Below are 56,563 nucleotides of genomic sequence, written 5' to 3'. Positions count from 1 at the left end.
GGCCCAGGTGGGCTGCGGGGAACCGCCCCACGCTCCCGGCCCATCCGGCGGCGGCACCTGCGCGGAGGCTCGCCCGGCGGCGGGCTGGCCGCCCGGCGGCGCCCAGGCGGGGGGTTGGTCGTCCGGGGCGGCCCAGGCGGGGGCCGGCTGGGCGGAACGACCGGCCGGCGGGGGTGGAGCCCAGCCGAGGTCGGCAGCGCCGGGGTACCCGTGGTCCTGCTGCGCCGGTCGGTCGCCGTACGGCGCCGGTCCGCCGGCGCCCGGCGACACCTCGCCCGGCTCCTGGCCAGGGCGGTGCGGGGCCTCGGACGTCATGGGTGCGCCTCCTCCATCACATGTCGGCCGCCGATGCCGATCGGGACCGTCGGCATGGTTGCCGGCGTCGCCGGCCGGTACCGGCCGTGCGGGCTCCCCGCACCGTATCCGGTGGCCGCCGGGAGGCGCCCGGGGGAGCACCGGCCGTCACTCGCCGTCACCAGACGCTGTCGATCGGTTTCTCTGGATCGGTCCGGGGTGGGCGGGCGGCGACCGAGCCCCACCGTACCGGGCGGCGCTGCGAGGTGGAATCCCGGTGTCGATCGACGTGAAACGCCGAAGACCCGCCCGGTCGCGCCGGGCGGGTCTTCGAACTGGAGGAGGTGAGGAAGGTATGTGGAGCGTCAGCTCAGGTGACGCTGGGCGATGGCGAGAAGCTCCTCGCGGACCGCGGGCGAGTTGGCGGAACGCAGCGCGTGCTCGATGGCGCGGGCACGGCGGTTGGCGTCGCGGCGGTTGCGGATTCGCTCGATCATGCTCATCTGGGTCTCTCCTCCTGGCTATTCGGTTGTCAGCCCCTTGATGTCTCTATTGAAGCGCATAACGCGGCCAACTTCCATCGATTATTAGGTGAGCTGAGCCACGTGCCTAAGGATCGTAGGCCAGCGCCCTTGTCTAGCCGAAGGTTTGTCTCCCTACGGCAACGGCCGGTGTGCCGGGCGTTCACCCGTGGCACACCGGCCGTTGCCTGGTGCGGTGGAGCGTCAGGTCCAGGCGAGCAGCGCCGCCTCCGGATCGGCCAGGAAGTCCCCGATGTCACGGAGGAACTTCGAGCCGAGCTCACCGTCGATGATCCGGTGGTCGAAGGAGAGGCCCAGGGTGGTGACCAGGCGCGGCTTGACCTTGCCCTTGTGCACCCACGGCATCTCGCGTACCGCGCCGAAGGCCAGGATCGCCGACTCGCCCGGAGGCAGGATCGGCGTACCGGTGTCGACGCCGAAGACCCCGACGTTGGTGATGGTCAGCGTGCCACCGGACATGTCGGCCGGGGAGGTGCGGCCGGCCTTCGCCGTCTGCACCAGCTGGGTCATCGCGTCCGCCAGCTCACGCAGCGAGAGCCGGCCGGCGTCCTTGATGTTCGGCACGATCAGCCCGCGCTCGGTGGCCGCCGCGATGCCCAGGTTGACGTAGTCCTTGACCACGATCTCGTCGCCGGCCCAGGTCGAGTTGACCATCGGGTGGCGCTTGACCGCCAGCAGCACCGCCTTGGCGACCAGCAGCAGCGGGGAGACGCGCACCTCACGCCACTCGCGCCGCTCGCGGAGCCGGTCCAGGGCCTTCATCGCGCGGGTCACGTCGACGGTCAGGAACTCCGTCACGTGCGGGGCGGTGAGCGCCGAGCGCGACATGTTCTCGGCAGTGAGCTTGCGTACCCCCTTGACCGGGATGCGCTGCTCGCGGTCCGCGCCGAAGCTCACGGCCGCAGTGGCCGGGGCCGCGACCGCGAAAGGCTCGGCCGCCGGGGCCGCCGCGGCCCGCTGTACGTCCTCCCGGGTGATCGAGCCCAGCGGGCCCGAGCCGGTGAGCGCCGTCAGGTCGACGCCGAGGTCCTTGGCGAGCTTGCGGACCGGCGGCTTGGCCAGCACGAGGCCGCCGGAGCGGCCGGTGCCGTTCACCGCCGGCGCCGGCGCCGCCGGGGCGACCGGCGCGGGCGCGGCCTGGACCGGCGCGGCCTGGACCGGCGCGGCCTGGACCGGGGCGGCCGGGGCGGCTGCCGCCGGTGCCGGGCTGCCGCCCTTGCGCGGGCGACGCTTCGCCGCCGTGGTCCGCGGGCCGTAACCGACCAGCACGGCGGTACGCCCACCCGGGGCGGGGCCGCCGATCAGGCCCGGCTCGACCATGCCCTCCTCGGGCGCGACCTCGACGGCGGCCAGCGACGCCGCCGACGGGGCGGGACGGGAGGCTTCCGTCGGCTGTTCGATCGGCCCGGCGCCGGGGTCGGTGTCGATCGCGATGATCGGCGTGCCGACCTCGACCGTGGTGCCCTCCGGATGGAAGATCGCCTGCACCTGGCCGGCCCACTTCGCCGGGATCTCGACCGCCGCCTTGGCGGTCTCCACCTCGACGATCGGCTGGTTCAGCTCGATGACGTCGCCCACCTTGACCAGCCAGGCGAGGATCTCGCCCTCGGTCAGGCCCTCACCCAGGTCGGGGAGGTTGAACTCCTTGATCCGCGACATGCCACTCACCAACCGAAGGTGCGGTCGACGGCGTCGAGCACCCGGTCGAGGTCGGGCAGGTACTCCTCCTCGACCCGGGCGGCCGGGTAGGGGGTGTCGAAGCCGGTGACCCGCAGCACCGGGGACTCCAGGGAGTAGAAGCACTCCTCGGTGATCCGGGCCGCGATCTCGGAGCCCAGGCCCAGGTTGCCCGGGGCCTCGTGGACGACCACGCAGCGGCCGGTGCGCTTCACCGACTCGTACGCGGCGGAGAGGTCCAGCGGGGAGAGCGACCGCAGGTCGATGACCTCGAGCTCCCGGCCGTCCTCGGCGGCGGCGGTGGCCGCGTCCAGGGCGGTCCGCACCATCGGGCCGTACGCCAGCACGGTGACGTCGGTGCCCGACCGGGCGACCCGGGAGGCGTGCAGCGGGTACGCCTCGGACAGCGGCGCGTCCAGCTCGACCGGCCCCTTCTCCCAGTAGCGCCGCTTGGGCTCCAGGAAGACGATCGGGTCGTCCGAGGCGATGGCCTGCTGGATCATCGAGTACGCGTCCTGCGGGTTCGCGCAGGTCACGACCTTCAGGCCGGCGGTGTGCGCGAAGTACGCCTCGGGCGACTCCGAGTGGTGCTCGACCGCACCGATGCCACCGCCGTACGGGATCCGGATGACCATCGGGATCCGCACCTTGCCCTGCGACCGGTAGTGCATCTTCGCCACCTGCGACACGATCTGGTCGTACGCGGGGTAGACGAAGCCGTCGAACTGGATCTCGCAGACCGGCCGGAAGCCCCGGATGGCCAGGCCGACCGCGGTGCCGATGATGCCGGACTCGGCGAGCGGGGTGTCGATCACCCGCTGGTCGCCGAAGTCCTTCTGGAGGCCGTCGGTGATCCGGAAGACGCCGCCGAGCTTGCCGACGTCCTCGCCCATGATCACGACCTTCGGGTCGTTCTCCAGGGCCTTGCGCAGACCGGTGTTGAGGGCCTTGCCGAGGGTGAGGGTCTCCGTGGCCATCAGTGCGCGCTCCCCTCGAACGACTCCATGTACTTCGTGAACTGCGCCCGCTGCTCGTCCAGCTCGGCCGACCCGTTGGGGTAGACGTGGTCGAACATCGTCACCGGCTCCGGGTTGGGCATTGCGAGCACCCGCTCGCGCAGGTGCACCGACTCGGCCTTGGCCTGCTCGTCGATCTCGGCGAAGAACGACTCGTCGGCGATCTGCTGCCGGGTCAGGAACGCCTTCATCCGGGCGATCGGGTCCTTGGCCTGCCAGGCCTCGACCTCGCTGGCGATCCGGTAGCGGGTCGGGTCGTCGGAGGTGGTGTGCGCCCCCATCCGGTAGGTGTAAGCCTCGATCAGGCTCGGGCCCTGGCCGTGCCGCGCGTTGTCCAGCGCGTGCCGGGTCACCGCGTACGACGCGAGCACGTCGTTGCCGTCCACCCGGACGCCGGGGAAGCCGAAGCCACCGGCCCGCTTGTACAGCGGGACGCGGGTCTGCCGCTCCAGCGGCTCCGAGATGGCGTACTGGTTGTTCTGGCAGAAGAAGACCAGCGGGGCGTTGAAGACGCTGGCCCAGACGAACGCCTCGTTGACGTCGCCCTGGCTGGTGGCGCCGTCGCCGAAGTACGCGATCACCGCCTCGCCGTCGTCGCCGCCGGTCTTGCCGTCCATGGCGACACCCATCGCGTACCCGGTCGCGTGCAGGGTCTGCGCCCCGATCACGATCGTGTACATGTTGAACTTGAACTCGTTCGGGTCCCAGCCGCCCTGGTCGACGCCCCGGAACAGGCCGAGCGGCATGATCGGGTCGATGCCCCGGCAGTAGAGGACGCCGTGCTCACGGTAGGTCGGGAAGGCCATGTCCTGCGTGCGCAGCGCCCGGCCGGAGCCGACCTGCGCGGCCTCCTGGCCCAGCAAACTGGCCCAGAGGCCCAGCTCGCCCTGACGCTGGAGGGCCGTGGCCTCGGCGTCGAGCTTGCGCACCAGCACGAGGTCGCGGTAGAGGCCGCGGTACTCCTCGTCGGTGAAGTCGACGCGGTACTCGGTCCCGTCTGGGCCGAGTGCGCTCTCGATCCGCTCGCCCTCGGGCGTGAGCAGCTGTACGAGTTCCGGCTCGCCCGCTACGGCGGCACGCTTGGAACGGGGTGCGGCCCGCCGGCCGCGGCTGGTGACCCCGGGGTCGCCCTTTGCCATCCGTCTCTCCCTGTCTGGTCTGCGTCGGCGCCGGGGGGTGACCCGTGCCGCGCACATCGTGCGCCGCCCGGCTTGAGCCGGGCTGGTTCCTGGCGGCCGCGCCTAGCCCCGGTGAGGGTTGCCGCGCGGCGTGAGCCGGATTCATGCGGGGAACCCGGCCCGGGAGCGCCGGCGCCGTTCCGCACCAGCCGCGGGGTGCGCGGAGGTGGCGGCTGCGTTGCCGTCGTGCCTGAATGATTGCAGAGGAGGTGAGGGGTCCCACAGTATGGCCTCCCCCGCCGGCGACGTTCCGTCTGGTTCGCGACGCATTGGCGTTTTGTCGCCTCGGCCGCCGACGGGCGACGGACAAACTGTGTGTCGACACGCTGTGCTGACTGGTGAACTGAGCGTTACTGGTTCAAGCTGACTGGTGCCCGGTGGGGGATTAACGGCGTTTGTCCGTTTGGCTCGGGATGTCCGGGCGGGCCGTGTCGACGTACGAGGAGTGGGTGCCGGTGTCCGAGCCAGCAGAAGATCCCCGTACGCCGTTCCTCGACCACCACCGGGCGGTGCCCCGAACCGGCTACCGCCGGCTGATCGGGGCGCACCGCGCGTCCGGCCTGGGCGGCCCGAGCCGGGGTTACCTCTTCACCGTCGCGCTGCTCGCCGGTACCGCGTCCATGCCGATCCTGGCCGCGATCAGCGCCGGGTCGGCCACCGTGGGCAACAGTGCGCTGCCCGACGGCAGCAGCACCCCCTTCATCCCGACCCCCTCGGTCGGCCCGGTGGTGATCCAACTGCCCGTCGGAACCCAACCTCCGGTCCTCCCGAGCCGGGCACCCGCCACCGGTGTGCCGCGGCCCGTGTCGGCGCTGGTCCCGGCCGCCCCGGCGCTGCCCGACGACCGCGACCTCGGCGCGCGCCGGCGGTCCCGGCCGGCCGTGCCGACACCCACCCCCGGCCCCACCCGCACCACGCCGACCGGCTCGCCGTGCCCGTCACGGGTCCCCTCGCCGTCGCCGTCGGCCTTCGAGCCGGCCGTACCGGACCCCACACCGAGCCCCACGGCCGAGCCGACCAGCACCCTCACCGGGCCGGCGATCGATCCCCCGACCACCGCCGCTCCGGAGCCCACCGCGACCGGCCCCGACGGCTCACCGCCGCCGCCCAGCGCGCCACCGGAGGAGTCACCCACGCCTGCCCCCAGCCCCACCGCCGCACCGGACCCGAGCCCGACAACCGCTCGGACGGGCGTGCCCCGCAGGTGAGGTGGGCTCAGGCCGGATCGTCGGTGAGGCGGTGCCGGTTGGCCTCGATCCAGGCATCCAGCGCCACCGGGTCGTCCGGGTCGACGCCGTCGGCCATGAGCTGGGCGACCGCCGCCGTGGCGGGACTGCGCCGTTCGCCCGTGCTGTAGAGCCGGGCGAACTCGGGGACCATCTCCTCGATCGCCTCGTCCGTCCGGCGGGCCGCCGGCACCGGCAGCCCTCGCTGGCGGGCCGCGTACGCGGCCCAGCCGCGCAGCACCCGGGGCAGCATCGCCGCGTCGTCCATGTCCAGTACCGCCCGGCGGTGCACCCAGTCGAGCAGGAACAGCTCGGCGACCGTCGGGCTCCACCGCATCGGGTCGGCGTCCGGGAAGCTCGCCGCGTGGTCGAGGAGCAGGCCCAGGCAGAAGTGCAGCGAGGCCAGCTCCGCGTCGGCCACCGTGTCCAGGCCGAACCGGGCCGCCTCCGGCGAGCCGAGGAAGGCCCGGACCAGCCGGGTCCGCTCCTCGTCGGTGGGCGGCGGGACGTCCGGCGCCCCGGCGGCCGAGCCGGGCAGCACGGCCAGTCGCGCGCCGACCAGGGCGCGGTCGGTGGCCAGTGAGCCCTGCGCGGGCAGCTCACCGAGGTCGTCGGTGACTGCCAGGTGCCGGCTCACCTCCGCGCGCATCCGGGACGGGTCCTCGGTACGGAACCAGGTCAGCTCGTCCTCGGTGCAGATCTCCCGGGCCTGCTCGACGACCCGCCCGGCGGGGCCGCCGACGAAGACGTCCTTGGTGATGCCGATGTTGTGGTCGACCAGGACCACCAGGGCGTGCTCCGGCCCGCCCTCGGTGTCGTCATAGGCGAAGGTCGCCAGGTAGGAGGTCTGGTCGCCGTAGACGTCCCCGTAGGCCCAGGCGCCGGTGAGGTGCACCCGGCCGAGCTGGCCGGCCCAGGCCGGGGCGGCCGCACCGGGGCGGACCCGGGCGGTGCCCTCGGCGTCCGGCACCAGCGCGGCGAACACGGCGCGGATGGTGGTCGCGGCGGCGCTGCGCCGGCGCGACGTGGCAGCGAGGAATCCGGCCACGAACTCGCGGACGGCGTTGTCCCGGTCGGTTTCCGCGACGGCGTAGACACTGCCCAGCAGCGCGGCGCCGAGCATCTCCGCGTCGAGGGCGGAGTCGAGCCTCGTCACGTCGCGAGCGGCGTGCAGTACCGCGTCGTAGGGGGTCTGTGGCGTGGCCATGCACCGACCCTACGCCGCCCGGCCGGCCCGGGGCAGCGGTGAGCACGCCGGGCTCAGCGCCGGGCGGCGTCCCGCAGCGCCTCCCGGGCCTCGGCGTAGTGGGCCAGCACCGCCCAGACCGGGTTCAGGACGTACTTCTCGCCGATGCTGCCCACCGAGGTCATCAGCCGCCGTTCAGCCCGCTGCCGGGCGCGTCGCGCCGCCCACCGGATCACCGGTCTGGTCAGTGCGGCGACCAGCAGGCCGGCGAGCAGGCCGCCGAGGAGCAGCACGGTCGGCCAGGGCACCTCGCCGAGCCTCGGGTTCTCCAGGGCCGGCAGACCGAGCGCGCGCACCGCGTAGCCGAACACCAGCCAGCCCAGCCCGGCCACCGCGGCGACGGTGACCAGCCACTGGAGCGCGCCCACCACCCGCCACCAGGCCGGTCGCCGCTCCAGGCCCAGGTCGGTGGCGGCCACCGCGTGGTCCAGCGCGTCGGGCAGGTCGGACAGCCGGGACCGGGCCGCGGCGGTCACCGCGGCCGGCCACGGCGCCGGCAGGTCGGCGGCGCACCGGTCGGCCACCGCGCGGATGGCCAGGTTGAGCGCCGAGCGCTGGGTGGCGGTGGGATCGGGTACGGAGGTCGCCGCGACCAGGCTCTCCGCCGACGTGTCGGCGCCCCCGCCGAGCAGATGCAGCCGGCGCAGCGGGTCCGGCCGAAGCTTCCGCCACCCGCGGACCAGCGGCCAGCCGGTCGTCCCGCCGGCCCGGTGCCGGTACGCGGCCTCCACCGCCTCGGACACGATCGGCACCCCGGCCGCCCCGGCCAGCGCCGCGGTGAGTTCACGCGCCGACGCGTCGCTCGGGTCGGTCGGCGGCGGCGCCGGCCCGACCAGCGGGTCCAGGCCGGCAACCACGGCGTCCACGTCGCCGGCCAGCCGCCGCAGGGCGGCCTGCCGCTCGGCGACCGTACGCTCCAGCTCGGCGCGGAGCCCGTCCAGCCCGTCCGGGTCCACCGCGACGGTGGGCAGCAGCGGCACCCCGGCCAGGCCGTCGGCGTCGAGCAGTCGGCGCAGGTCGCCGAGGACCCGGGGCAGCTCGGCCGGGGGCAGCCGGTCGGCCTGGTTGAGCACGACCACGGTCACGTCCCGGTGCCGGTGGAACTCGCGCAGGTAGCTGGTGTGGATCACCCGGTCGGCGTACTTCTGCGGGTCGACCACCCAGACCACCAGGTCGACCAGGCCCAGCAGCCGGTCCACCTCCAGCCGGTGGGACCGCTGCACCGAGTCGAAGTCGGGCAGGTCCAGCAGGACCAGGCCGTGCAGGGCGGCCTCGTCGTCACCGTCGAGCGCGCTCTCCCGGACGAACCGGTGCCGGGGCAGCACCCCGAGCCAGTCGAGCAGCCGGGTCGCCCCGTCCAGCGGCCCCCACACGCAGGCGTGCGCGACCCCGGTGGTCGGCCGGCGCACGCCGACCGGCGAGAGGTCCAGCCGGGCGAGGGCGTTGAACAGGCTGGACTTGCCGCTGCCGGTCGCCCCCGCCAGGGCGACCACGGTGTGGTGCCCGGAGAGGGCAAGCCGGGTGCCGGCCCGCTCGACCACGGTGTGCGCGGGGACCAGCTCCGCGTCGGGCACCTGGCCGTCCACGGCGTCGAGGAAGCGCTGGACCGCCTGGACGCGCGCGACCAGGGCGTCCGGGTCGATCCGCTGCTCGCCCCGGAACGCCTCCCGCATCCGACCGACGATGTTGCTCACCTCGGCCCACCTTTGTCTCCGGCCCGCGTCACGCAGCGGCGGCGTCCCGCGCGGGCGGCTGCCCGGCGTCCCTCCGGCGCGCTCACCGGCGGCCACCCTGATCGGCGGCGGGCAGCGCCGGGCCGCCGGTGCGGGACAGGCCGCTGCGGTGCCGCGCCTTCTCCACCTCGCCGGCCGCCCGGCGCAGCGCCGCGCCGGTGTCGGCGGCCGGGCGGGCCGTCTCCGTGCGGACGAGGAAGCGCTCGGCCTCCTCCGTCAGCAGCGTGCCCATCCGGTCCAGCAGATCCGCCCGGGCCTTGTTCGCCAGGTTCCGCACCGCCTGATCGCCGAAGATCGCCTGGAGTACCGCCTGCCCGGCGACCGCGGTGCCGGCGCCGGTGGCCACCTCCAGCCCGGTCGGGATGAAGGCGGTGGAGGCGAAGACCCCGATCATGACCGCCAGCCCGGTGGCGTTGACCGCGTACGCGGCGGTGCGGGCCACGAAGCGGCGGTCGCCGCCCTCGACCCGGACCAGCTCCAGCACCCCCCGCTGCCAGTCGCGGACCAGCCGTTCGGCGCGCTCGGGCAGGTCGGCGGAGGGGTGGGCGAGTTCCGGTTCGAGCAGCGCCGCGCCGGCCGGGTGCGCCTTCCACCCGGTGTACGCGTTCTCCGCCGCCTCGGCGGCCACCCCGCGCAACAGCGTCACGAGCTGGGACTCGATCGCCGAACGCAGCTCGGCGGCCGGGGCCGGCCGCCCGGTGAACGTGGCGACCATCCGGTCGCGCAGCCGACCGATCCGTGCCTCCAGGGTGCGGAAGAACTCGCCGGTCCCGACGAACTCCTGCCAGCGGGCCAGCACCTCGCCGCGGAGCAGCCGGCCGTCCTTGAGCCCCTGCGCGACGGTCCGTTCCGCCGCCCGGTACGCCGCCCGGACCCGCTCGTCCAGTGCGTCGGCGGCGACCATCTGCTCGTCGGCGGCCTCGGCCAGGCCCTCCACCGCGGGGTGCAGGGCGGCCAGCGCGCCGTCAAGGGTCTGCCGGACCACGGCGGACCGGGCCTCGGCGTCCGCGGCCAGCCGGGCGAACCAGGCGCTCAGCGGGGCGGTGACCCGCTCCGGCAGGAGCCCCTGCCCGTCGACCCAGGTCTCCGGCAGCACGAAGAGCGGTGCGGCGCCCAGGTCCTGGGCGGCGAGCATCTCACCCAGGTGGGGGGCGATCTCGTCGGCCGCTTCCGGGGGCACCCGGTCGAGGACCATGGCGATCACCGTGCCGCGAGCGCGGGCGCCGCGCAGCAGCTCCCACGGGACGGCGTCGGCGTACCGGGCGGCGGTGGTGACGAAGAGCCAGAGGTCGGCGGCGGCCAGCAGTTGCCCGGCGAGCGCGCGGTTGGCGTCGACCACCGAGTCGATGTCGGGCGCGTCGAGGAAGGCCAGCCCGGCCGGCAGTGCGGGTGCGGTGACCAGGTGCAGCGTGCCCGGGTCCTCGCTCGGGTCGCTGGTCCGGGTCAGGCCGGGCAGCAGGTCGCCCTGACGGAACCAGGCGGCGTCGGCCGGGTTGCAGACCAGCACCGGCGAGCGGGTGGTGGGGCGCAGCACCCCGGCGGCGCTCACCCGCGCCTGGACCAGGCTGTTGACCAGCGTCGACTTGCCCGCGCCGGTCGAGCCGCCGACCACCACCAGCAGGGGGGCGTCGAGGCGGGCGAGCCGGGGGAGCAGGTAGTCGTCGAGCTGGTGGGAGAGACCGGCGCTGATCCGCCGGGCCGGCTCCGCCGAGGGCAGGGTCAGCGGGAACCGGGCCGCCCCGATCGCGGCCCGCAGGCCGGCGAGCGCGGCGGGCAGACTCTCCGCGTCGCCGATGGGCAGGTCATCCCGGGCGTCGGGTCCAGTGCGGGCTGCGACGGCGGGCGCGCCGGAATGGGTGGCGGAATCGCCATGCGTCGTCACCGCTAAAGCGTGCCCGACCGATGCAAGGGAAGACAACCGGACGGCGATAACGCTCAGGTTGCGTCGGGTTGGCTCAACCTCGACTTGCGGTTTGCCGGCGGCGTGGCACTATTGAGTCAAGTTCACTCAACTTGTGGTGCGGTCGCTGCGGGCGGCCCGCCGGGCAGGTCGGGGGCGAGGCCCCTGACCTGCCAACCGTTACGAAGCGAGGAAGCGAACATGGCACGTGCGGTCGGCATCGACCTCGGCACGACGAACTCCTGCGTCAGCGTTCTCGAGGGCGGTGAGCCCACCGTCATTGCCAACGCTGAGGGCTCGCGGACGACCCCTTCGATCGTCGCGTTCGCCCGCAACGGCGAGGTGCTCGTCGGCGAGGTGGCCAAGCGCCAGGCGGTGACGAACCCGGACCGGACCATCCGCTCGGTCAAGCGGGAGGTCGGCACCAACTGGACCGTCGACATCGACGGCAAGAAGTACACCCCGCAGGAGATCTCCGCCCGCACGCTGATGAAGCTCAAGCGGGACGCCGAGGCGTACCTGGGCGAGCAGATCACCGACGCGGTGATCACCGTTCCGGCGTACTTCAACGACAGCCAGCGCCAGGCCACCAAGGAAGCCGGCGAGATCGCCGGCTTCAACGTGCTGCGGATCGTGAACGAGCCGACCGCGGCCGCCCTGGCGTACGGCCTCGACAAGGGCTCCAAGGAGCAGACCGTCCTGGTCTTCGACCTGGGTGGCGGCACCTTCGACGTGTCGCTGCTGGAGCTGGCCGAGGGCGTCATCGAGGTCAAGTCCACCAGCGGTGACAACCACCTCGGTGGTGACGACTGGGACCAGCGGATCATCGACCACCTGGTGAAGACCTTCCGCGGCGAGCACGGCATCGACCTGGCGCAGGACAAGATGGCCATGCAGCGGCTCAAGGAGGCGGCCGAGAAGGCCAAGATCGAGCTGTCCGCCGCCGCCACCACCAACATCAACCTGCCGTACATCACCGCCGGTTCGGCGGGCCCGCTGCACCTCGACGTCACCCTGACCCGCGCCGAGTTCCAGCGGATGACGCAGGACCTGCTGGACCGCTGCAAGGGCCCGTTCGAGCAGGCCGTGAAGGACGCCGGGATCAAGGTCTCGGACGTCGAGCACGTCATCCTGGTCGGTGGCTCGACCCGGATGCCGGCCGTGACCGACCTGGTCAAGCAGCTCATCGGCAGAGAGCCCAACAAGGGCGTGAACCCGGACGAGGTCGTTGCCGTCGGCGCCGCCCTCCAGGCCGGCGTGCTCAAGGGTGAGGTCAAGGATGTCCTGCTGCTCGACGTGACCCCGCTGAGCCTGGGCATCGAGACCAAGGGCGGCATCTTCACCAAGCTCATCGAGCGCAACACCACCATTCCGACCAAGCGCTCCGAGGTCTTCACCACCGCCGACGACAACCAGCCGTCGGTGCTTATCCAGGTGTTCCAGGGCGAGCGGGAGATCGCGGCCTACAACAAGAAGCTCGGCACCTTCGAGCTGACCGGCCTTCCGCCGGCGCCGCGCGGCGTGCCGCAGATCGAGGTCACGTTCGACATCGACGCGAACGGCATCGTCAACGTGCACGCCAAGGACCTGGGCACCGGCAAGGAACAGAAGATGACGATCACCGGCGGCTCGTCGCTGCCGAAGGACGACATCGAGCGGATGCGCCGGGACGCCGACGAGCACGCCGAGGAGGACAAGCGCCGGCGTGACGAGGCGGAGACCCGCAACGTGGCCGAGGCGCTCCAGTGGCAGACCGAGAAGTTCCTCGCCGAGAGCGGCGACAAGCTGCCCAGCGAGAACCGCGACCAGATCAACGAGGCGCTCGGCGAGCTGCGCGGCGCGCTCGGCGGCCAGGACATCGACAAGATCAAGGCAGCCCACGAGCGGCTGGCCCAGGTGTCCCAGCAGGCCGGTTCGCTGCTCTACTCGCAGCAGCAGGGCGAGCAGGGTGCGCCGGGCGAGGCTGGGCCGGGCGCAGGTGCGACCGGTGGTGCGAAGGCCGGCGGTGCCGACGACGTGGTCGACGCGGAGATCGTGGACGAGGACAAGAAGTGACTTCCTGCCCCGGACACGCACGCACGGCAGGGATCGAGGTAACCGCATGACGCAGAAGCCGCGAGCCGCCGGCCCGAGCGCCGGCGACGAGCCGCGGATCGTCATCCGTGACAAGCGCAAGATCCGCAAGACCACCGAGCCCCCGGCGGACGCCACGGCTGCGGACGCAACGGCGGCGGACGCCGCGGCTGCGGACGCCGCGGCCGACGCACCCGCCGAAGGGCTGGTCGAGGAGGCCGAGGTCGTGGTCGACGAGATCGAGACCGAAGCCCCGGTCGCCGGCCCGCCCGTGGTCGACGCGCCGGCCGAGCCGACCGAGGAGGGCGAGGAGGTCGAGGAGGTCGTCAAGCCGGGCGGGCCGCTCGGCGCCGAGCTGGAGGCGATCCAGGCCGAGCTGGACGAGCGGACCCGTGACCTCCAGCGGGTGACGGCCGAGTACGCCAACTACCGCAAGCGGGTCGACCGGGACCGCAACCTGGTCCAGGAGCAGGCGACGGGTTCGGTGCTGACCGCGCTGCTGCCGATCCTCGACGACCTGGACCGGGCCCGCGAGCACGGCGACCTGGTGGGGCCGTTCGGCGCGGTCGCCGAGCAGCTCACCGCCGCGCTGGGCAAGTTCGGCCTGACCGTCTTCGGCGAGCAGGGCGACCCGTTCGACCCGACCCTGCACGAGGCGGTGGCCCACCAGACCTCCGCCGACGTGACCGAACCGACCTGTGTGCAGGTCATGCGCCGGGGTTACCAGCTCGGCGAACGGCTGCTGCGGCCGGCCATGGTCGCGGTCGCCGAGCCGGAGTAGTGCCGACCCGTGACGTCCCGTCCGCCCGCACCGGGCGGGCGGGACGACCGGGGTACCCGTGGAAGGGGGTGGACGGGTGAGTTCCAAGGACTGGATCGAGAAGGACTACTACGCCGCGCTGGGCGTGGAGAAGTCCGCCTCCTCCGACGAGATCAAGAAGTCGTACCGGAAGCTGGCCCGGGAGTCGCACCCGGACCACAATCCCGGTGACCCCAAGGCCGAGGAGCGGTTCAAGGCCGTCTCAGAGGCGTACGCGGTGCTCGGCGACGATAAGAAGCGCCGCGAGTACGACGAGATGCGTTCGCTCTTCGGCTCTGGCGCGTTCCGCCGCAACGCCCGCGGCGGGGCCCAGCCGGGTGGCATGCCGTTCGACGTCTCCGACCTGTTCGGCGGGGCGGCCGGCGGCGAGGCCCGCTTCGGCGGCGGCCTGGGCGACCTGTTCAGCTCGATCTTCACGGGCGGCGGTGGCGCCGGCGGTGCGGCCCGCCCACGTGGTTCGGCGCGGGGCCGTGACGTCGAGGCGGAGGTGGCGCTCGACTTCTCCGACGCCGTACGCGGGGTGACCATCCCACTGACGCTGCGCGCCCCCGGGGTCTGCGACACCTGCCACGGCAACGGGGCGAAGCCCGGCACTCAACCGGTGACCTGCCAGGTCTGCCACGGCGCGGGGGTAACCACCCGCAACCAGGGATCGTTCAGCTTCTCCGAGCCGTGCCGCAACTGCCAGGGCGTCGGCACCATCGTCGAGGAGAAGTGCCCGGAGTGCCACGGCACCGGCGGGGTCACCAAGACCCGCACGCTGAACGTCCGCTTCCCCGCCGGAGTGGCCGACGGCCAACGCATCCGGCTGGCCGGCCGGGGCGAGCCCGGCGAGCGCGGTGGGCCGGCGGGCGACCTGTTCGTCCAGGTGAAGGTCCGTCCGGACGAGCTGTTCGGGCGGACCGGGGACGACCTGACCCTGACCGTGCCGATCACGTTCGCGGAGGCGGTGCTCGGCACCGACCTGCGGGTGCCGACCCTGGACGGCACGGTGACGCTCCGGGTGCCACCGGGTACGCCGAGCGGCCGGGTGCTGCGGGCCCGGGGCAAGGGCGTCGTACGCAAGGACGGCCGCGCCGGTGACCTGCTGGTCACTCTCGACGTGGTGGTACCGGCGAAGGTGTCGGACGAGGCGCGGGCGGCGCTGGAAACGTTCGCCGAGCAGACCCCGCCCGCCGGGCGGGAACATCTCGACGCGCGGGTGCGTCGTTTCAGTTGACCGGGTGAAGGGCAGCGGAGGTGAGCGGGATGTCGGAGGAGTTCGTCGGCTCGGGTGACCCTGCCTACGAGGCCAAGGTCCTGATGATCTCGGTGGCGGCGCGGATGGCGGGGATGCACCCGCAGACCCTGCGCCAGTACGACCGGCTGGGCTTGGTGCAGGCCGGCCGGGCGTCCGGCGGCGGCCGCCGGTACAGCGTCCGGGACGTGGTGTTGCTCCGGGAGGTGCAGCGACTCAGCCAGGACGACGGGATCAACCTGGCCGGGGTCAAGCGGATCATCGGCCTGGAACGGTTGCTGGAGGAGGCCCAGCGGCGGGTGGCCCGGCTGGAGGCGGAGCTGGACGCCGCCTACCGCCGGATCGCGGAGCTGGAGTCGCTGGGCGGTTTCCCGCGCGGTGACCTCGTGCCCACCAACCGCACCTCGACGGCGCTGGTCGTCTGGCGACCCCGGCGCACCGGCGACCGCTGATCCCGCGCTCTGCCGCCCACTTACGCGGGCCGGCGTGTGCCCCTCTCGGGCCGCGCCGGCCTTCGCGCTTCTCCGCCCGGTTACGCCGCTGCGGCCCCATGGGTGGAACGCCGTGCACGCCAGGTCCGCCCAGCGACCTCCGTGGCGGTCCACCGATCGTTCCTGGTTGGCGGCTCAGGCGGGTTCAGGGAAAGCCGATCGCCGGACCGGGCGGGTCCGATAACCTGTGAATCAGGCCCAACCAACTCAATCCGGACGCCGAACTGGCAGGGGGAGCCATGGCGGAATCGGCGAAGAAGGTGGCGCAACAGGCGGAGGACCGGCTGGAGCAGGTAGCCGAGAGCGTCCGTGGGCAGTTCGCCCGGATCCTCGACGGTCGTTTCACCGACAAGATCAAAGACGGCCGCTTCCTCGACCAGGTGGACCACGGCATCGACCGGGCCAGGGCCGACGAACGGCTCAGAAAGCAGGGCGGATCGCCGAGTTGACGATGCGTCGACGTGCGGGCCGGGACCCACGGGGGGTCCCGGCCCGTTCGCCCGTCGGGGACGTGCGGGCCGGGACGCGGTGATGCCGTGTGGGGGTCCCGGCCCGTTCGCTGTCCGGGACGTGCGGGCCTAGAGCCGGCGGTTCTCCCGCACCAGGCCCCCCTCGCACCAGTCGCGGTAGACGAAGAGGTCCGGCCGGGCGAGCAGCACTCGACCGTTGTGCGCCCAGTTGCGCATCAGCTCGTCGCCGGCCCGCTCGGCCCGCTCGACCAACTTCCGGAAACGGCGCTTCGGGTGGGCTCGGAAGTTCGTCTGGATGCCGTCGGCGGCGTAGATGTAGAGGCAGTGCAGGGCGAATCGGCGGGCCGGACAGGCAGGATCCATGGCCAGCTCGAAGAGCGTCCCCACCAGGTGGTCACCCGAGACCAGCAGGTCCCAGTCCGGGGGCATGGAGGTCAGCGGCACGGAGTCCGGCCGGTACGCCCACGCCCGAAGCTCGGCCGGCGACGGGTCGACCGGGTTGGCGAAGCCGTGGAAGGTCTTTTCCTGCACGCTCACCGGCCAACCTTCCGCTTCCGCTCGCGGGCATCGGCCACCCGCAGAACCTGGCTGCTGGGGCGACACGGTAACGCGGTCCACCTCGCCTGCGGAAGACCTCCCCGGAACCCAATTTCAGCGACCGTTGGCCGGGCCGGGTCCACCTAACGGTCGACCCGGCCCGGGCGGAATCAATCCGCCACCGGCACCGGTGCGGGTGGCCGGGCACCGGCACGCCGACGCAGCCAACGCTTGAACCAGGGCATGTCCGGCAGCCGGGCCAGCAGCGGCCCGGTCACCACGGTGATCAGCACGTACGCCGTGGCGAGCCCCGCCAGCCGGGGTTCCACCGGTTGCGCGGCGGCGACGGCGAGCCCGGCGATGACGATGGAGAACTCGCCGCGCGGGGTGAGCGCGAAACCGGCCCGCCACCGACCGGGCTCGGCAATCCCGGCCCGCCTGGCGGCCAGGTAACCGGTGAGCAGCTTCGTGCCCATGGTCACCACGGCCAACGCCAGCGCCGGCAACAGCACCGGGGGCATGTCCCTCGGGTCGGTGACCAGCCCGAAGAACACGAAGAAGACCGCGGCGAAGAGGTCCCGAAGCGGCGACAGCAGTTCGGTGGCGTGGTGTGCCACCGGCCCGGAGAGGGCGATGCCGACGAGGAACGCCCCGACCGCCGCGGAGACCTGGAGCTTGGCCGCGACGCCGGCGACCAGCAGGGTCAGGCCGAGCACCCCGAGCAGCAGCGCCTCGGGGTCCTTCGCGGAGAGTGCCGCGGAGATCAGGTGGCCGTACCGGATGGCGACGAACAGCACGGCGACCACGGTGAGCACCGCGACGGCGAGCGCCATGCCGCCCTTGATCAGGCCGATCCCGGCGAGCAGTGCGGTGAGCAGCGGCAGGTAGAGGGCCATCGCCAGGTCCTCGATCACCAGGACGGAGAGGATCACCGGGGTCTCCCGGTTACCGACCCGGCCGAGGTCGCCGAGGACCTTGGCGATCACCCCGGACGAGGAGACCCAGGTGACGCCGGCGAGCACCACGGCGGCCAGCCAGCCCCAGCCGAGTATCAGCGCGAAGGCGAAGCCGGGTAGCGCGTTGAGCACCGCGTCGATCAGGCCGGCCGGGGCCGCCGAACGGAGGTTGCCCACCAGTTCGCTGGCGCTGTATTCCAGGCCGAGCATGACCAGCAGCAGGATCACGCCGATCTCCGCGCCGATGGCGAAGAACTCCTCGCTGGCGTTGAGCGGCAGTATGCCGCCGGTACCGAAGGCGATGCCGGCGAGCAGGTAGAGGGGGATGGGCGAGACGCCGAAGCGCCGGCTGAGCCGGCCGAGCAGGCCGAGCAGGAGCAACAGCGCGCCGACCTCGACGAGCAGAGTTGTGGTTTCGTGCATCCGCCTCAGCCGTCCGGATCCGCTTCGGCGAGGATCGCGGTCACCCCGTCGAGACCCTGCCGGGTGCCGACCACGACCACCACGTCACCGGCGGCGAAGCGGAAGGTGGGGTCCGGAGAGACGATCACTTCGCCGTGGCGTAGCACGGCGACGATCGATGCGCCGGTGCGGGTGCGTGCCTTGGTGTCGCCCAGTTGCCGGTTGACGTACTTGGTGCCGGCGGGGATGGCGATCTGCTCGGTGAGCAGCCCGGCGGCCTGCTCGCGCAGCCCGGAGAGCTGGCTGAGCATCAGGGACGCGCCGAGGATGTCGGCCAGCGCCTCCGCCTCGTCGTCGGTCAGGGGTATGTCCGACTGGCAGGAGTCCGGATCGTCCGGATCGTAGAGAACCAGGTCGCGCCGGCCATTGCGGTGGGAGACAACGCCGAGCCGGCGGCCGGATTCCGTCACCAGATCGTGACGTACACCGATCCCCGGTAGGGCAGTCTGTTCAACACGTACTCGCACGCGGGCGAGGCTACCTTGCGTTGGAGGTGTGGTGAACCGGCGATCGGGCCGCATGGTGGCACTGTTCCTGGCGTTGCCGGTGCTGGTGGCCTGTTCGATCGGGGACGTCCGGCGTCCGCCACCAAACCGGGCGTCCGCGTCGCCCGAGCCGGTCGCCACCACGCCAGCCCGGCCGCCGGTCGCCGACGTTCACGAGGAACGCGTCGTCCGGGTCGCCGTACCGAACCGGTACGACCCGCCGTACATCGAGTTCGTCGACGCCGAGCAGGCGTACGCCCTCTTCGCCACCTGCGACGGCCGGCCACCCGGCCGGGACTGCCCAGCGCTGCTCTTCGCCACCCGGGACGGCGGAAAATCCTGGCGGGCGTTGCCGCATCCCCGGCCGGTCGCCGATAACCAGCAGCTCTACGCCCCGCAGGGCCTGCTGGTGCTCAACAGCGAGCCGTTCGGCTGGTACGCCTCGACCGACGGCGGTGTCACCTTCACCCACCACCCGGGAGCCGCGCCACCGCCGGTGATGTTGGGTGCCGGTGGCCGGTTCCAAGTGACCGAGGACGCCGGCAAGGTGGCTCGTTGGGACGGTCGCCGGCTGCGCCCGTTGGCCATCCAGCCCGGGCTGCCGATGGTGAACACGGTGCGCGAGGCGGGGGACCTGCTCGTGGCGGCCGGCGCGGCCGACGGGCGGCCGTACGCCGCGGTCTCGACAGACCAGGGGCGGAGCTGGCAGCGGAGCCCGGTGCCGGCGCCCGACGGCGAGGTGGGCGTGCTGCGGGTGATGTCCACACTCGGCGGCGAGGTCTGGCTGATCGGGGAGCCGCCGGACCGGACGGCCTTCCCGGCGATCTGGATCTATCGGGGTAACTGGGAGCTGGTGCCGGCCGTCGGCCACCCGGACCGGGTGTATTCGGTGGCGCCGGTTGGCGCCGGGCAGGTGGCGGTGACCGGACCGGACGGCGTGGGTGTGGTGGTCAGCCGCCAGTACGAGCGGGTCAGCTGGCCGGTCGGCCCCGAGCACCACTTTGACCTGCTCGACGACGGCACGCTCGTGGCCAAGGCCCCGGACGAGGTCATCCTCGCCGTCGGCCCGGTCGGCGCCCGCCAGTGGATCAGGGTGGCCCTGGTCGGCGACTGACGGCCGGCCCTGCCGTGGTCCGGCGTAGTGTCGTCTGCCACGCTCCGGCGACCGGCTTCCCGCCGACGGATGCGAGTGATCCAGTTCACACCGTTGTAGTTGAGCGGAATAGACTCAACTCTGGTTGTGTCGTTCCCAGTGGACACGCCGATCCGGGGGAGCCCATGAACACGGAACGTCTCACCACCAAGAGCCGCGAGACCATCACCGGTGCCGTCGCGCTGGCGAACCAGCGCGGTCACGCCACCGTGGAACCCTGGCACCTGCTGCTGTCGCTGCTGGACACCGAGGGCTCGACCGCCGCCGGCCTGCTGCGCGCCGTCGGGGCCGACCCGGCCGAGCTGCGCCGGGTCGCCCAGCGCTCGGTCGACGCCCTGCCCGCCGCGCGCGGCTCCAGCCTTGCCGAGCCCACCCTGGCTCGGGAGTTCGTCAACGCCATCGGCGCCGCCGAGCAGATCGCCCGGCCGCTCGGCGACGAGTACACCTCCACCGAGCACCTGCTGGCCGGTCTGGCCCGGGTGGGCGGCGCGGTCTCCGGCACGCTGAAGTCCGCCGGGGCAACCGAGGAGAATCTCGTCGCCGCCTTCCCGACCGTACGCGGCGGGGACCGGCGGGTCACCACCGCCGACCCGGAGCAGACCTACCAGGCCCTCGCCAAGTACGGCGTGGACCTGACCGCCAGCGCCCGCGAGGGGAAGATCGACCCGGTCATCGGCCGGGACTCCGAGATCCGTCGGGTGATCCAGGTGCTGTCCCGGCGTACCAAGAACAACCCGGTGCTGATCGGTGAGCCCGGCGTCGGCAAGACCGCGATCGTCGAGGGCCTCGCCCAGCGGATCGTCGCCGGCGACGTGCCCGAGTCGCTGCGGAACAAGAAGCTGGTCTCGCTCGACCTCGGCGCGATGGTGGCCGGCGCGCAGTATCGCGGCCAGTTCGAGGAGCGACTGAAGTCCGTGCTGGAGGAGATCAAGAACTCCGACGGCCAGGTCATCACCTTCCTCGACGAGCTGCACACCGTGGTCGGCGCCGGCAAGGGCGAGGGCTCGATGGACGCCGGCAACATGCTCAAGCCGATGCTGGCCCGCGGTGAGCTGCGGATGGTCGGCGCGACCACGCTCGACGAATACCGCGAGCACATCGAGAAGGACCCGGCGCTGGAGCGCCGCTTCCAGCCGGTGCTGGTCGGCGAGCCGACCATCGAGGACACCATCGGCATCCTGCGCGGCCTCAAGGAGCGCTACGAGGTGCACCACGGCGTACGGATCACCGACGCCGCGCTGGTCGCCGCCGCTGCCCTGTCCGACCGCTACATCACCGACCGGTTCCTGCCGGACAAGGCGATCGACCTCGTCGACGAGTCCGCGTCCCGGCTCCGGATGGAGATCGACTCCCGCCCAGTCGAGGTGGACGAGATCGAGCGGGCGGTGCGCCGGCTGGAGATCGAGGAGATGGCGCTGGCCAAGGAGCCGGACGCCGCCTCCGCCGAGCGGCTGGAGCGGCTGCGCAAGGAGCTGGCCGACAAGCGTGAGCAGCTCACCGCGCTCTCCGAGCGCTGGCAGCTGGAGAAGAGCCACATCACCAAGCTCTCCACGGCCAAGGAGGAGCTGGAGCGGCTCGGCGGCGAGGCCGAGCGGGCCGAGCGCGACGGCGAGCTGGAACGCGCCGCCGAGCTGCGGTACGGCCGGATCCCCGCCCTCAAGGCCGAGCTGACGCGGGCCGAGGAGGAGCTGGCCCGGCTCCAGGCCGACGGCGCGATGCTCAAGGAGGAGGTCGGCGCGGACGACATCGCCGCCGTGGTCGCCTCCTGGACCGGCATTCCCGCCGGCCGGCTGCTGGAGGGCGAGACGGCCAAGTTGCTCCGCATGGAGGAGTCGCTGGGCGCCCGCGTGGTCGGCCAGGCCGAGGCGGTCGCCGCGGTCTCCGACGCGGTCCGCCGTGCCCGGGCCGGCGTCGCCGACCCGGACCGCCCGACCGGAAGCTTCCTCTTCCTAGGCCCGACCGGCGTCGGCAAGACCGAGCTGGCCAAGGCGCTCGCCGGGTTCCTCTTCGACGACGAGCGGGCCATGGTTCGCATCGACATGAGCGAGTACGGCGAGAAGCATTCGGTCGCCCGCCTGGTCGGTGCCCCGCCCGGGTACGTCGGCTACGAGGAGGGCGGCCAGCTCACCGAGGCGGTGCGCCGCCGGCCGTACTCGGTGGTGCTGCTGGACGAGGTGGAGAAGGCCCACCCGGATGTCTTCGACGTGCTGCTCCAGGTGCTCGACGACGGCCGGCTCACCGACGGCCAGGGTCGTACGGTGGACTTCCGTAACGCGATCCTGATCCTCACCTCGAACCTGGGCTCGTCGGTGATCAGCGACCTGACGCTGGCCGAGGAGCAGCGCCGGGAGGCCGTCCTCGCGGTGGTCCGGTCGCACTTCAAGCCGGAGTTCCTCAACCGCCTCGACGACATCGTGGTGTTCGCCGCCCTCCAGGGCGCGGACCTGCGGGCCATCGTCGACATCCAGCTCGACCGGATGCGAGCCCGTCTCGCCGATCGTCGGTTGGCACTGGCCATCAGCGACTCCGCCCGGGTGTGGCTCGCCGAGCACGGGTACGATCCGATCTACGGTGCCCGCCCGCTGCGCCGGCTGGTGCAGTCGGCGATCGGCGACCAGCTCGCCAAGGCGCTGCTGGCCGGCCGGATCCGCGACGGCGACACCGTCCGGGTCGACCTCTCCGACACCAAGGACGCCCTCATCGTCACCGCCGCCTGACCCACCCTCCCCGCCTCCTCCCTGTGGAGCCGGCGATCAGGAAGTTCGCGTCACGGAGCCTCCCCTCCGCCCGACGCGAACTTCTTGATCGACAGGGTTGGGGTGGGCGTGGAGGGGGGAGGATGGGGGCATGGTGGGGATCGGGGAGAGTGCGGGACGGGAACTCGACGCGGCCGTACGGGAGATGGCGGAGGCGGACACGCTCTCGTTCGGCGGAGTGGGCATCGCGGGGACGCTGCTGCCGGCGACCGAGGCGTACTGGCAGGTCGAGCGGCGGCTGGAGGAGCACCCGAAGGAGGTCCGGCAGAAGGTCGACTGGCTGCTCGCAAACGGGTCGCCGGCCGGGAAGGCGTACGCCGCCGCGCTGCTGGACACGGTCGACCGGGCCGCCGGCCGGGCCGCCTGGGCACGCCTGCGCGACGACGACGGCGAGTTGACCACGTTCACCGGCTGCCTGATGGACCAGACCACGCTCGGCGAGTACGCCGCGGAGCGCCTCACCGCCGATTGATCCACTCGGCGCGGGACCGGGCCTGATCGGCCCTGCCGCACGGTGGCGGGCAGCCCGTACCTTGCCAGGCATGATCACCCCCGGCACCGCTCCCGCCCGGCCCGTCCGGCCCGCTGTCGTCACGGTCGCCTTCTGGCTGCAGATCGCGGCCGTTGCCGTCCTGCTCGTTCTGGCCGCTCTCGTGGTCGTCGGCGCGGTGTACTACGACGGCCAGATCGACGAGGCACTGCGGCAGGTCCCGGACGCGGACCCGATGGAGGTGTCGGACGAGCGGTCGGGCAATGTCTTCATGGCGTTGACCATGGGTGTCCCCGCGTTGCTGCTGGCGGCCTGGCTCGCCGCCACCGCGATGCCCCTGCGCCGGGGCAGCAACACCGCCCGCATCCTGGTCTTCGTGGCCGCCGGGGCGCAGCTGCTGCTCTGTGTCGGGCAGAGCTGCGGCGGCCTGCTGGTGATCCCGTTCCTGCTGGCTGTCGCAATGGGCGATCCCGGCTACGACCCCGCTCTGGACACCGGACCCGAGGGTGCCGACTGGGAGCAGTCGAAGTTCCTCGACGTCCTCTACGGCCAGGGCGACCCGGGGACGGTCCTCGCGTTCGGCGGCATCGGGGTGGCGCTGGTGCTGGTTCTCACCGCGGCGATCGTCGTGCTGCTGCTCGTGCCGGAATCCCGCCGCTGGTTCCGCCCCTCGCCCGCCGCCTGGCCAGCGCCCCTGGGTTACGCCTACTGGCCGGGCTATCCCGCGGCCGCCTACCCGCCGGCCCACCCCGCGACAACGTATCCGCCGGGCTACCCCCCAGCCGCCTACCCGCCGGCCCACGCCGCGGCAACGTACCCGCCGGGCTATCCGCCAGCCACCTACCCACCGGCCGTCATGCCGCTTCCGCTGTGCCCCGACCCCGCCCTGCACCTGGCCCACCCGCCCACCGGCCCGTCGGCAACCGCGCCGGACGCCGGCTCGGTGGAAGCCGCCGCCCAGGACGCCGGCCCGTGGGCACCCCCCGCGTCGGCCGCCAGCCCGTCCGGCAACCCGGCCGGGGACGATGCCGCCCCGGGCGCCACGGGGCAGTCCACCGACCCGGGCGCCGGTATCTCCGGTAGCTGATCGCTGACTCAGCGAACGAGTTGTTCGGCGAGGTGGCCGGGCTTGTTAACGTCTCCGCCGACGCACGTGGGGAGGCGGTCGTGAACGTTTCATTGGCGTACCTGGTGACGGGCCTGGGGTGCCTGGTCGGGGTGGCCGGTGTGGTGGTCGCCGTGGTGGCGCTGCGCAAGGTCCGGTCCGGGCCGCGCCGGCAGGCGCCCGGGGCTCCGTTCCGCGACCGGGACGCCGACGGGCTCCGCGGCAACCCGCGCCGGCTCCGGCCCGGTGACATCGTGGAGATCCGGCAGGTGTCGTACACCGTCCGGGGCTCGGTGCACCTGGTCGAGGGCGGCTGGAGCTGGGCGGAGCACCTGCTCGACGACACGGGCGGGGTGAAGCGCTGGCTCTCCGTCCAGGAGGATCCGGACCTGGAGCTGGTGCTCTGGGCCAGCCAACCGTCCGCCACGGTCACGCCCGGCGCCCCCACTCTGGACGTCGCCGGCCGCCAGTACACCTGGGACGAGTCCGGCCAGGCGCGCTACACCGCCACCGAGGGCACCGGCCTCGACCCGCGCGGCACCATGCGCTACCACGACTACCAGGCGCCCGGCGGGGCCCGCCTCTCCTTCGAGGCGTACGGGGAGTCCGGCTGGGAGGTGGCCCTCGGCGAGAAGCTGCACCGCGCCGAGGTGATGATCTATCCGCAGGCCGGCCCGGAGCAGACAACCTGATGGTGCTGGTCATCCTGGACGCCGCGTACGTTGACCCCAGCGCGTCCGGCCCTCGTGCTGTGCTCACCTGGCCCGGTATCGCTACGGTGGTCGTGTGATCTAGGGAAGGAGAATCATGGTCGATGCCTCGGGGACGCCGACCCGCGCCCGCCCGGGCGTGGTCACGACGTCCAGTTGGCTGCTTATTTTCGTCGCCGCCATCCAGGTGGTGAACCTCATCCTGACGCTGTCCACCATCGGCACGGTCCGCGACGTCCTGAAGGACGCGTACAGCGGCACCGCTGCCGAGCAGGCGGGCGAGGTGGCGTACGCGGTCGGCATCGGCGGTGCCGTGCTGACGCTGCTGCTCGCGGCCGGGCTCGTCGTCCTCGCCCTGCTGAACAACCGGGGGAAGAACGGCGCCCGGATCACCACCTGGGTGCTGGGCGGCATCCTGCTCTGCTGCACCGGCGGCGGCCTGGTGAACACTGCCGCCGGTAGCCTGACGAGCAGCGGCTCGACCAGCGGCAACATGCCGAGCAACGAGGAGATCCAGCGCCGGTTGGAGGACGCGCTGCCGTCCTGGTACAGCCCGACCGCCACCCTGCTCGGCGTGCTCGCCCTGCTGGCCCTGCTGGTTGCCCTGATCCTGCTGGCGTTGCCGAAGTCGAACGAGTTCTTCCGCAAGCAGCAGCCGACCTGGGAGCCCCCGGTGCCGGGCGGCACCTACCCGCCCTACCCGCCGACCCCCGGCTACCCGCCGGTCCCGGGTCAGCATCCGGGCCCGGCTCAGCCCGGTCCGTCGCCGGATCCGGCCGAGCGACGCGGTCCCGAGGCACCCTCGGGAAGTTGACGCGCCGATAGCAGCGACGCCGACGATCCCTCCGAGTAGGTTGCAAGCCGATGCCTACCGGAGGGATCTGTCGTGTCGTATCCCGTTCAGGCCCCGCCCCGCCGTCCGGGGGCGGTCGTCTCGGCGGCGGCGGCGCTGCTGCTGATGGCCGTCGGCGCCGTGGCGTACGCGGTCGCCAACCTGCTCGTCACGGGTGGGACGGTGGATCGGTTCCGCGCGGCGGCGGCCGGGACCGGGGCCAGCGGCGGTGAGATCGACGCGGTGGTGTCACTGCTGCGCATCTCCACGGTGCTGTCGGCCGTGGTCGGCGTGGTCGTGGCGCTGGTGCTCGGCGGGCTCGCCCTCGGCCTGCTCTCCGGTCGCCCCGGTGCCCGGGTGGCCACCTGGGTCGTCTCCGGGCTGGGTCTGTTCTGTGGCTGCTGCGGCCTGGCGGTGCTGGTCGGCCAGCGATCCGCGCCGTTGCGCCTCGGCGCCGACGAGCAGGTCACCGCCGACCTGCTCGCCGGCGTGAGCGACGCGTACCCGGCCTGGTGGATCCCGGTGAACGCGGCCGTCGCGGTGGCGCAGGTCCTCGGGTACCTGCTGGTCGCCGCGTTGCTGACCCTGCCTGCGGCCGGCGGCTTCTTCCGCCGCCCCGCGCCCACCGCTCCGACCCCCGGCCCGATGCCCCCGGCCGGACCCCGGCCGCCGGCCGGACCGGCCGCCACCGGCCCGGTCCACGGCCCGCAACCCGCATCGGCCCAGCCGGCCTACGGGCCTCCGTCGTACTCGGCCCCGCCGGCCTATGGATCCCCGTCGCCGTGGGCGCCACCGACCACTCCGGCGCCCACGTCGGCCCCACCCGGACCGATCACCACCCCCGAGGACCACCCGTGACCGACGAACCCCACCCCTTCGTGCACCGCGCGTTGATCACCGGCGCCAGCCTGGGCATCGGTGAGGCGTTCGCCCGCCGGCTCGCCGCCGACGGGTGGGACCTGGTCCTGGTGGCCCGGGACCCCGGCCGGCTCGATGCCACCGCCGCCGAGCTGACCCGCCGGTACGACCGTCGGGTCGAGACCATCCCGGCCGATCTGTCCACCGACGACGGCTGCGCGGCGGTCGAACGCCGGCTCGCTGCCGAGCCACCGGTCGAGCTGCTGGTGAACAACGCCGGGACCAGTCTCAACACCGCGTTCGTCCGGTCGGCCGTCGAGGACGAGGCCCGGCTGCTCCGGCTGAACGTGCTCGCGGTGCTGCGGCTGACCCACGCGGCCCTCGGACCGATGATCGAGCGGGGCGGCGGGGCAGTGATAAATGTCTCTTCCGTCGCGGGTTTCGGCGTGCCCATGCCGGGGTCGACCTACTCCGCCAGCAAGGCGTGGGTCACGAATTTCACTGAGTCGATCGGTCAGTCGGTGGCGCCGCTCGGGGTACGGGTGATGGCCCTCTGCCCCGGCTACACGCGCACCGGGTACCACGAGCGGGCCGGCATCGACATGTCGCGTACGCCGGCCTGGATGTGGCTGCGGGCCGACGACGTGGTCGACGAAGGGCTGCGTGACCTGCGGAAAGGCAAGCTGGTCAGCGTGCCGAGCTGGAAGTACAAGCTGGTCGTGGCGGGCCTGCGGCACGCTCCCCGACGGCTGCTGCGCGCCGCCTCCCGGGACACCCGAGGTCGGGTCGGGCGCAGCGGCGAGTGACCTCCGGTCGATCGGGCCGGCGTCCCGGCGATGGGACCGGCGCCCGCCAACCTGGGTGGACGGTCGCACAGCGTAGCCGGGCATCGCCACTCGTCGGTCGCCCGCAGGGTGACCCCGACGGACCCCACACACACCTCACAGACTCGCGCAGTACCCTCTATCGCCATGGGGGACCACGACGACCTGCGTAAATTCATCACCGAACTGGCTGTGGTCCACGGCCGCGTGGTGCTCTCGTCGGGCCGTGAGGCGGACTGGTACGTCGATCTGCGTCGCGTCACGCTCCATCACCGGGCGGCGCCGTTGGTCGGTCGGGTGATGCGTGACCTCACCGCCGACTGGGATTACGACGCTGTCGGCGGGCTGACCCTCGGCGCGGATCCGGTCGCCGTGGCGATGCTGCACGCGGGGGCCGACGGCGACCGACCGCTGGACGCGTTCGTGGTCCGCAAGGCGGGCAAGGCGCACGGTCTCCAGCGACGCATCGAGGGGCCGGATGTCGCCGGCCGCCGGGTCCTGGCGGTCGAGGACACCTCGACAACGGGTGGCAGCGTGTTGGCCGCGGTCGAGGCGTTGCGTGAGGCCGGGGCCGAGGTGGTGGGTGTGGCGGTTATTGTTGATCGAGGCGCTGGCGACGCGGTACGAGCCGCCGGATTGCCCTATCGGGCGGCCTATACGTTGGCTGACCTCGGCCTTGTGGCGTAAAAGTTTGCCGATTCGGATTTGCTCATATGCAGGCGGATCGATGCTGCTGGTGGAAGGATGGAATACGTGGGAACTGCGTTGGCTGAAATGACCATGCCTCAGATCTCGCCGCTTGCCGGCGAGCCGATCGAACGTGCCGATGCCGAGCGTCTCGCGGGGGTGCTGAAGGCCCTCGCCGACCCTGCCCGGCTGCGGCTGCTCAGCCTGATCCAGTCGGCGCCCGAGGGCGAGGCGTGCGTGTGTGACCTCACCGCGCCGCTCGGCCTCTCGCAGCCGACGGTCAGCCACCACCTGCGCATCCTCACCGAGGCCGGCTTGCTGGAGCGGGAGAAGCGCGGTGTCTGGGCGTACTACCGGCTGGTGCCGACCGCGATCGCCACGATCGCGGATCTGCTCACGCCGCCGCGGAAGCGGGCCACCAAGAAGGCCCGCTGACACCGGACGTGCCCGAGATCCGGGTTGGCTGTCCGGCGTCGTGGAGCGGCGTCAGACCGGCCTTCATTCGGCGCGGAGTGCCGCCAGGCGGCACGAAGGCCGAATTATGGCCGCCAGCTGAGCCCGGATGGCCATAGGCCGCCTCGATCGAGCGCGGCGCCGGTGGCGTGCCAGGGGTGGCGCCACCGTCGGACGGTGACGGCTGCCGTCATCCGTACCACCCGCAGGTCGACACGTCGAACGCCGATGGCCGGCCCCCTCACCGGGGGCCGGCCATCGGCGTACCTGGGTCAGCGGTCCTGCGGGCCGTGGCGTCGGTGGTCGTCGTCCTTGACGGTGTCCCGGAGGGCGTTCGCCGCGCCCGCCGCGCTGGAGGCGGCTACCACCGCTGCCGCCTCGCCGCGCTTGCGCGCCCGCCGGTCGCGGAGGAACTCGAAGAAGATCGGCAGCACCGAGATCACGATGATCAGCGCGACCACCGGCAGGATGTACCGGTCGATCTTGTCGCCGATCGCGCTGTAGATCTGGTCGGCCAGCAGGTAGCCGATGAGCAGGATGCCGTCCACCCAGAGGATCGCGCCGACCACGTTCCAGAGGAAGAACTGCCGGGCCGGCATGCCGAGCACCCCGGCCACCGGGTTGAGGAAGGTCCGGACGATCGGGATGAAGCGGGCCAGCACCACGGCCTTCGCCGGGCCGAACTTCTGGAAGTAGTACTCGGCCTTCTCCACGTACTCCCGCTTGAAGAGACGGGAGTTGGGGCGCTCGAACATCCGCCGGCCGTACCGGGCACCGAGCCAGTGCCCGAGCTGGGCGCCGATGATCGCGCACAGCGGACCGCCGACCAGCAGCGCGACCAGGTTCAGGCGGGTGCCGACGCCGAAGATCGCGTCCGCCACCGGGGAGGCGGCCACCCCGGCCAGGAAGAGCAGTGAGTCGCCGGGGAAGAAGAAGCCGACCAGCAGACCGGTCTCGGCGAACAGGATCACCCACACGCCGATCAGCCCGAAGGTGTGGATCAGGTCCTTCGGGTCGAGCGGGTTCAGGGCCACGCTTTCGGAGAGCATCCGGGTCTTCTCTGCTGTGTCCACGGCCACAAAGGGTACCCGGGCCCGATCCGGCAGCGCGCCGGACCGGGCGTACCGGACCTACAGGCGGGGGTCGACCGGCTCCGACTCGCAGGCGAGGATCGCGAAGACCAGTTCGTGCCGCCGCCAGAGCGGGGCGTCCTCGGCCAGCGCGTCCAGGGCGGCCAGGCCGAGGCCGTGCTCGCGCAGGGCCAGCCCCCGCTTGCGCCCCAGCGAGCGCTTGCGCAGCGCGTCGAGCTGCTCCGGCTCGGTGTACCCGGGGCCGTAGATGATCCGCAGGTACTCCCGGCCCCGGCACTTGATCCCCGGTTGGAGCAGCGACCCCTTCGGCGACCGGGCGGCGAGCCCGGCGTACGGCTTGACCACCATGCCCTCGCCGCCGGCCGCGGTCAGCGCCAGCCACCAGTCGGTCGCCGCCGCCACCGCCGCCTCGTCGGTCAGATCCACCACCAGCCGGTCGGTCGGGGTGAAGAACTCCGGGTCCGCCGCGCCCAGCCGGTCGGCGAGGGCCAGGTGCCAGCCGTGGTCCCGGTCGGCATGGCTCGCCCCGGAGCCGGCCAGCACGGCGAACGGCGCCAGCGTCACGCCGCGCAGCCCGTCGGTCGGACCGACGTACGCCCGGTACGCCGCCGAGTACGCCCGCACCTCGGACTCGCGGTCGGCCAACCGGCCGCGCAGCTCGGCGACCGGCAGTCCCCGGCCGGCGGCCGCGTCGAGCGCGGCCAGCGCCGCCGGCAGCGCGGCCCGGCCGGCGGCGCCGACGCCGGCGTACTGCTCGCGGATCAGCCCGCCCGCCTTCGCCGACCAGGGCAGCAGCTCGCAGTCGAGCAGCAGCCAGTCGGTGTCCAGCTCGGACCAGAGGCCGGCCGTGGTGACCGCGGCGTGGACCCGGGCCAGGAGCTCGCCGTCGAGCGGCGGCCCGAAGAACGGCCGCCCGGTACGGGTGTGCACCACCCCGCCGTCGAACCGCCCCGGCTCCCGCTCCACCAGCACCGCCGCCCGGGAGCCCATGTGCTTCTCCTCGCAGACCACCCGCTCGACACCCGCCGCGCGGTAGTCGGCGAACGCCTCCGCCGGGTGCTCCAGGAACCCGTCGACCGTGGACGTGGAGCAGGGCGCCATGGTCGGCGGCAGCCAGACCAGCCGGCCGGGGTCGACCGCGTACCGGCTCATCACCTCCAGCGCGGCCGCCGCGTTCTCCGCCGGCACGGTCAGCGTCCCGTAGGCGTGTGCGACGTGCCGCCGCCCGGTGACGTCGGCCAGGTCCAGCACCGTGTCCGGACGGGTCGCACTGGGCGCGACCAGCGGACGGGCCGGGGCGTACCACTCCTTCACCGCCGGGACCGAGACCAGTTCCTTCTCCGGGTAGCGCAGCGCGGTGAGCTTCCCGCCGAAGACGCAGCCGGTGTCGACGCAGATGGTGTTGTTGACCCATTCCGGCTCGGGGGTGGGGGTGTGGCCGTACACGACCATGGCCGAGCCGCGGTAGTCCCGCGCCCACGGGTAGCGGACCGGCAGGCCGTACTCGTCGGTCTCGCCGGTGGTCTCCCCGTAGAGCGCGAACGACCGCACCCGGCCGGACGCCCGGCCGTGGTACGCCTCCTTCAGCCCGGCGTGCGCGACCACCAGCCGGCCGCCGTCCAGCACGTAGTGGCTGACCAGACCGTCGATGAAGGCTGCCGCGTCCGCGACGAAACTCTCCGGCTCCGACGCCAGCTGGGCCATCGTCTCGGCCAGGCCGTGGGTGAGCCGCACGTCCCGACCGCGCAGCTTGCGCAGCAGCTTCTGCTCGTGGTTGCCCGGCACGCAGATCGCGTGGCCGGCCGCCACCATGCCCATCACCAGGCGGAGCACCCCGGGCGAGTCCGGGCCGCGGTCCACCAGGTCACCCACGAAGACCGCGGTACGACCGGCCGGGTGCGCCGCGTCCACCGCGCGGCCCGCGTCGTCGCGGTGCAGTGACCAGCCCAGCCGGAGCAGCAGCGCCTCCAGCTCCTCGCGGCAGCCGTGCACGTCACCGACCACGTCGAACGGCCCGGTCAGCTCGCGCCGGTCGTTGAACAGCTTCTCGGAGCGGATCTCGGCGGCGTCGATCTCCTCGACGCCGCGCAGCACGTGCACCTTGCGGAAGCCCTCCCGCGCCAGTCGCCCGTACGACTGGCGCAGGTCCCGTTGCATCCGGGCGAGCACCTGCCGGCCGTGCGTCCGGTCGGCCCGGCCCTGCGTACGCTCCCAGGCCAGCGCCTCCGGTACGTCCAGCACGATGGCCACCGGCAGCACGTCGTGCTCCCGGGCCACCTTGACCAGCGCGGCCCGGGCGTGCGGCTGGAGGTTGGTCGCATCGACCACGGTGAGCCGGCCCCGGCGGAGCCGGAGCCCGGCGACGTGGTGCAGCGCGTCGAACGCGTCGGCCGAGGCGGACTGGTCGTTCTCGTCGTCGGCCACCATGCCCCGGAAGGTGTCCGAGGAGAGCACCTGGCTGGGCTGGAAGTGCCGCCGGGCGAAGGTGGACTTGCCGGAGCCCGAGACGCCGACCAGCGCCACCAGGGCGAGCTCGGGAATGTCCAGGATGGTCATCGCTCCTCCTCCCGGGTCAGCACGGCGATCTGCGTGGGGCTGCCCACCTCGGGGTCGTCGTCGCCGACCCCGCCGATCGTGGCGGTGTAGCCGTGGGCCGCCGCCACCCGCTCGACCCACGCGGCGAACTCGGCACGGGTCCACTCGAAACGGTGGTCGGCGTGCCGGAACCGGCCCGCGCCCAACCCTTCGTAGCGCACGTTGTAGTCGACGTTGGGGGTGGTCACCACGACCGTGCCGGGCCGGGCGTGCCCGAACACCGCGTCCTCCAGCGCCGGCAGCCGCGGCGGGTCGAGGTGCTCGACCACCTCCATCAGCACCGCCGCGTCGTACCCGCGTAGCCGGTCGTCCCGGTAGGTGAGCGCCGACTGCCACAGCTTGATCCGGTCCCGCTGCCGCTCCGGCAGCCGGTCCAGCCGCAGCCGCCCGGCGGCCAGGGTGAGCGCGTGGCTGGACACGTCGGTGCCGACGATCTCGGTGAACCGCCGGTCGGCGACCAGCGCGCCGAGCAGTGCCCCGCCCCCACAGCCCAGGTCCAGCACCCGGCTGGCACCGCTGGCCCGCAGCGCGGCCAGCACCGCCTCGCGCCGTCGTACGGCCAGCGAGGCGCGCGGGGTCTCGACCCGCTCCTCGCCGTCGACGCTGTCGTCGGCGGGCGGCTCGTCGGCGAGGCGCAGCTCCGCCAGGCGGGCCAGCGCCGCACCGGCCAGCGCCCGGCGGTGCGCCAGGTAGCGGCGGGTGATCAGGGCACGTTCCGGGTGGTCGGCCAGCCAGCCGGCACCGGCCCGGAGGAGCTTGTCCACCTCGTCCGGCGCCACCCAGTAGTGCTTGGCGTCGTCCAGGACGGGCAGCAGCACGTACAGGTGGTTGAGCGCGTCGGCGACCCGCAGCGTGCCGGTGAGCGTCAGGTCGACGTAGCGGCTGTCACCCCACTCCGGGTACGCCTCGTCGAGCGGGATCGGGGTGGCCGTCACCGTCCAGCCCAGCGGGGCGAAGACCCGTACGGCCAGCTCGGCGCCGCCCCGGCAGCGCAGCACCGGCACCCGCACCTCCAGCGGGATCGGGGTGACGGCCAGCTCCGGCCGGTCGCGGGACTCGCCACGCAGCGCCGAGCGGAACACCTTGGCCAGCGCGGAGGAGAGCAGGCTGGACGCGGCGTACGGGCGGTCGTTGACGTACTGGCCGAGGGTGAAGGTGTCCGGAGTCGTCGTCTGCGCCCGGCCGCGACCCCGGCCGCCGGCCAGCCGCAGCGGGTCGACCTCGACCAGCAGGGCTGCCGTGCACCGCTGCTCGTCCGCCTCTGGGTAGAGCACATGCGCGGTGCCCGCCGGCAGCTCGAAGCTCTGCACGCGGTCCGGGTGCTTGACGAGGAGGTGGCCGAGGTCGGTCGCGGGGCGGTGGGTCGTGGTCAGGGTCAGCAGCACCCGTCGATGGTGTCAGCTACGTCGATCATGCGCCGTCCGTTTTCCACCTGCTGCCCTGCCGGAACGGCGACGCCCCGCCGACCGGTGCCGGTCGACGGGGCGTCGGGTGGTGCGGTGTGGCGCGGTGCGGATCAGGCGACGAAGCGGGTCTTGCGGCGGCGGGCGACGGCGAAGCCGCCCACGCCGGCCGCGAGCAGCAGCGCGCCGATGCCGGCGATCAGGCCGGTGGCGGAACCGGTGATTGGCAGCGTGCCGCCGCCGCCCTGGCCACCGTCGCTCGGGTTGATGACGATCGCCGCGCTGTCGTTCTTGCTGTTCGGGTCGCCGGGCAGCCGGACCATGACGGCGCCGGAGGCGTTCGGGACGACCTTGTCGATACGGAGGCTGAACTCGTAGTCGTACTTCATGCCCTTGGGGGTCTCGCTGGCCATGCAGGCGTACTCCTTGGCGCCTGGCTCACCCCAAAGGCCGTCCCACGGATCCCACTCCTTGTCGGTGGTGTACGGCTGGCAGTCGCCGGACACGTCGACGGCGGTGGTGCCCTTCGGGATCGTCACCCGGAACAGCGGCCCGTCCTGGTATTCGAGCAGCGCCGGGCCGAGGTTCGTGAAGCTCGGGGTGACCCGGACGACGTCACCCTTCTTGCCGCTGGCCTGGGCACCCGCGGCGCTCAGGTCCGCCGGGTGGTTCCCCGTCACGGTGAACGTGACGTCGGTCCAGTTGTTGTCGAAGTCCGGGTCGGTCTGTGGCACGCGCAGGGATTTCGCCCCGGCCTTCTCGACGAGGCGCAGCTCCTTGCCCTTGCCCGGCTCGCCGGCCGGGATGCCCTCGCTGACCACCGCCCAGTCGTCCTTGGTCCACCAGGAGAGCACGGCGCCGAGCCGGGCACCGGAGCGGACGTCCTTGTCGAGCCGGACCGGCACGTCCACGGCGGCCTGGTATTCCTTGCCCGGCTCCAGCTCCTGGTCGAAGGTGCAGACGGTCAGGCCGAAAAACCCGAACGTGTCGCAGTTGGAGAAGTCACCGGCGTACTGGTTGAGGTAGTCGGTGGAGAACACCATCACGGCGCCGTGGCTGGTCACCTCGGAGCCGTTGCGGACGAGCGGCCGGACACCGACCTTGGCACCCGGGTCGCCGCTGGCCGTGAGCTCCTGCTCGGTCTGCAGGTCGACAGCCTCCGCCAGGGTTACCGTGGCGTTCGCGGAGGCCTTCTTCCCGCCGCTGGTCACGGCGAAGACGATGTCGCCCTGCTGGCCCGGCTTCGCATCGTCCTTGCCGGTCACCACGAAGCCCAGCGCCGGCTCCTGGTACCTGCCGAGGTCGCTCTCGCAGTGCACGGACGTTCCGGAGGTCTGGCACGCCCAGTCGCCGCCCTCACCCTCGAATTCCGGAACGGCGAAGTTCGCGATGCCGGAGAAGTCGATGTCCAACGTGGTCCGGCCGAAGCTCACCGGGTGCTCCGGGTCGGCGGACATGGCGAAGACGAAGCCGTAGGTGGAGTGGCCGGGGGCAACGATCAGGTTGCTGGTGATGACCTCGAAGGGGGCGCCGGCGGCGGCGGCGGGGGTGGCGGAGGCGGCGATGAACGCGCCTGCGACACCCAACCCGGCGAGCCAGCGCCGGGTGGAGTTCCTGAACATGCGGGGGTTCCTCCCGTGGGGGTTTCAGGTGGAAACCGCGAGCTTAAAGAAACGTGAAGGCGCTGGGCAGTCCGGGAGCGCCTGGTGGGCCGGATACTGGCCGATCGGATGATCAACGTCGCCGCAACGTTCGGTCGGGCCGGACCCGTCAACAGGACGGGACACCGGGAGGTGCAGTGACGTACGAGGAGTTCGCCGACGCGCGGCTGGGCGCCCTGCTGCGGTACGCGGTGATGCTGACCGGGGATCCGCACCAGGCGCAGGACCTGGTGCAGGAGACCATGGTCAGGGTCCAGCTGAACTGGCGGCGGGTGGCCCGGAGCGACGTGCCGGAGCGGTACGTCCGCCGGATGCTCACCAACCAGTACATCGACTGGCGGCGCGGCTCGTGGGCGCGCCGGGTGCTGCTGCGCGCCGAACCGGACGAGGCGATGCCGGCGTCGACCGACCATGCGCAGTCCGCGGTGGACCGGGACCAGGTCTGGTCCTGGCTGTCCCGACTGCCCCGCCGGCAGCGCGCGGCGCTGGTGCTCCGCTACTACGAGGACCTGCCCGACGCGGAGATAGCGGAGATCCTCGGCTGCGCCGTCGGCACGGTCCGCTCCTGCATCTCCCGGGCGCTGGCCACCCTGCGAGCCGAGTACGTGGAGGTCTGCTGATGATCGAGGACGACCTGCTGGCTGCTTTCGCGCGACTCGAGGCGCTGACCCCGCCCACCGGCCCGGTCCGCGCCGCCATCGAGCGGGCCACGGTCCGCCGCCGGCGTCGCCGCTTCCGGCTCCGGCTCGGCGGCACGGCGTTGGCGCTGGTCGCCGCCGCGCTGGCCGGCTTCACCGCGATCGCTCCGCAGCGCGGGGAGACCGCGAACCTGCTGACCGAACCGGCACCGCCGAAGCCCACTGCAGCGCTGAACGTGCTGCTGGTCGGCGTGGACGGGAACGACGGCCGCCCGTTCCGGATCGCCGACTCGGTCCTGCTGGTGCACGTCCCGGCCGACCGGAGCCGGCTCTATCTGGTGTCGCTCCCGCGCTTCCTGGAGGTCTCGCTACCCGGCCACGGGAAGGACAAGCTCGGCTACACCTTCCTGAAGGGCGCCGGGGAGCCGCGCCCGGACCTGGGCCGCGGCTATCAGGCCACCCGGGCGGCGGTGGCGGACACCCTCGGCGTACGCATCGACGCCGGTGCGGTGCTCACCTACCCGGTGGTGCGGAAACTCACCGACGCGGTCGGCGGCGTGGAGGTCTGCCTGCCGCAGCGGGTCCGCTCGTTGCACACCGACCGGGTCTTCCCGGCCGGCTGCCAGCGGCTCGACGGGAACGCCTCGGTGGACCTGCTCCGCCAGCGGAGCAAGCTGCCGGACGGCGCGCTGGATCGGGACCGCAACGCCGAGCGGTACGCGGCCGGTCTGCTCCACCGGATCGGCGAGCGGGGTGCGCTGACCAATCCGGTCGTGCTCGACACGCTGCTCCGGCAGCTTGGCACCGGACTGATCACCGACACCGGGGACACCTCCCTGCCGGCACTGGTGTCCGCGGCCGGGGAAGCCGCCGATGCCGAGCCGGTCGGGGTGGTCCCGCCGGGCTCGCACGTGGAGAAGCCGGACCTCCGCTTCCGGCTCGATCCCGCCCTCGGGCCGGGCTTCCTCGACGCCCTGCGCGCCGACCGGCTCGGCGAGTGGATCACCGCCCACCCCGGCCAGGTCACCCGGCTGCGTTGACGCGGGAGGGGCCCGCAGGCCCCTCCCGTCGGGTCAGCGGTAGTCGTCCTCGTCGGCGGTGACGACCCGGGCCTGTTCCATCGCGTCCCAGTCGCCGACCTCCAGGCCGCGCTGCGGCTCGGTGTCGCCGTCCTCCGGGTTGACCACCGCCGCCTGCTCGACCGCGTCGGCCGGCTCCGCCTCCAGGTCCCGCTCCTCCGGAGCGAGGTGGTCGCTCGGGGCGAAGTCCTCGTCGGGCTGACCCATCGTCCCTCCCTGGATCTCGGTGCGGACAGTCACCACCACACCGTACGGGCTGGCTCCGGTCCCCGCTCGGAGCCGGGCCGAACGGTGCCACGCGCGGCGACCGGCCGGACCCGCTCGCCGGAGTCGGCGGATTGTCCCTCCGATCGAGGAGCCCGGTGCCAGGATGGTGGCGTGGGCTTCCTGATCCGGCTGGCGATCACCGCGATCGCCCTGTGGATCACCACCCTGATCGTGCCCGGAGTGGAGGTGACCGGTCGCAACGGTACGGAGACGGCGCTCACCCTGCTCGTGGTGGCGCTCATCTTCGGCGTGGTCAACGCGGTGCTCAAGCCGGTCATCAAGGTGTTCGGCTGCGTGTTCTATCTGCTCACGCTCGGTCTGTTCGCGTTCGTGGTCAACGCCCTGCTGTTTCTGCTCACCAACGCGATCGCCGGGGGGCTGCACCTGCCGTTCCACGTCGACGGCTTCTGGTCCGCCTTCTGGGGAGCCATCGTGGTGGCCGTGGTGAGCTGGCTGATCAGCATCGTGGTGCCGGACCGGCTGGACGTCCGGTGAGCCGTCCCCGGGTCGGTTGTGCCCGTTGCCGCCTCCTGCGGGATACTGCCCGCGGTGGACAGCGCGGTCCGGCGCACCAGAGGAAGACAGCGGCCTGCGCGGCCGAGAGCGGTAAGTAAGGAGCGTTCGACATGCCCATCGCTTCCCCCGAGACCTACGCGGAGATGCTGGACCGGGCCAAGGCCGGCCGGTTCGCGTACCCCGCGATCAACGTGACCTCCTCGCAGACGCTGAACGCGGCGCTCAAGGGCTTCGCCGACGCGGAGAGCGACGGCATCATCCAGGTCTCCACGGGTGGCGCGGAGTACCTGTCCGGTCCGTCCGTCAAGGACATGGTCACTGGCGCGGTCGCGTTCGCCGCGTACGCCCACGAGGTGGCGAAGAACTTCCCGGTGAACATCGCGCTGCACACCGACCACTGCCCGAAGGACAAGCTGGACAAGTTCGTCCGGCCGTTGATGGGCATCTCCCAGGAGCGGGTGAAGCGCGGCGAGGAGCCGCTGTTCCAGTCGCACATGTGGGACGGCTCGGCCGTGCCGGTGGCGGAGAACCTGGAGATCGCCGAGCAGCTCCTCACTGAGGCCGCCAAGGGCAAGATCGTCCTCGAGATCGAGGTCGGCGTCGTCGGCGGCGAGGAGGACGGCGTCGAGAACGCCATCAACGAGAAGCTCTACACCACCGTCGAGGATGGCCTGGCCATGGTCGAAGCGCTCGGCCTCGGTGAGAAGGGCCGCTACATGGCGGCGCTGACCTTCGGCAACGTGCACGGCGTCTACAAGCCGGGCAACGTCAAGCTTCGCCCGCAGGTGCTCCACGACATCCAGGTGGCGGTCGGCGCCAAGTACGGCAAGGAGAAGCCGCTCAGCCTGGTCTTCCACGGCGGTTCCGGCTCGCTGCTGTCGGAGATCCGCGAGGCGCTGGACTACGGCGTGGTGAAGATGAACATCGACACCGACACCCAGTACTGCTTCACCCGGCCGGTGGCGGACCACATGTTCCGCAACTACGACGGCGTGCTGAAGGTCGACGGCGAGGTCGGCAACAAGAAGATGTACGACCCGCGCGTCTGGGGCAAGGCCGCCGAGGCCGGCATGGCCGCCCGGGTCGTCGAGGCCTGCGAGGCCCTGCGCTCCACCGGCACCAAGATGAAGTGATGCCGTAAAGAGGGGCCCTGGTTAACACCGTTAACCAGGGCCCCTCTTTTCATTCGGTCAGCAGCCGGACCGCCTCGTGCACGTCGTCGGTGAGGTGCACCGTGGCCGACAGGTCGCCGAACGGGGACGCGGCGAAGAGCGGACGCAGCAGCGACTCGACCGGCAGTTCGGTGGTCCAGTACGCCCGGTCCAGGAAGACGTACGCGCCGCTCGCGCCGTCGGTGCCGTAGTAGGTCTTGGTGGCCGCCTGGAACACCTCCTGCACCGTGCCGGCCCGGCCGGGCGCGAAGACGATCCCGCCCCGGGCCAGCCGAAGGATGGTGTCCTCCCGGATCGCGTTGGAAAAGTACTTGGCGATCCGCCCGGCGAACAGGTTCGCCGGCTCGTGCCCGTACAGCCAGGTGGGGATGGCCAGCCCGCCCGACCGGGCCCATCCGGTGCCGGTCGCCGCCGGACGCGGCGCGGGCAGCGTCGGCCCGGCCAGGTACGCCTGGCGTACCCGAAGCGCCACCTCCGTGTAGCGGTCGTGATCGGTGAAGTCGGGCGCGGTGGCGAGCAGGTCGACCGCCGCGGTGAGCTCCTCCGCCGGCCAGGCTGCGAGGAACGCGCCCAGGTTGGCCGCCTCCATCACGCCGGGACCGCCGCCGGTCACCACCAGCCGGTCGGCCCGCGCCAGCTCCCACCCCAGCACCGCCGCCATCCGGTACGCGGCGCTGCCGCGCGGCACCGCGTGCCCGCCCATCACGCCCACCACGGACTGCGGCCCGTGCTCCGCCAGCCAGGTCCGGGTGGCGTCGGCCAGCGCGTTGTCCACCCCGTGGTCGTGCAGCCGCTGGCCGAGCGCCTCCCGGACATCCGGCAGCGCGCCACCGTGGGCTCGGAAGTGCGCGTACACCCGGGTGTCGTACATCCCGGCGAAGCCGCCGTCGGCGAAGCCCGCGGCCAGGTCGTCCGCGGTGTAGAGGTGGGCCGGCTGGGTCGGGTAGGGCAGGCCGGAGAAGGGTGGGACCACGTTCGCGCCGCGCCGGACCAGGTCCGCGCCGACCTCCCGGCCGGCGAACCGGCAGCCCACGAAGAGGGTTCCGGTCACGTCGACGCCCCGCAGGTCGGGGACCGGATCGAGGTCGAGGCGCAGCCCCTGCACGGTCAGGCCGGCGAGCGTCCCCTCGGCAAGCCGCCGGTCGAACTCGTCCCGGGTCTCGATCTCGTCGATGGTGGTGTCGTGCGGCTCGATGACGTCCGCGGGGGGTGGGGTGGGCACGAGATCATCCTGCCCCGACCGGGCAACCCGGCCAACCCTGGCCAGGACGGACAGGAGCCCGGCGGCCAGGCCGCCGGGCTCCTGCCAACCCGGTCCTGGGGAGGCTCCGGATCTGTAGTTGTAGTGGAAAAAATCGCCGCGCGGCATGGGCCGCCGGTACGTGCGCCACCACCGCAGGCGTGACGAAAGCCTCAGCCGTTCAGCCGACCGGCTCGCCGGACCCCCTCGCGTACCCCCTGGTGAAGCGGGTTGAATGGGACGATGCAGAACCTGTTGCCTGAGCCACCGGCCACCCTCCTGCCGGCGCACGAGGAGGCCGACGCCGCGCTGGCCGCCGCCGCCGAGCAGGACACGGACGAGGCGTACGCCGATGCCGCGGCCCGCTTCCCGAGCCACAGCGCGGCCTGGGGGGCGCTCGCCGCCCGGGCGTTCGCCGCGGGCCAGGTCGTCCCGGCCTACGCGTACGCGCGTACCGGCTACCACCGGGGCCTGGATCAGCTGCGCCGCAGCGGCTGGAAGGGGCACGGCCCGGTGCCCTGGTCGCACAAGCCCAACCGGGGCTTCCTCCGCTGCCTCTACGTGCTCTCCCGGGCCGCGGGCGAGATCGGCGAGGCGGACGAGGCGGCCCGCTGCGCCCAGTTCCTCCGCGACTGCGACCCTGCCGCCGCGGACGCCCTGGCCAGTCGCTGACCTGCGTCGCCGGCCGGTCCGACCACGAGGCCGGGCCGGCCGTCACGCCCGAGTCAGAGACCTTCGGCGACCGCGGCGGCGATCTTCAGCCAGGCGTCCCGGGTGGCCGAGGAGAGCTGGCCGTACCGGATCGGCTCGCCGGTGTCGATGAGCCGCTCGTACGGCGCCAGCAGCACCGCGCGGGTCCGGGCCGCGAAGTGCTGCTGGATCGCCGGAAGGTCGATCTCCTTGCGCGACGGCGGCATCGACACCACCGTCACCGCCTGCCGGACCAGTCGCTGCCGGCCGCTCTGCTCCAGGTGGTCGAGCATCCGGGCGGCGGTCTCCGCCGAGTCGTTCCGGGCCGACATGGTGACCACGAGCTGGTCGGTGGCGTCCATCGCGGCCTGCCAGTTCTGCGCTCGGACATTGTTCCCGGTGTCCACGAAGATCAGCTTGTAGAAGCGGCTGACCACGTCACGGATCTCGGCGAACGCGGCGGCGGTGAGCATCTCCCCACCGGTCGCCGACTCGTCGGAGGCGAGTACGTCGAACATCCCCTCGCCCTGCGAGCGGACGTACTGCGACAGGTCGCCGACCCGGCCGTGCGGACCCTGGAACTGCCCGAGGTCGCGCAGCATGTCCCGGACCGTACGCGAGTGGAAGTCCTGCTGGGCCCGCATGCCCAGGGTGCCCTGGGTCTCGTTGTTGTCCCAGGCCAGCACGTACCCGCCGCGCTTCTGCCCGAAGGTCATCGCGAGCAGCAGGATGGCGACGGTCTTGCCCGCGCCGCCCTTCGGGTTGACCACGGTCACCTGGCGCAGCCCGCCGAAGTTGCGCCGGACCATCTCGATGTCGCGCTTCAGTTCCTGCTCGTGCCGCCCGGGCGGGAGCCGGACCAGGCCGATCCGGTTCACCACCGCCCGGACCCCCATGGTGGCCGTCGGGTCGGCCGGCCTGGCCTGGCGGCGGCGGGCGAAGTCCTCGGCCGTCGGAGGTGCCCCGCTCTCCGGGGTCCAGGCCCGCTCCGGGTACGCGGCGGGGTTCGGCTGCTGCTGCGGCGAGGGCGGGCCGGGCTGCTGCGGCGCGGGGGCACCGGGCCGAGGCCAGCCCGGCGGGTACCAGCCCGGCGGCGGGGCGGGTCCGCCGGCCTGCGGCGGCGGGTGAGCCGACGTGGCCGGCTGTCCGTATCCGACCGGTCCCGGCGGGTACGGCGGCTGCTGGAGCGGCACGCCCGGCGAGGGCGGGAACGGCCCGAGCCGCGGCGGCGCGCCGCCCTGCTGCGGTCCGCCGGCGGTCGGCGTCCCGGCCGGGGCGGGCGTCGCGCCGTCGGGGAGGGCGTCTCCGGGCGGCTCGGTCACCGCGGCGGCCGACCGCTGCGGCGGCTGGGCCCAGGGCGACTCGGCCCGGCCGGACCCGTTCGAGGACCCGGCACCCGCCCCGGTGCCAACCGCCGGGTCGGCACCCGTCTCGCCGTCCTGGCCCGCGGTCGTCGCCGGATGGGAGCCCACCGCGTCGCCCGGTTCCACTGCCGGCGGCGTCGTGGGGAAGGGGCCGGCCGCCGGTTGGTCGAGGGTGAACGGGAGGTCCAGGTCGACCGGGGGCCGTGCCGCGCGGGGTGCGGGCACTCCGCCGCCGGTGCCCGGCCGCATCTCGTCCGGGGCCGGTCCCGCGCTCCCGCCGTCCGGGGCCGACCGGGCGGCCGGGTCGGGCGGATCCGGCGGCCAGGGCGGTTCGATGTCCCGCTCGGGCACCTGCGGCTGGCCCGGGCCGTGGGCCCGGTCGGCGTTCTCGTGCACCACGGTTCCTCCCCATTCCTCCCGTCGAGGATAGGCCGTCCGGTGCGCCGGGTGGCCCGACCGGGATCGACGGAGGTCAGGCTGTCCAGACCGCCCAGGCACCCGACTCGGTCCACCAGGACCGCTTCCGGCTCAGCTCGCCTTCGACACCGTCGTCGAGGAAGGGCACCTTCTCGTCGCGTGGCACCACCGCCACCGCCCGTCCCCGGGCCCGGCGCACCTCGAGTCGTACCCGCTTCCTGCCCAGCAGGGACCGGGTGACGACGGGCACGGCGATCGCCACCTCGACCCGGCCGTCGGTTGGGTCCGGGTCGGCCAGCAGGGCCACGTCGTCCAGGCGCGCGTACCCGCCGGCGTTGCCGATCGCGCACGCCATGATCGGGTCCTCGCCCTGGGAGAGGAGCGCGCCGTCGACCTCGACCCGGGCCCGCCAGTGCAGCGGCCGGCCCGCCTCGTCGGCCGCGCCGAGCAGGGCGCCGTCCAGGGTCACCGACCCGCCGTCGTTGCGCAGCAGGTCGAGCCGGCGGGCCGTGCCGTCCAGCACCGCGGCGGCCACCGCCGCCGGGTCGCGGGGCAGCCCGAGCTGCGCGGCCAGGTCCCGCGCCGCCCCGCTGCCGGCCGGGTCGAGCGGGAGCACGCCGACCGGCGGCAGGTCGGGAACGGTCCGGTTGTCGGGCAGGTCGGCGGGGCGGCGGCTGGGCGGCGGGGCGTACCGGCGGACCAGCCGGCGCAGGACGGCGCGCAACTGCCCGTCACTGGCCGTGGCGACCACCAGGCGGGTCTTCGTGTCCGGGTCCGGCCAGGTGAGGCCGTCGGGGCGTGGCGGCCCGTCGAGGCGGGCCAGTACCTCGTCGATCTCCGCGTCCGAGCGGGCGGTGACCGTCTCCACCCGGGCGCCTCGGGCGGTCAGCGCGTCCGCACAGGCCAGCACCGGCACCCGCGGCGTCTCGCAGCGCTCCTCGGGCTTGGCGTCGGTGGCTTCGGTGCCACCGCAGCAGGCTCCACCGCTGCCGCAGCCTCCACCGGGAGCGTCCCGCTCCGAGCCGAGGGTGAGCAGCACCACGTCGTACACGAAGGAGCCTCCCGCTTCTCGACGAACCCCTGCCGGTTCCGTCGTCACTACTTGTTAGCCTGACACCCCGGGCTCGCTGACCGGTCGCCACCTGGCACCCGAGCCTTCTGGAGGCGGAAGAGATGCCAGCGATCGTGCTCATCGGCGCTCAGTGGGGCGACGAGGGCAAGGGCAAGGTTACCGACCTGCTCGGTGGGCGGGTCGACTACGTCGTGCGCTATTCCGGCGGCAACAACGCCGGTCACACCGTCATCACCCCGGACGGCCAGAAGTACGCGCTGCACCTCATGCCGTCCGGCGCGCTCTCGCCGAGCGCGATGATCGTCATCGGCAACGGCGTGGTGGTCGACCCCAAGGTGCTGCTGGAGGAGATCGACGGGCTCGCCGAGCGGGGCGTGGACGTCTCCCGGCTGCGGATCTCGGGCGACGCGCACCTGATCATGCCGCACCACCGGGCGCTGGACCGGGTGGTCGAGCGATACCTCGGCTCGTCCCGGATCGGCACCACCGGCCGGGGCATCGGCCCCGCGTACGGCGACAAGGTCGCCCGGATGGGCATCCGGCTCCAGGACCTGCTCGACCCCGGCATCCTGCGCAAGAAGCTGGAGCTGGCGCTCCGCGAGAAGAACCAGGTGCTGTTCAAGGTCTACAACCGCAAGGCGATCGACGTCGACGCGACGATCGAGGAATACCTGGGATACGCGGAGCGGCTCAGGCCCTACATCGCGGAGACCCGGGCGATGCTCTGGGATGCCCTGGACCGCGGCGAGACGGTGCTGCTGGAGGGTGCCCAGGCCACCATGCTCGACATGGACCACGGCACGTACCCGTTCGTCACCTCGTCGAATCCGACGGCGGGTGGGGCGTGCGTGGGCGCGGGCATCCCCCCGACCGCGATCACCAGGGTCATCGCGGTGAGCAAGGCGTACACCACCCGGGTCGGCTCGGGTCCGTTCCCGACCGAGCTGTTCGACGACAACGGCCAGCACCTGCGCAAGGTCGGCCACGAGTACGGCACCACCACCGGCCGGGAGCGCCGCTGCGGCTGGTTCGATGCCGTCGTCGCCCGGTACGCCTGCCGCCTCAACGGCGTCACCGACCTGGTCATCACCAAGCTGGACGTGCTCACCGGCATGTCGAAGGTGCCGATCTGTGTCGGGTACGAGATCAACGGCGAGCGCTTCGACGACATGCCGATGACGCAGACCGACTTCCACCACGCCACGCCGATCTACGAAGAGCTGGACGGCTGGTGGGAGGACATCACCAAGGCCCGCACCGAGGAAGAGCTCCCGGAGAACGCGAGACGCTACATCGCGAGGATCGAGGAACTCACCGGCACCCGCGTCAGCGTGGTGGGTGTGGGCCCCGGCCGCGAGGAGAACGTCCTCCGCCACCCCCTCCTCCCCTGACCCCTTTCGCCCGAGGCGCATTGATCAAGAGATTCCGGCCGTCCGGAGGCCGGAAATGAGACGCGGACATCTTGATCAACTGACCGGGGTGGCGCGATCAGTAGGATGCGGGGTCGTGCGGGTTCTTCTTGTGGGTGGTGGAGGTCGCGAGCACGCGCTCGCGCTCGGGCTGGCCGGCGATCCGTCCGTCGAGGTGCTGTTCGCGGCACCGGGCAATCCCGGCATCGCGGCGGTGGCGGAGCTGCGGGAGGTGAACGCGACCGACCCGGCTGCCGTCGCCGCGCTCGCTGTCGAGGTGACGGCCGACCTGGTGGTGATCGGGCCGGAGGCGCCGCTGGTGGCCGGGGTCGCCGACGCGGTACGCGCCAAGGGCATCCCCGCGTTCGGCCCGTCCGCCGAGGCCGCCCGGCTGGAGGGTTCCAAGACGTTCGCCAAGGACGTGATGACGGCGGCCGGCGTGCCCACCGCCCGCGCGTACACCTGCACGGATGACGAGGGCGTCGGCCGGGCGCTGGACGAGTTCGGGCCGCCGTACGTGGTGAAGAACGACGGGCTGGCCGCCGGAAAGGGCGTCGTCGTCACCGACGACCGGGCCCGGGCCGAGGAGCACGCCGGCGAGTGCGGCCGGGTGGTGATCGAGGAGTACCTGGCCGGACCCGAGGTGTCCCTGTTCGTGGTCACCGACGGGGAGGCGGCCCTGCCGCTGCTGCCCGCGCAGGACTTCAAGCGGGCCGGCGACGGCGACACCGGCCCGAACACCGGCGGTATGGGGGCGTACGCGCCGCTGTCGTGGGCGCCGCCGGGCCTGGTCGACGAGGTGATGCGCGACGTCGTGCACCCGACGCTGGCCGAGATGCGCCGCCGGGGTACGCCCTTCGCCGGCCTGCTCTACGTCGGCCTGGCGATCACCGCCGCCGGTCCCCGGGTGATCGAGTTCAACGCCCGCTTCGGCGATCCGGAGACCCAGGTCGTCCTCGCGCTGCTGGAGACGCCGCTCGCCGGGCTGCTGCACGCCGCCGCCACCGGCACGCTGGCGGAACATCCGCCGCTGCGCTGGCGGGCCGGGGCCGCGGTAACCGTCGTGGTGGCGGCCGAGGGCTACCCGGGGACGCCGCGTACCGGCGACGTGATCACCGGGGCGGACCGAGCCGGGGTCATCCACGCCGGCACCCGTCGGGACGCCGACGGCAGCCTGCGCTCCGCCGGGGGCCGGGTCCTCTGCGGTACGGCCACCGGACCGGATCTGGCCGCCGCACGGGACGCCGCCTACGCCCTGGTGCGCGGCATCGAGCTGGACGGCTCGCACCATCGCACCGACATCGCCGCCGCGGCGGCGGCGGGCCGGATCACCGTCCCCGCCTGAACGGTCGGTCAGGCCTGGGTCGGTCCGGCGGAGGGCGTCCGACCGCGGATCATGCGGTCGAGGACGTTCGACGTGGCCCGTTCGATCCGCTCGTCCCGGTGTCTGCGCCGGTTCAACGCCATGGTCCAGCCGAGGGTGCCGGTGGCGAAGACCACCGCGCCCTGCGGCGTCTCGTACACGTGGCTGTTCTGCACCCGGGTTCCGCCCTGCTTCGCCAGGTAGGGCGACGCGCTGAGCACCGTCCCGGCGATTCCGGTGTGCCGGGCGACCCCGCGGTTGAGGCCGTCCGCCTCGCCGGCCACGACGCCTGGGATCCGGTCGCCGTCGGCCACTTTGGTGCCCGCCCAGACCCAGTGGTCCGCCGACTGCACGACCAGCGGCTTCGGGGTCTGCACGATGCCGTTGTACTGCACCCCGATCATCGCCTGCTCGGGCGCCCCGGCGCGGCGCCAGGTCACGGTCGGGCCGGCCCCGTCGTCGTCCGGGTCTTCTGCGGTCTTCGCGCAGGCGACCACCCGCTCGGGCCGGCCGTCGTCGGACGGGCGGACCCGGATGCGCCAGTAGACGCTGTTCGCGCCGAAGAAGGCGAGGCTGGTGCCGCCCGCCAGCGCTGTCTCCGCCGCTCGACGCATCTCGCGCGACCAGTACTCGTCGTGCCCGCAGAACACCAGCCCTCGGTGCCGGCTCGGGTCGAGCCGTCCCGAGTGCAGGTCGAAGTCGGTCGCGTAGCTGACGTCGTAGTTGTTGCGTTCCAACCACTGGATCGCGTCGTAGTCCCGGCTGAAGTGACTGGGCTGGCCCGAGCGGGAGTACGGGCGGTCGAACGAGACCTCTCGCGCCCGCAGCGAGGTGTCCCGCATCCCGGTGGTCGCGTACCCGTTGTAGAGGCTCTTGCCGGTCCGCCGATCCTGCGGCCACTGGTTGTACGCCTGCCAGGTGGTCACCGGCAGGACGACGCAGAGCGCGGCGGCCCGCCGGTCGTCGCGGACGACGAACGGGGTGCAGGAACGCCAGCCGGCGGCCGAGGTGAAGACCGCCTGGTAGAGGCCGGAGGCCCAGTCGTTGGGCACCCGGAGCGTCCAGGACACCGGCCAGCGGCAGGCGATCGCTCCGGTCCTCGGGTCGGCGGGCGGCACCGGCTGCGGCATCCCGTCGAGCTTCGGGCTGGTCAGCATGGTGCGCGCTCCGACGCCGCCGTACCAGCCGAGCCGGTGGATGGTGATCTGGAACCGGCCGGCGAGGTTGACGGCGACGTGGAAGTCGACGGACTCGCCGGGGGCGACGCTGGTCGCCGACGCGTATCCCTGGATCTGCCGTTGCAGGTCGTCGGCGTTCCAGGTTTCGTCCGGCGACCACCAGGGCTTGCCTGGCGTGAGGTTCTCGGCCGGGACCGGCGGCGGCTGGCGGCGGACGAGCGTGCCGGAGCGGCGCTGGCCGGTGCCGGACTCGCTGCAGCCGAACGCGGTGGCGGAGGCGCCGCCGAGGATGAGGCCGAGGGCCAAGCGCCGGCGAAGTCGGACCATTCGAGCAGCTCCCGGACGAGTGAACGCGCCTGCCGAGGCGGCCTGCGCAGGAGAAAGTACCACCGGGGAACCCGGCCCGTCCGTCCCCTGTGCTCGGCCGTTCAGTCGTAGTAACGACGCAGTTCGCGGCTGAGCACCTTGCCGGTGGCGTTGCGGGGGAGGTACTTCACGAAGACCACGTCCCGGGGCACCGAGAAGCGGGCCAGGTAGTGGCGTACGTACTCGCGGACGGCCTCCGGGTCGAGCGTCTCGCCCGGGTGCAGGGCCAGGAACGCGGCGAGCCGCTGGCCGTACTCCACGTCCGGAACGCCGATCACCGCGACCTCGCGGACCTGGGGCAGCCGGGAGACCAGGTCCTCCACTTCTGAGGGAAAGACGTTCTCGCCACCGGAGACGATCATGTCGTCGGCACGCCCGTCGACGAAGAGCAGGCCCTCGGGGTCGATCCGGCCCAGGTCGCCGGTGTCCAGCAGGCCGTCGCGGCTTTCCCGGCCGGCCCCCGAGGTGTACCCCTCGAAGAGCATCTCGTTGCCTACGAAGATCCGCCCGACCTGGCCGTCACGGACCGGCGCGCCGGCCTCGTCCAGGATCTCCAGCCGGGTGCCGTGCGGCGGGCGGCCGGCGGTGGTGGGCGCCAGACGCAGGTCGGCCGGGCCGGCGATGGAGGCCCAGGAGACCTCGGTCGAGCCGTACAGGTTGTAGAGGACGTCCCCGTAGCCGTCCATGAACGCGGTGGCCAGCCCGCCGGGCAGCGCGGAGCCGCTGACCGCGACCACCTTCAGCGGCGGCCGGGGGTCCGGCGCCGGCACCTCCATCAGTCGTTGCAGCATCACCGGTACGGCGAAGAGCGCGTCGCAGGGCTGCCCCGCCAGGGCGGCCAGCGTGGCGGCCGGGTCGAAGCGGCGGTGCAGCACGACGGTGGAGCGCAGCGCGAAGGACACCTGGAGGGCGGCGTACCCCCAGGTGTGGAAGAGCGGCGCGGCGATCATCACGGTGTCCCGGGCGTGCAGCGGGATCCGGTCGATGATGGAGACCAGCGGGCCGAAGCCGTTCGGCGTGGGCCGGCGGGCGCCCTTGGGCGTCCCGGTGGTGCCGGAGGTGAGGACGATGGTCCGGCCGTCCCGCACCGGGGGCTGGAGCCGGTCCCCGGGCAGGGCGCCGGCGATCAGCTCCTCCCGGCCCCGCTCGTCGACCCGGTGCACCTCGGCGGGGAGGCCGAGGATCCGCTCGGCGAACTCGGCGTCGTGCACCAGGACCCGCAGCGCCTGCTCCTCGGCCACGGAGGCGAGCTGCGCCGGGGAGAGACCGGTGTTGACCAGGACGGCATCCGCGCCGAGCAGCATCGCCGCGACGGTCGCCTCGATCAGCCCGTGGTGGTTGCGGCAGAGGATGCCCACCCCGTCGCCGGCCCGGACCCCGAGCCCGGCCCGCATCGACCGGGCCAGGCGTTCCGCCCGGTCCAGCAGTTCCTGGTACGTCAGCGTGGCGCCGTGCTCGTCGACCACCGCGATTCGCCCCGGGTCGCGGGCAGCGGCCTGGCGCAGCTCACCGGCGAGGCTCCAGCCCCACTTTCGCAGCGCGCCGAGTTGGGAGGCGACCCGGATCGGACGGCCCGGGTTGAGCAGTCCGCGCCGGGTCAACGTGGCGACGAGGAACGGCAGGTCCAAGTCGGCCCCTCCTTCCTCGTCGTGCGTGTCCTCTCGATCGTGGTTCGCGCCGGGAGCCGACGGTCAGCGGATCTGCGTCCCGGAGATGGCCCGGGAGATGACCAGCCGCTGGATCTCGGAGGTGCCTTCGAAGATGGTGTAGATCTTGGCGTCCCGGTACCAGCGCTCGACCGGGTGGTCGCGCAGGAATCCGGCACCGCCGAGGATCTGGACCGCCTTCTCGGTGACCGCGACGGCCACCTCGCCGGCCTTGAGCTTGGACATCGAGCCCTCCCCCGCGTGGAACGGCCGGTTGTTGCGGCCCATCCAGGCGGCCCGCCAGACCAGCAGCCGGGCTGCGTCGATCTCCATCTTCATGTCGGCGAGCGTGAACGCGATCGCCTGGTTCTCGATGATCGGGCGGCCGAACTGGACCCGGTCCCGGGCGTAGTCCAGGGCGTACTCGTAGGCGGCGCGGGCCACGCCGAGCGCCTGCGCGCCGACGGTCGGGCGGGTCAGTTCGAAGGTACGCATCGCCGCCTGGCCGGAGGCACGCCGCCCCGAGCGGGCCCGGTCGAGCCGTTCCCGCAGGGCCTCCCGCCCGCCGAGCAGGCAGCGCCCCGGCACCCGTACGTCGTCGAGGAAGACGTCGGCGGTGTGGGACGCGCGCAGCCCGAGCTTGCGCAGCTTGCGGGTGGCGCTGAGCCCCGGCGTGCCCGGCGGTACGACGAACGCCGCCTGCCCCCGCGAGCCCAGCTCCGGCTCGACCGAGGCGGTGACCACGTGCACCCCGGCGATCCCGCCGTTGGTGGCGTACGCCTTCTGCCCGCGCAGCACCCACTCGTCCGCGGCCTCGTCGTAGACCGCGCGGGTGCGCATGGCCCCGACGTCGGAGCCGGCCTCCGGCTCTGTGCTGCAGAACGCGGCGACCGCGGGCCGGTCGACGTCGCCGAAGCACTGCGGCACCCATTCGACGAGCTGGTCGGGGGTGCCGGCGCCGTAGATGGCGGCGACGGCCAGCGAGGTGCCGAAGATGCTCAGGCCGATGCCGGCGTCGCCCCAGAACAGCTCCTCGCTGGCGATCGGCATGGAGAGGCCGGTGGGGTCGGCCCAGCAGGTGGCGAGGAACTCGAAGCCGTACAGGCCGACCTTCGCCGCCTCCTGGACGATCGGCCAGGGGGTCTCCTCGCGGGCGTCCCACTCGGCCGCGGCCGGGCGCACGACCTCGGCGGCGAAGCCGTGCACCCAGTCGCGCAGATCCCGCTGTTCCTCGTTCAGGTCGAGCGAGAACTCGGCCATCTCAGGCCTTGGGGATGTCGAAGAGGTTGGCGATGTTGGCGGCGAGGCCCAGGTCGCCCTTGGCCTTCAGCTTGCCGGTCATGAACATCATGACCGGGTTGCCGCCACCCGAGATGATCTTCAGGAACTCGACCGGACCCATGGTGAGGCTGAGCTTCGGTTCCCGCGACGGGCTGTCCGAGACGGTGCAGGTGCCGTTCTCGATGACGATCTCGTAGGTGTCGGTGCCGCCGTCGGGGCGCCCGGTGATGCTCCAGTGGATGACCGCGTTGGTGGCGCCCGCGCGGTCGGCCCGGAACAGCGACGGCATCCGGTCGAAGACCTCGCCCAGGATCTTGCCGCGCAGGTCACCGGACATGACGTCGGCGAGCTTGTCGTCGGACGTGGACTTGACCAGCTGCGCGAACTCCTTCGGACTGAGGTTCGCGAAGTTGGCCGGGTCGAAGCCAGTCATGGGGAATGCACCTCTCGGAGCGGGCCGACTTTGGTTACTCTGGCGTAACCTTACGCATGAGTAGGTATGCTGGCAAGGTGTCCGGCACTCCGACCTTCAAGCGCCTGCCCCGGGCCGTACGGGAACAGCAGATGCTCGACTCGGCGGTCAAGGTCTTCTCCCGCCGGGGGTTCCACGCGGCCAGCATGGACGAGATCGCCGACGACGCCGGCATCTCCAAGCCGATGGTCTACGCGTACCTGGGGACGAAGGAAGAGCTCTTCGTCGCCTGCCTGCATCGCGAGGGCACCCGGATGATGGAGGCCATCGCCGGGGCGGCCGCCCCCGACCTGCCCGCCGACGAACGGCTCTGGCGCGGGCTGCGCGCCTTCTTCGGCTTCGTCGGGGCGCACCGGGACGGCTGGGCGGTGCTCTACCGGCAGGCCCGCGGCTCCCAGCCGTTCGCCGCCGAGTTGGCCGCCATGCGCGGCCGGCTGGTCGAGGTCGTCGCCGGGATGCTCGACCACGCGCTGCGAGCCCGGGGGCGCGAGGTCGGCGCCACCGACCTGGAGGTGGTCGCGTACGCCCTGGTCGGCGCGAGCGAGTCGCTGGCCGACTGGCTCGCCGACCACCCGGAGGCGGATCCGGAGAAGACCGCCACCCGGATGATGAACGTCGCCTGGCTCGGCGCCGACCAGCTGCTCCGCGGCACCACCTGGCAGCCGCCGGGCGGCTGATCCGCTCGGACCCGGCTACGGCCTCCCGCACGACGCCGAAGGGCTGCGCGCCTACCTGGGCGGCACCGCCGCCGCGCCGCGCTGGCCCTCGTCGGCCAGCCACGTACGCGATCCGGGCGAGGCCAGCCAGCCCGCCGGTGTCTTGTCCTCGGCGGTCCGATCGCGCGAGGTGAGCACGACCGGGGTGTCCAGGGCGTCGGCCACCGCCGTCGGCCAGTCGGCGGGCGGGTCGTCGTACACCGGGCGGGCCGCCAGCAGGCGGGCGGTGAGTGCGGCCTGCCGGTCCAGGTCGCCGGCCGGGCCGGGGGTGAGCCGGTCGAGGGTGTCGTAGCGGCGGCAGATCCGCAGCTCCGGCCCGGCCAGGTCGAGGTGGGTCAGCGCCAGCCCGTCCACCCCGCCGACCACGTCGAGGGCGTACCGGTGGGCGACGGCGTCGAGGTGGCCGAACCGGAACCGGCCCTGCCAGGGGTTCGTCGGGTTGTGCGGGTCGGTGAACGGCAACGCCCGATCCTCGGTGACCAGCGGCCCGGGCCCGTGCCGGGTGGTCGTCACCCGCAGCACGCCGAGCCGCCGGGCGGTGCCCGCCAGGCCCGCCTCGGCGAGCAGCGCGTCGGCGTTGGCGAAGGTGGTCGTGCTCCACGTCGTGTATGGGTGGAAGCCGTGCCACTCGTCCAGCAGCACCCCCTGCGCCCCCTCGAAGACGCAGGTCCCGGCCCGCAGCACCCCGGCCAGGTGGCCCCGGTCCACGATCGCCACCCGGTCGGCGAAGGCGGCGTACGCGGGCAGGCAGTCCTCGACGGGCGGGGCGTCCAGTGTGCCCAGCTCGGCGGTGAGCCGGTCCCGCAGCGCGGTGAGCAGGCGGCGCAGCACCGCCGGGTGGCGGCAGTCCGCCACCCGGGGCGCCTCGTCGGGGTGGGTGAGGCCGTACGCGACCGCCTCACCCACCCCCAGCCCGCAGGAGCCGTGCCGGTCGGCTCCCCGGGCGATCTCCCGGGCCCGGTTCGCGGCCCGGTGGTACGGCGTGGCCAGCAGCGCCTCGCCCTCCACGGTCAGCCGGTCGAGGGCGTCGGGCACTCCCACCGCCGTGAGGTGGTCGGCCTCGGCGGCCAGCGCCAGCGGGTCCACCACCACGTGCCGCGACAGGTGCGTACGGACCCCGGGGCGGAATGCCCCGGCGCCGAACTGCGCGAACGTGTGGTGTCGTCCGTCGCGCAGCACGACGTTGTGCGCCGCCTGCGCGCCCCCGTTGAACCGGACCACCGTGTGCACCGGCCGGCTCGCGCAGAGCCAGTCGACGACGGTGCCCCTGCCGGCGTCGCCGTAGCCGAGGTCGACCACCATCACGTGTTTCACCACCGGGTCACTCCAGGGCCGGCGGTCCCGCGCGCCGGCAGGGTGGTCACCTCGGCCCGCCCCGGTCCAGCCGGGCCAGCGCCCGGGAGACCGTACGGGTGGCCGTCGAGCCGGTCCGGTCCAGGTCGCGCAGCCCCTCGTCCAGGTCGATGGCCTGCTCGCCGAGGCCGACGGTGAGCGCGATGGCCTCGCAGACCGCACCCAGGTCGTCCAGCTCGACGGCGTTCTGCCCGAGCAGGCCGCGCCAGAACTCGAGCACCTTCCGGCTGCCGGCGTACGCGCTGCCGGCCGGGAGCAGGTAGTAGGTGTCCCAGCGGCGGGTCACCTCGTCGACGATCTGCCGCACCGGCAGGTCCTCGCGCAGGTCGTTCCCGATCAGCCGGCCCACCTCACGGGCCTTCACCCGCGGGTACGCCAACTCGTCGCCGATGATGAACAGGTAGCCGCGCCGCCCCCGCCTGGACCAGCAGTTGGTGACCGTGTGCCGGGCCATGAAGTACATGGCCAGTTCGTACGACTCGGTCATCTGGCCACCACCGCCGCCCTCCAGCACGATCCGGCCCAGGTCGTCGTCCATCCGGTTGTCGGACTCGAACTGCCCGATCTGCAACGGCACCCGGTCGCAGGTGGCGTCGCCGATGGCGCCGAACATGATCTGTGGGTCGCGGGCGTATCCCTGCCGCAGCAGCAGGCCGAGCAGCTTGGGCAGCTTGGTCTGCAGCACCCGGGGCACGTGGCCCATCGAGCCGGTCACGTCGAAGAGCACGGCGATGGGCGTCGACTGCGGGTGCTCCTCGGAGTCGCGGCTCTCCCGGACCGCGTCGCGCGGGTCGAGCGCGGGGTGCACGGTGCGCGCCCCGCGGTCGCTGTAGGAGAAGGCGCTCGCGCCGGTGGCCCGGCGGTAGCGGTCGGCGGCGTCGTACACGTCGGTGGACCAGATTCCGCTGCCCATGGCAGCCTCCCTACGGGTTGAGGGTGAAGGGTCGGAAGGTGCGGGACCGGTACAGCCGCTCCAGCACCTCGTCCAGGCGGATCGCCTCCTCGGTCCTCACCGCACCGTCTCCTCCCGGGCGGGACGCAGCAGCGCCGGGTGCAGCAGCCGGGCGTCGCCGGCGCGGTAGAGCCTGGCCCGGGGACCGCCCCGGGCGCCGCCACGCTCGGTGCTGGCGCCGGTGCTCTCCACGAAGCCCGGCACGGAGAGCACCTTGCGGTGGAAGTTGGCGGCGTGCAGCGGGTGCCCCCAGACCGTCTCGTAGACGGCCCGCAGCTCGGTGATGGTGAACTCGGGCTCGAGGAAGCGGGTGGCCAGCGGGGTGTACTCCAGCTTGGACCGGGCCCGCTCCAGGCCGTCGTCGATGATCCGGGCGTGGTCGAAGGCGAGCTGCCGGCTGGTCAGCGCGGCCACCGGCAGCCAGACCGCGTCGTCGGCGTCGGTGCCGGCGGCCGGGTCGGGCAGGTCGGGGGCGAAGGCCAGGTGGGCGATCGAGACGACCCGCATCCGGGGGTCGCGGTCGGGAGTGCCGTAGCTGGCGAGCTGTTCCAGGTGGACGCGGCGCAGCCGTTCGCCGCCGAGCCCGGTCTCCTCGGCCAACTCCCGCCGGGCCCCGGCGGCCAGGTCCTCGTCGGGGCGGACGAAACCGCCGGGCAGCGCCCAGTGGCCCTCGTACGGCGGCGCGCCCCGGCGGATCAGCAGCAGGTGCAGCGCGCCGTCGCGAATGGTCAGCGCCATCACGTCGACGGTGACCGCCACCGCCGGGTAGTCCCGGGGGTCGTACGCGGCGAGGAAGTCCTGCTCGTTCACGGCATCTCTCTCACTCTGAGAACAACTCAACCTGAGAACAACCTAGCGCACGAGAGAGGGAACGGGAAGCCCCCTCTCTCCTCAGCGGACGGTGCCCACCAGCTGCGGCCGGCCGGTCCGCCCGTCGTGCAGGGCGAAGTCCCAGGTCCCAGCGGTGGAAGTGGCGCTGAAGGCCACCGTGGACGGCAACGGCACCGGCAGCTTGAACGCCACCTCCACCGTGTACGCCTCCGGCAGCCGGCCCTCCAGCGCGGCCAGGCAGCGCGCCTTGCTCCACATGCCGTGCGCGATCGGACGCCGGAAGCCGAACAGGCGTGCCCCGAGCCTCGAGGTGTGGATCGGGTTGCGGTCGCCGGAGACCCGGGCGTAGTCGATGCCCACCCGGGGGGTCACCCGCCAGTGCGCCGAGGCGGCCGGCGGGGCCGGGCGGTCACCCCGATCGGGCCGCGGGCCGCCGCCCGCCTGCCGGTCCTTTTCCAGGTACGTCGAGACGCCCCGCCAGACCTCCTCGCCGCGGACCGAGCCGACCAGCACCACGTCGAGCTGCCGGCCCCGCTCGTGCGGGCGCAGGTTCTCGGCGTACGTGCGGAAGTCCAGGGTCTCGCCGGCCTCGACCAGCCGGTGCACGGTGATCCGGTTCGCCACGTGCACCACCCCGGCCAGCGGGATGGGGAACTCCGCCGCGGTCATCAGCCGCAACGCCAGCGGAAAGCCCAGCACGTGCAGGTACGTCGCCGGCAGCCGGTCGGCGAGGCGGAACCCGCAGACCCGGTCGTAGTCGGCCAGGTGCGCCCGGTCCACGCTGACACCGGTGACGCCCAGCTCCACCTCGGGCACGTCCAGGCCGCGTCGCCCGCCCAGCCCCGGCAGCGCCCTGAGCAGGGCGCGCCGGTAGAGCGCACCGGTCGCCGGCATCCGGGGCAGGTCGATCCGGACCCGTCCCTCGGCGCCGCCGGTCGCCGGCCGGACGGCCGCCCCGGCGACCGCCGACAGGTCCCTGGTGACCGCCGCGGCCGAGCCGGACAGGTCCTGCGTCTCGTCGGCGGCTGGTCCCGGGCCGTCGCCCGCCGCCGCGATCGCGTCCCGGGCTGCGGTGAGATCCTGGGTCGGACCCTCGATCAGCTCGTGCACCGACAGCTCGTCGGCCGGCTCCGTCGCCCGCCGCTGCCTCCGCCGTGCCATCACGCGCCCAGCAGGCTCTGGCCGCAGACCCGGATCAGGTTGCCGCTGACCGCGCCGCTGGCCGGCCAGGCCAGCCAACCGATCGTCTCGGCCACGTCCACCGGCAGGCCGCCCTGGGCCATGCTGTTCATCCGCCGGCCCGCCTCGCGCAGCATGAGCGGCATCCGGGCGGTCAGCCGGGTCTCGATGAATCCGGGCGCGACGGCGTTGAGGCTGATGCCGCGGTGGCGCAGCACCGGGGCGAGCGAGTCGACCAGGCCGATCACCCCGGCCTTGCTGGTCGCGTAGTTGGTCTGCCCCCGGTTGCCGGCGATGCCGGCGATCGAGGAGACCGAGACGATCCTCCCGCCGGCCGGGATCAGGTCGCGCTCCAGCAGCACGTCGTTGATCCGCTCCTGGCTGGAGAGGTTCACGTCGAT

At 73.0% G+C, this 56,563-nt stretch carries 51 protein-coding genes and 1 pseudogene (2 of these 52 running past the window's edge); 24 read left to right on the top strand and 28 right to left on the bottom strand.

The features are described from left to right. From ACNAVT_RS10690 to pdhA, 5 genes are all read right to left on the bottom strand, one after another. On the bottom strand, positions 1-315 hold the beginning of the coding sequence (locus ACNAVT_RS10690) for a hypothetical protein (protein WP_416295139.1). Its footprint begins 2,241 nt before the window's first position; only the first 315 of its 2,556 coding nucleotides appear in the window; the start codon lies at positions 313-315; the stop codon falls past the left edge of the window. A 344-nt stretch (positions 316-659) separates the two neighbouring features. After that, positions 660-797 (bottom strand): hypothetical protein, encoded by a 138-nt coding sequence (locus tag ACNAVT_RS10685; protein ID WP_262283549.1) that lies wholly within the window; start codon positions 795-797, stop codon positions 660-662. A gap of 222 nt (positions 798-1,019) precedes the next feature. Next, a complete protein-coding gene (locus tag ACNAVT_RS10680) occupies positions 1,020-2,495 on the bottom strand; it encodes a dihydrolipoamide acetyltransferase family protein (RefSeq protein WP_416295209.1) in 1,476 nt (491 codons plus the stop codon). Between the two features lie 5 nt (positions 2,496-2,500). Then, positions 2,501-3,490: an alpha-ketoacid dehydrogenase subunit beta gene (locus tag ACNAVT_RS10675; protein WP_416295138.1), complete on the bottom strand. Its 990-nt coding sequence runs from the start codon at positions 3,488-3,490 to the stop codon at positions 2,501-2,503. Next, positions 3,490-4,668, bottom strand: coding sequence for a pyruvate dehydrogenase (acetyl-transferring) E1 component subunit alpha (pdhA, locus tag ACNAVT_RS10670; protein WP_416295137.1), 1,179 nt, complete (start codon positions 4,666-4,668; stop codon positions 3,490-3,492). The genes ACNAVT_RS10675 and pdhA overlap by 1 nt, the downstream gene beginning before the upstream one ends. Before the next feature lie 494 nt (positions 4,669-5,162). Here pdhA and ACNAVT_RS10665 point away from each other — a divergent pair, with 494 nt between their 5' ends. Next, positions 5,163-5,915, top strand: a complete 753-nt coding sequence (locus ACNAVT_RS10665; RefSeq protein WP_416295135.1) for a hypothetical protein — start codon at positions 5,163-5,165, stop codon at positions 5,913-5,915. A gap of 7 nt (positions 5,916-5,922) precedes the next feature. Here the strand turns inward: ACNAVT_RS10665 and ACNAVT_RS10660 are convergent, their stop codons facing one another. The 3 genes from ACNAVT_RS10660 to ACNAVT_RS10650 form a co-directional block, all read right to left on the bottom strand. Then, positions 5,923-7,140: a hypothetical protein gene (locus ACNAVT_RS10660; RefSeq protein ID WP_416295134.1), complete on the bottom strand. Its 1,218-nt coding sequence runs from the start codon at positions 7,138-7,140 to the stop codon at positions 5,923-5,925. A 53-nt stretch (positions 7,141-7,193) separates the two neighbouring features. Continuing rightward, positions 7,194-8,852, bottom strand: coding sequence for a GTPase (locus ACNAVT_RS10655; RefSeq protein WP_416295208.1), 1,659 nt, complete (start codon positions 8,850-8,852; stop codon positions 7,194-7,196). A 103-nt stretch (positions 8,853-8,955) separates the two neighbouring features. Next, a complete protein-coding gene (locus tag ACNAVT_RS10650; RefSeq protein ID WP_416295133.1) occupies positions 8,956-10,794 on the bottom strand; it encodes an ABC transporter in 1,839 nt (612 codons plus the stop codon). Positions 10,795-11,013: 219 nt separating this feature from the next. Here ACNAVT_RS10650 and dnaK point away from each other — a divergent pair, with 219 nt between their 5' ends. From dnaK to ACNAVT_RS10625, 5 genes are all read left to right on the top strand, one after another. Further along, complete coding sequence (dnaK, locus tag ACNAVT_RS10645) at positions 11,014-12,867, top strand: molecular chaperone DnaK (RefSeq protein ID WP_416295132.1); 1,854 nt, start codon at positions 11,014-11,016, stop codon at positions 12,865-12,867. Between the two features lie 46 nt (positions 12,868-12,913). Further along, on the top strand, positions 12,914-13,666 hold the full coding sequence (gene grpE / locus ACNAVT_RS10640; protein WP_416295131.1) for a nucleotide exchange factor GrpE: 753 nt from the start codon (positions 12,914-12,916) through the stop codon (positions 13,664-13,666). Between the two features lie 76 nt (positions 13,667-13,742). Then, entirely contained in the window at positions 13,743-14,924 is a 1,182-nt protein-coding gene (dnaJ, locus tag ACNAVT_RS10635) for a molecular chaperone DnaJ (protein WP_416295130.1), read from the top strand. A 29-nt stretch (positions 14,925-14,953) separates the two neighbouring features. After that, entirely contained in the window at positions 14,954-15,394 is a 441-nt protein-coding gene (locus ACNAVT_RS10630) for a heat shock protein transcriptional repressor HspR (protein WP_416295129.1), read from the top strand. A gap of 278 nt (positions 15,395-15,672) precedes the next feature. Continuing rightward, positions 15,673-15,882, top strand: a complete 210-nt coding sequence (locus tag ACNAVT_RS10625) for a hypothetical protein (protein ID WP_416295128.1) — start codon at positions 15,673-15,675, stop codon at positions 15,880-15,882. A 129-nt stretch (positions 15,883-16,011) separates the two neighbouring features. Here the strand turns inward: ACNAVT_RS10625 and ACNAVT_RS10620 are convergent, their stop codons facing one another. The 3 genes from ACNAVT_RS10620 to ACNAVT_RS10610 all read right to left on the bottom strand — a co-directional run bounded on the left by ACNAVT_RS10620 (position 16,012) and on the right by ACNAVT_RS10610 (position 18,325). After that, positions 16,012-16,440 (bottom strand): hypothetical protein, encoded by a 429-nt coding sequence (locus ACNAVT_RS10620; protein ID WP_416295126.1) that lies wholly within the window; start codon positions 16,438-16,440, stop codon positions 16,012-16,014. Between the two features lie 170 nt (positions 16,441-16,610). Further along, the gene (locus ACNAVT_RS10615; protein WP_416295125.1) at positions 16,611-17,819 is read right to left on the bottom strand and encodes a cation:proton antiporter; all 1,209 of its coding nucleotides are present in this window, start codon (positions 17,817-17,819) and stop codon (positions 16,611-16,613) included. Positions 17,820-17,824: 5 nt separating this feature from the next. Then, positions 17,825-18,325: a cation:proton antiporter regulatory subunit gene (locus tag ACNAVT_RS10610; RefSeq protein ID WP_416295124.1), complete on the bottom strand. Its 501-nt coding sequence runs from the start codon at positions 18,323-18,325 to the stop codon at positions 17,825-17,827. 31 nt (positions 18,326-18,356) lie between these two features. On the opposite strand from ACNAVT_RS10610, the gene ACNAVT_RS10605 reads away from it, so the two are divergent. The 10 genes and pseudogenes from ACNAVT_RS10605 to ACNAVT_RS10560 all read left to right on the top strand — a co-directional run bounded on the left by ACNAVT_RS10605 (position 18,357) and on the right by ACNAVT_RS10560 (position 28,193). Beyond that, a complete protein-coding gene (locus ACNAVT_RS10605) occupies positions 18,357-19,457 on the top strand; it encodes a hypothetical protein (protein ID WP_416295122.1) in 1,101 nt (366 codons plus the stop codon). 164 nt (positions 19,458-19,621) lie between these two features. Next, positions 19,622-22,213 carry an ATP-dependent chaperone ClpB gene (gene clpB, locus ACNAVT_RS10600; RefSeq protein WP_416295121.1) on the top strand — a complete coding sequence of 864 codons (2,592 nt, stop codon included), beginning with the start codon at positions 19,622-19,624 and terminating at the stop codon, positions 22,211-22,213. A gap of 130 nt (positions 22,214-22,343) precedes the next feature. After that, positions 22,344-22,724 carry a hypothetical protein gene (locus ACNAVT_RS10595; RefSeq protein WP_416295119.1) on the top strand — a complete coding sequence of 127 codons (381 nt, stop codon included), beginning with the start codon at positions 22,344-22,346 and terminating at the stop codon, positions 22,722-22,724. Positions 22,725-22,794: 70 nt separating this feature from the next. Continuing rightward, positions 22,795-23,829, top strand: a complete 1,035-nt coding sequence (locus ACNAVT_RS10590; protein ID WP_416295117.1) for a hypothetical protein — start codon at positions 22,795-22,797, stop codon at positions 23,827-23,829. Positions 23,830-23,909: 80 nt separating this feature from the next. After that, the gene (locus ACNAVT_RS10585) at positions 23,910-24,539 is read left to right on the top strand and encodes a DUF4178 domain-containing protein (RefSeq protein WP_416295115.1); all 630 of its coding nucleotides are present in this window, start codon (positions 23,910-23,912) and stop codon (positions 24,537-24,539) included. Positions 24,540-24,654: 115 nt separating this feature from the next. Continuing rightward, on the top strand, positions 24,655-25,371 hold the full coding sequence (locus tag ACNAVT_RS10580) for a hypothetical protein (protein WP_416295113.1): 717 nt from the start codon (positions 24,655-24,657) through the stop codon (positions 25,369-25,371). A 72-nt stretch (positions 25,372-25,443) separates the two neighbouring features. After that, positions 25,444-26,055, top strand: a pseudogene (locus ACNAVT_RS10575) (hypothetical protein); the annotation flags it as partial. Between the two features lie 188 nt (positions 26,056-26,243). Next, the gene (locus tag ACNAVT_RS10570) at positions 26,244-27,053 is read left to right on the top strand and encodes an SDR family NAD(P)-dependent oxidoreductase (RefSeq protein WP_416295112.1); all 810 of its coding nucleotides are present in this window, start codon (positions 26,244-26,246) and stop codon (positions 27,051-27,053) included. 165 nt (positions 27,054-27,218) lie between these two features. Beyond that, positions 27,219-27,758 (top strand): orotate phosphoribosyltransferase, encoded by a 540-nt coding sequence (gene pyrE, locus ACNAVT_RS10565; protein WP_416295110.1) that lies wholly within the window; start codon positions 27,219-27,221, stop codon positions 27,756-27,758. A 57-nt stretch (positions 27,759-27,815) separates the two neighbouring features. After that, the gene (locus ACNAVT_RS10560; RefSeq protein ID WP_007073957.1) at positions 27,816-28,193 is read left to right on the top strand and encodes an ArsR/SmtB family transcription factor; all 378 of its coding nucleotides are present in this window, start codon (positions 27,816-27,818) and stop codon (positions 28,191-28,193) included. A gap of 290 nt (positions 28,194-28,483) precedes the next feature. Here ACNAVT_RS10560 and ACNAVT_RS10555 read toward each other — a convergent pair whose 3' ends face one another. The 4 genes from ACNAVT_RS10555 to ACNAVT_RS10540 all read right to left on the bottom strand — a co-directional run bounded on the left by ACNAVT_RS10555 (position 28,484) and on the right by ACNAVT_RS10540 (position 34,922). Continuing rightward, positions 28,484-29,260, bottom strand: coding sequence for a DedA family protein (locus ACNAVT_RS10555; RefSeq protein WP_416295206.1), 777 nt, complete (start codon positions 29,258-29,260; stop codon positions 28,484-28,486). 81 nt (positions 29,261-29,341) lie between these two features. Next, the gene (locus ACNAVT_RS10550; protein WP_416295109.1) at positions 29,342-31,858 is read right to left on the bottom strand and encodes a polynucleotide kinase-phosphatase; all 2,517 of its coding nucleotides are present in this window, start codon (positions 31,856-31,858) and stop codon (positions 29,342-29,344) included. Then, positions 31,855-33,282: a 3' terminal RNA ribose 2'-O-methyltransferase Hen1 gene (locus tag ACNAVT_RS10545; RefSeq protein WP_416295108.1), complete on the bottom strand. Its 1,428-nt coding sequence runs from the start codon at positions 33,280-33,282 to the stop codon at positions 31,855-31,857. The genes ACNAVT_RS10550 and ACNAVT_RS10545 overlap by 4 nt, the downstream gene beginning before the upstream one ends. A gap of 131 nt (positions 33,283-33,413) precedes the next feature. Continuing rightward, the gene (locus tag ACNAVT_RS10540; protein ID WP_416295106.1) at positions 33,414-34,922 is read right to left on the bottom strand and encodes an LPXTG cell wall anchor domain-containing protein; all 1,509 of its coding nucleotides are present in this window, start codon (positions 34,920-34,922) and stop codon (positions 33,414-33,416) included. 176 nt (positions 34,923-35,098) lie between these two features. Here ACNAVT_RS10540 and ACNAVT_RS10535 point away from each other — a divergent pair, with 176 nt between their 5' ends. Beyond that, positions 35,099-35,581: a SigE family RNA polymerase sigma factor gene (locus ACNAVT_RS10535; RefSeq protein ID WP_416295105.1), complete on the top strand. Its 483-nt coding sequence runs from the start codon at positions 35,099-35,101 to the stop codon at positions 35,579-35,581. Further along, positions 35,581-36,639 carry an LCP family protein gene (locus ACNAVT_RS10530; protein ID WP_416295103.1) on the top strand — a complete coding sequence of 353 codons (1,059 nt, stop codon included), beginning with the start codon at positions 35,581-35,583 and terminating at the stop codon, positions 36,637-36,639. Before ACNAVT_RS10535 ends, ACNAVT_RS10530 begins: the two co-directional genes overlap by 1 nt. A gap of 33 nt (positions 36,640-36,672) precedes the next feature. Here ACNAVT_RS10530 and ACNAVT_RS10525 read toward each other — a convergent pair whose 3' ends face one another. Beyond that, positions 36,673-36,885 (bottom strand): hypothetical protein, encoded by a 213-nt coding sequence (locus ACNAVT_RS10525; protein ID WP_416295204.1) that lies wholly within the window; start codon positions 36,883-36,885, stop codon positions 36,673-36,675. Between the two features lie 171 nt (positions 36,886-37,056). Here ACNAVT_RS10525 and ACNAVT_RS10520 point away from each other — a divergent pair, with 171 nt between their 5' ends. Both ACNAVT_RS10520 and fbaA read left to right on the top strand, forming a co-directional pair. Continuing rightward, entirely contained in the window at positions 37,057-37,440 is a 384-nt protein-coding gene (locus ACNAVT_RS10520; protein WP_416295101.1) for a phage holin family protein, read from the top strand. 131 nt (positions 37,441-37,571) lie between these two features. Beyond that, positions 37,572-38,594, top strand: a complete 1,023-nt coding sequence (fbaA, locus tag ACNAVT_RS10515) for a class II fructose-bisphosphate aldolase (protein WP_416295100.1) — start codon at positions 37,572-37,574, stop codon at positions 38,592-38,594. A gap of 49 nt (positions 38,595-38,643) precedes the next feature. Here fbaA and ACNAVT_RS10510 read toward each other — a convergent pair whose 3' ends face one another. Continuing rightward, on the bottom strand, positions 38,644-39,855 hold the full coding sequence (locus ACNAVT_RS10510; protein ID WP_416295098.1) for a hypothetical protein: 1,212 nt from the start codon (positions 39,853-39,855) through the stop codon (positions 38,644-38,646). A 261-nt stretch (positions 39,856-40,116) separates the two neighbouring features. On the opposite strand from ACNAVT_RS10510, the gene ACNAVT_RS10505 reads away from it, so the two are divergent. After that, complete coding sequence (locus ACNAVT_RS10505) at positions 40,117-40,545, top strand: DUF3151 domain-containing protein (RefSeq protein WP_416295096.1); 429 nt, start codon at positions 40,117-40,119, stop codon at positions 40,543-40,545. A gap of 53 nt (positions 40,546-40,598) precedes the next feature. On the opposite strand, the gene ACNAVT_RS10500 is transcribed toward ACNAVT_RS10505, so the two are convergent. Further along, positions 40,599-42,326 (bottom strand): chromosome partitioning protein, encoded by a 1,728-nt coding sequence (locus tag ACNAVT_RS10500; RefSeq protein WP_416295094.1) that lies wholly within the window; start codon positions 42,324-42,326, stop codon positions 40,599-40,601. Positions 42,327-42,399: 73 nt separating this feature from the next. Then, the gene (locus tag ACNAVT_RS10495; RefSeq protein ID WP_416295092.1) at positions 42,400-43,395 is read right to left on the bottom strand and encodes a hypothetical protein; all 996 of its coding nucleotides are present in this window, start codon (positions 43,393-43,395) and stop codon (positions 42,400-42,402) included. A 122-nt stretch (positions 43,396-43,517) separates the two neighbouring features. Here ACNAVT_RS10495 and ACNAVT_RS10490 point away from each other — a divergent pair, with 122 nt between their 5' ends. Next, complete coding sequence (locus ACNAVT_RS10490; RefSeq protein ID WP_416295091.1) at positions 43,518-44,807, top strand: adenylosuccinate synthase; 1,290 nt, start codon at positions 43,518-43,520, stop codon at positions 44,805-44,807. Positions 44,808-44,922: 115 nt separating this feature from the next. Then, positions 44,923-46,170, top strand: coding sequence for a phosphoribosylamine--glycine ligase (purD, locus tag ACNAVT_RS10485; protein WP_416295089.1), 1,248 nt, complete (start codon positions 44,923-44,925; stop codon positions 46,168-46,170). Positions 46,171-46,178: 8 nt separating this feature from the next. On the opposite strand, the gene ACNAVT_RS10480 is transcribed toward purD, so the two are convergent. From ACNAVT_RS10480 to ACNAVT_RS10465, 4 genes are all read right to left on the bottom strand, one after another. Further along, complete coding sequence (locus tag ACNAVT_RS10480) at positions 46,179-47,693, bottom strand: N,N-dimethylformamidase beta subunit family domain-containing protein (RefSeq protein ID WP_416295087.1); 1,515 nt, start codon at positions 47,691-47,693, stop codon at positions 46,179-46,181. 101 nt (positions 47,694-47,794) lie between these two features. Next, entirely contained in the window at positions 47,795-49,360 is a 1,566-nt protein-coding gene (locus ACNAVT_RS10475; protein ID WP_416295086.1) for an AMP-binding protein, read from the bottom strand. Between the two features lie 63 nt (positions 49,361-49,423). Continuing rightward, entirely contained in the window at positions 49,424-50,638 is a 1,215-nt protein-coding gene (locus ACNAVT_RS10470) for an acyl-CoA dehydrogenase family protein (RefSeq protein WP_416295084.1), read from the bottom strand. A gap of 1 nt (position 50,639) precedes the next feature. Beyond that, entirely contained in the window at positions 50,640-51,092 is a 453-nt protein-coding gene (locus ACNAVT_RS10465) for an SCP2 sterol-binding domain-containing protein (protein ID WP_416295082.1), read from the bottom strand. Positions 51,093-51,169: 77 nt separating this feature from the next. On the opposite strand from ACNAVT_RS10465, the gene ACNAVT_RS10460 reads away from it, so the two are divergent. After that, complete coding sequence (locus ACNAVT_RS10460) at positions 51,170-51,808, top strand: TetR/AcrR family transcriptional regulator (protein WP_416295080.1); 639 nt, start codon at positions 51,170-51,172, stop codon at positions 51,806-51,808. Between the two features lie 51 nt (positions 51,809-51,859). On the opposite strand, the gene ACNAVT_RS10455 is transcribed toward ACNAVT_RS10460, so the two are convergent. From ACNAVT_RS10455 to ACNAVT_RS10435, 5 genes are all read right to left on the bottom strand, one after another. Further along, complete coding sequence (locus ACNAVT_RS10455) at positions 51,860-53,161, bottom strand: adenylosuccinate synthetase (protein WP_416295202.1); 1,302 nt, start codon at positions 53,159-53,161, stop codon at positions 51,860-51,862. 46 nt (positions 53,162-53,207) lie between these two features. Then, complete coding sequence (locus tag ACNAVT_RS10450) at positions 53,208-54,113, bottom strand: hypothetical protein (protein WP_416295078.1); 906 nt, start codon at positions 54,111-54,113, stop codon at positions 53,208-53,210. Between the two features lie 96 nt (positions 54,114-54,209). Further along, positions 54,210-54,962: an NUDIX hydrolase gene (locus tag ACNAVT_RS10445; protein ID WP_416295077.1), complete on the bottom strand. Its 753-nt coding sequence runs from the start codon at positions 54,960-54,962 to the stop codon at positions 54,210-54,212. Positions 54,963-55,043: 81 nt separating this feature from the next. Next, positions 55,044-55,877, bottom strand: a complete 834-nt coding sequence (locus tag ACNAVT_RS10440) for a MaoC/PaaZ C-terminal domain-containing protein (protein ID WP_416295201.1) — start codon at positions 55,875-55,877, stop codon at positions 55,044-55,046. 266 nt (positions 55,878-56,143) lie between these two features. Further along, on the bottom strand, positions 56,144-56,563 hold the end of the coding sequence (locus ACNAVT_RS10435; protein ID WP_416295075.1) for a 3-oxoacyl-ACP reductase. It continues 936 nt past the right edge of the window; 420 of the gene's 1,356 nt are visible here — the last part of the coding sequence; the start codon falls outside the window, past its right edge; the stop codon is at positions 56,144-56,146.

Source organism: Micromonospora sp. SL4-19 (assembly GCF_047921475.1).
Classification (GTDB): Bacteria; Actinomycetota; Actinomycetes; order Mycobacteriales; family Micromonosporaceae; genus Micromonospora.
This window is presented reverse-complemented; position numbering and strand designations above follow the sequence as displayed.

Bases quoted from the DNA above. Each gene is read 5' to 3' on its own strand.
- ACNAVT_RS10550 (WP_416295109.1), bottom strand. From the start codon at position 31,858: ATGACCATCCTGGACATTCCCGAGCTCGCCCTGGTGGCGCTGGTCGGC.
- ACNAVT_RS10555 (WP_416295206.1), bottom strand. From the start codon at position 29,260: ATGCTCTCCGAAAGCGTGGCCCTGAACCCGCTCGACCCGAAGGACCTG.
- ACNAVT_RS10560 (WP_007073957.1), top strand. From the start codon at position 27,816: ATGGAATACGTGGGAACTGCGTTGGCTGAAATGACCATGCCTCAGATC.
- ACNAVT_RS10685 (WP_262283549.1), bottom strand. From the start codon at position 797: ATGAGCATGATCGAGCGAATCCGCAACCGCCGCGACGCCAACCGCCGT.
- ACNAVT_RS10440 (WP_416295201.1), bottom strand. From the start codon at position 55,877: ATGCCGGCGACCGGTGCGCTCTACCGGCGCGCCCTGCTCAGGGCGCTG.
- pdhA (WP_416295137.1), bottom strand. From the start codon at position 4,668: ATGGCAAAGGGCGACCCCGGGGTCACCAGCCGCGGCCGGCGGGCCGCA.
- ACNAVT_RS10450 (WP_416295078.1), bottom strand. From the start codon at position 54,113: ATGGGCAGCGGAATCTGGTCCACCGACGTGTACGACGCCGCCGACCGC.
- ACNAVT_RS10630 (WP_416295129.1), top strand. From the start codon at position 14,954: ATGTCGGAGGAGTTCGTCGGCTCGGGTGACCCTGCCTACGAGGCCAAG.
- ACNAVT_RS10480 (WP_416295087.1), bottom strand. From the start codon at position 47,693: ATGGTCCGACTTCGCCGGCGCTTGGCCCTCGGCCTCATCCTCGGCGGC.
- clpB (WP_416295121.1), top strand. From the start codon at position 19,622: ATGAACACGGAACGTCTCACCACCAAGAGCCGCGAGACCATCACCGGT.
- ACNAVT_RS10530 (WP_416295103.1), top strand. From the start codon at position 35,581: ATGATCGAGGACGACCTGCTGGCTGCTTTCGCGCGACTCGAGGCGCTG.
- ACNAVT_RS10590 (WP_416295117.1), top strand. From the start codon at position 22,795: ATGATCACCCCCGGCACCGCTCCCGCCCGGCCCGTCCGGCCCGCTGTC.
- ACNAVT_RS10655 (WP_416295208.1), bottom strand. From the start codon at position 8,852: ATGCGGGAGGCGTTCCGGGGCGAGCAGCGGATCGACCCGGACGCCCTG.
- ACNAVT_RS10580 (WP_416295113.1), top strand. From the start codon at position 24,655: ATGGTCGATGCCTCGGGGACGCCGACCCGCGCCCGCCCGGGCGTGGTC.
- fbaA (WP_416295100.1), top strand. From the start codon at position 37,572: ATGCCCATCGCTTCCCCCGAGACCTACGCGGAGATGCTGGACCGGGCC.
- ACNAVT_RS10675 (WP_416295138.1), bottom strand. From the start codon at position 3,490: ATGGCCACGGAGACCCTCACCCTCGGCAAGGCCCTCAACACCGGTCTG.
- ACNAVT_RS10615 (WP_416295125.1), bottom strand. From the start codon at position 17,819: ATGCACGAAACCACAACTCTGCTCGTCGAGGTCGGCGCGCTGTTGCTC.
- ACNAVT_RS10490 (WP_416295091.1), top strand. From the start codon at position 43,518: ATGCCAGCGATCGTGCTCATCGGCGCTCAGTGGGGCGACGAGGGCAAG.
- ACNAVT_RS10660 (WP_416295134.1), bottom strand. From the start codon at position 7,140: ATGGCCACGCCACAGACCCCCTACGACGCGGTACTGCACGCCGCTCGC.
- ACNAVT_RS10540 (WP_416295106.1), bottom strand. From the start codon at position 34,922: ATGTTCAGGAACTCCACCCGGCGCTGGCTCGCCGGGTTGGGTGTCGCA.
- dnaK (WP_416295132.1), top strand. From the start codon at position 11,014: ATGGCACGTGCGGTCGGCATCGACCTCGGCACGACGAACTCCTGCGTC.
- ACNAVT_RS10470 (WP_416295084.1), bottom strand. From the start codon at position 50,638: ATGGCCGAGTTCTCGCTCGACCTGAACGAGGAACAGCGGGATCTGCGC.
- ACNAVT_RS10595 (WP_416295119.1), top strand. From the start codon at position 22,344: ATGGTGGGGATCGGGGAGAGTGCGGGACGGGAACTCGACGCGGCCGTA.
- pyrE (WP_416295110.1), top strand. From the start codon at position 27,219: ATGGGGGACCACGACGACCTGCGTAAATTCATCACCGAACTGGCTGTG.
- ACNAVT_RS10465 (WP_416295082.1), bottom strand. From the start codon at position 51,092: ATGACTGGCTTCGACCCGGCCAACTTCGCGAACCTCAGTCCGAAGGAG.
- ACNAVT_RS10625 (WP_416295128.1), top strand. From the start codon at position 15,673: ATGGCGGAATCGGCGAAGAAGGTGGCGCAACAGGCGGAGGACCGGCTG.
- ACNAVT_RS10505 (WP_416295096.1), top strand. From the start codon at position 40,117: ATGCAGAACCTGTTGCCTGAGCCACCGGCCACCCTCCTGCCGGCGCAC.
- ACNAVT_RS10680 (WP_416295209.1), bottom strand. From the start codon at position 2,495: ATGTCGCGGATCAAGGAGTTCAACCTCCCCGACCTGGGTGAGGGCCTG.
- grpE (WP_416295131.1), top strand. From the start codon at position 12,914: ATGACGCAGAAGCCGCGAGCCGCCGGCCCGAGCGCCGGCGACGAGCCG.
- ACNAVT_RS10525 (WP_416295204.1), bottom strand. From the start codon at position 36,885: ATGGGTCAGCCCGACGAGGACTTCGCCCCGAGCGACCACCTCGCTCCG.